Genomic DNA, 57,671 nt, shown 5'->3' with positions numbered 1-57,671 from the left:
CCGCGGCATAGCTGATCACATCAAAGTTAACAGGCAGAATACGCAGGATAAAAATATAAAAGAAGCCATTGGTTTTCATCTGCTTTTGAATGGCTTCCATTTTTCCATGACGGTTTTTCTCATTGAAGGCAAACAGCCACGCCGCAAAAAAAGACGCGGCGGCAGCGCCCATTGAGCCCGCCAGCGTATACACGGTGCCGAAAAACGGGCCGAACGCCAATCCTCCGGCGACGGAAACGATCGATACGGGAAACAGCACAAAAGGCCTGACGATGGAAATTCCGATAAACACAAGCGGCGCAAAAACACCGAACGATAATACCCACAGCCGGATCTCCTTAGGCGACAGATTCAGATATTTGCGGTTTGCCCACAGCAAAAGACCCGCTCCCGCCGCAGCCGCAGCCCAAGTGACAGCCTTCTTATTCCTCATTCCCTCAAATCCTTCCCATTGGACGCCGGCATCATGAACGGCGGCGGTTTTCCCCGTCAAGACGGATGGGCGAAGCCAAATATAAAATCCGCTCCATCAGTCTTGCCGCTTTTACTTCTTCCTTTTCTCCCCGCTGTGAATACGTAAAATGATGCTTCAGCTCGTCAGGTGAAAAATTAGACGAGAAGAAAGTGGGAAGCTGCTGGCTCATTCTGTGCTGAAGCACGGTGCCGATGACCTCATCCCTGACCCAGCTTGTCATTGACTCCGCTCCGATGTCATCAAGCATCAGTACGGGCGTCGTTTTCACCATATTCAGTTTCGCCTCCAACGACTGATCCTGGAGCGAGTTTTTCAGCTCTCTGACAAATTCGGGAACATATACGATCATTGATGAATACTCTTTTTCCGCCAGTTCGTTAGCAATGGCGGCTAAAATAAATGTCTTTCCGATTCCGAATTTTCCGTACAGGTACAGCCCTTTGCCTTTTCCCGTTTCATTATAGCTCTTCAGAAAATCCGTCACATGCTGGAAAATGCCGACTCTGCTCGGATCGGTAATGTCGATCTGCTGAAACGTCGCGCCGAGAAGATCCTGCTGGATATACATGCTCTTCATCAGGGACTTTTGTCTTTTCTGTCGGTCGAGCTTTCTCTTTTCCGGGCATTCGTAATATTCAATATCAATGGAACGCCCGTTGATCACAAGCTTCGGATGATAGCCTTCAAGCAGGCTGTTCGTCCGGCTGTCTTTCGAACAGAAGGCGCACTGTTTGCTTTGCTGAACGAATTCGTACAGTTTATTTAACCCTCTGTCAATCATGCTTTGATTGATTACATCTTTCTGTTCCTTCAAAAAAGCCTGGACGTCTTCGTCGGCCATGACTTGCTGCTGCATTCGTTCCAGGCGTTTTTGAAAGTCAGGTCTTTTCGTCACGCCTTCTAAGGATCGGCTGATCGGTTCCATTCAATATCACCCCGCTTCTCTGTCTCAATAGGCAGAGTATTTTTTCAGTTTTTTCATTTCTTCCATCATTCTTTTCTTCTGTTCCTCAAGATCCTGCGCGGAAAGAGCCGGCTGTTCTTGTTTCTTCCCGGTTTCTTCTTCTTTCATCCAATCAGGGCGCTTTTCTTCCCGGACGGTTTTTTTGCCGCGCGCCGCGCCGTTTGTTTTGCCGTCCGCCCAATCAAGATATTGCCTGTGCTCTTCTATTGCGAGCTTCATTGCTTCCCGTACCGTTTTGACTTTCTTTCTGGCCCAGTGGGCGGCGATTTTTTGGATATAGTTTTTGGACAGCTTCATATCCGTTTTCAGCATGACATAATAAATCAGCACATTGGTGACGCCGGGCTCAAGCTTTTGTTCGAACATAATATCGGCGATAATCTGCAAGTCGGCTTTTGACGGCTCGGTCCCGTCCGCAATGTCCTGAAGAAGCTTTCTCGGTGATATGGTCTCAAGCTGTGCGATGAGTTCGCCGTTCAATGAATCGTCCTTTTCCGTCCGGTTTTCTCTCAAGGTGACAGGCTGTGTTTTATCAATAAGTTCCGGAAGCTTCCCGCTTCTTTCAATTTGGTACCAGTCGCTGGCCGCTTTCCTCAGCGCTTCGGCCGTTATCGTATCCTGTTCATTAATTGCGGTCATGACGACGTGCTGCATGGAGATAGGATCTATTCCGTATAAATATGAAAGCTTTTTAATGCTCTCCCGCACATCCTGCGTGATTGATTTGCGCGGTATCATCGTTTCTGACAGTCCCGCCATGAAAAGCTCAAAATCAAACACTTCCTCCGTCACCGTATAGGAAGGCGCTTGTCCGACAGACGCCGTCTCATAGTCCTCAGGGAGCTTCATCGCTTCTTCCATATCAGGCGTCATTTTCCATTCGCTCGGCTGAAAAGAGGCAAAGGCGTGATTAAACGGACGGGTAATTTCCCTTGCACCCGCGCCGACGGAAGGATGCGTGTAAAATTGTCTCAGCTGCTGGTATTTCGTTTTACCGACTCTGTTATAAAGAAAGACATTCAGCATGCCGTCTTCAAAGAAATCATTCGGTCTGAGCGGGGGCAGCAGCTCATAAATAAACATCCGCTCTTTTTGCTCGGACTCCCGGATATACACTTTCAGCAGCCCGATTCCTTCAAGCTTTCCCTGTTCATGATGAATCTTTTTTAAATTTGACTGCATCATGCCCATCAGCTGCCTGTGCGTGGATTCCGCTCCCCACAAGCGGTTCTGCTCAAGCTCCCCCCATAAGGTCATATAAAGGGAGTATGCAAAAGAACCGATCAGCGGCTGGTACAGATGTGTCAAAACCTGTCTGTCGACATCCTGAAGAAGCGAACGGCTTTTGACCGTATAAGGATCTACAGGCAATACGTCATTCCAATAGTCAGCCATGATTCTCAAACCTTCCGATATGTTTCTACTCTCATTTTACACCGTTTCTGCGATCTATCAAATGCCAATTTTGCTCATGAGAAAAGAGCCAGACACAATCTCTTAGCTCTCTCAGCGTTCTTTCTTTATTAAATCTTTCAATTCATCGATAAACACGTTTATATCCTTAAACTGCCGGTAGACGGAGGCAAAGCGGACATAAGACACCTCATCGATTTTCGCCAGACGGTCCATTACCATTTCTCCGACAAGTTCGCTTTTGACTTCAGATACACCTTGGTTTCTCAGCTCTTTTTCAATGTCAAAGCACATGTCTTCCAATGTTTTTAAAGGAACGGGCCTTTTTTCACAAGCTTTAATTAACCCGCGCAGCATTTTTTCACGGCTGAATTCTTCCCGGACGCCTTCTTTTTTCACGACGATCAGAGGCATCTCTTCAAACTTCTCAAATGTAGTGAAGCGGTAATGGCAGGCTTCGCATTCCCGCCTTCTGCGGATTGATTTCCCTTCGTCCGCAGGTCGTGAATCAAGTACGCGGGAACCGTTATGCTGGCATGAAGGACATTTCAAATTGGATCAGCTCCCATCTGTTTCGTTGCTGTAATGCGGTTCGCAAGCTTCCGGTAAATGCCCGCCAACGTTTCTAGGATGAGCCTATTTGTTGGGAGAGCCGATAGACCGGCCTTATCTTTTCTATTTTACAAAAAAAATGCTTAAAGAAAAAGCAATGCTGTTTTTTTACATTAGAAAAGGAGCATCAGCTTCAAAGCGCGTAATGGCTTTTTCAGCTTAGCTCCCTTGTGTTTGCGTTTTGAAAATTACAGTACTTTCGCTTGTGCCTGTTTAATCTGTACAGGCCCCATTCCTCTCGGTATTTCAATGTTTTCTCTTGTATCTGCATGTAATGCGTCCGCAATGTAATCCGCAGCCACATTAGGATCCAGGTCTCCACAAGTATAAACATCAATGCTTGCATATCCGTGTTCAGGAAAACTGTGAATCGTTAAATGTGACTCAGAGATAATAACGACTCCGCTTACGCCTTGCGGTGCAAATTTGTGAAATGCGACCTCGCGCACTTCAGCTCCTGATTTCAAAGCAGCATTTACAAACGTTTTTTCAATAAAATCCATGTCATTGAGCTTATCAAAATCGCATCCCCACAGCTCGGAGATGACGTGACGCCCCATTGTTTCCATAATCATGGACCCCCCTTAACAAGAATTAAAAAAGTGAATTTCCGAGAACTGACCCGGCCATTTACCACGGGGGAAAGTTAGTCCGGAGAGGTCCTAACCCTTTAAGTAATTCCGAAGCAGTCACGAGCAAGAAGTTCACGAAAGATAGTATACTGTGTTTAAGTTTATTTTGCAAGGTGTGTTTTTTGCGAATATGCCGTTAAGGGTTTTTTTCTAACAAATGTCCATGATCTTTAGTCTACACAGCTGACGGGTGTTTCATTCGCGCGGCGACATGACGGATAAGATCAACGACCCGGCAGGAATATCCCCATTCATTGTCATACCAGGCGAGCACCTTTACTTTTCGGCCTTCCATCACCATCGTTGTCAGTCCGTCGATGATCGCAGAGTGTGAATTCGTATTATAATCCGAAGAAACGAGCGGCTCATCCGAATAATCAAGAATTCCGTACATCGACGTTTTTGCGGCTCTTTGGAAAGCGGCGTTCACTTGCTCGGCCGACACATCTGTTTTCAGATCGCAGACAAGGTCCACTAATGACACATTCGGAACGGGAACACGCAAAGCAAGACCGTGAAGTTTTCCTTTCAAATGAGGCAGCACGAGCGACAGCGCTTTGGCGGCGCCTGTAGAAGTCGGAATGATGGATTCTCCGCACGCTCTCGCCCTCCGCAGATCTTTATGCGGATTGTCGATATTTTTTTGATCATTCGTGTAAGCGTGAACAGTCGTCATCAGGCCGCTTTCAATCCCGAATTCCTGATCAAGCACTTTGACGACCGGCGCAAGACAGTTTGTCGTGCAAGATGCATTTGAAATAATGACATGTTCATCGGGATTGAACTGCTCTTCATTTACTCCCATGACAATGGTAACGTCTTCATTTTTGCCCGGAGCCGTTAAAATAACTTTTTTCGCCCCTGCTTCAATATGGCTCATTGCTTTTTCTTTTGAATTAAATTTCCCCGTTGCCTCTACGACGATGTCTATTCCGCATTCTTTCCACGGAAGCTCTCTCGGGTCCCGGCGATTGAACAGCATAATATGTTTTCCGTTGACGATCAGACTGTCGTCGGAGGTCTCAACTTCTTGATCGTATTTGCCGTGAATTGTGTCATACTTTATCAAATGAGCAAGCGTTTCCGGGGGATAGCTTGCATTAATGGCTGTTATTTGAATTTGATCATCTTCCATTGCTTTTCTGAACACCATTCTTCCGATTCTTCCAAACCCATTGATTGCTACTTTTACCTTCATGCTCAGGTCACCCCTTTTTAATATGCCACTCTAATTTACCTTTATTTATATATAGTATAACACATTAAAAGAAATCCGCCAGTACAACTTGATAAAAATCCACCCTTATACCGATCAATATGTTGTTCAATCGGTTTTTTTGCATATAAAATCATCTTTCTTCCATAAAAAAAGCAGGATCAGCGTCTCAGGCTGCCTGCTTTTTTCTTATATTTGTCCCGGTTCTTTAAATTTGTCATTTAAAATGCTGTCCTCTAAAACGGAGGACACCTCGCCGTACCGTTTAGCAATATGCATCGCGCCCCAGTCGCACAGCGCGTTTAAAATTCTTTCCAGACTGTGCCCGTATTCACTCAGCTCGTATTCCACTTTTGGCGGCACCTGATTGTACACGATCCGGTTGATGACGCCGTCAGCTTCCAGCTCCCGCAATTGCTGTGTCAGCATCTTCTGGGTGATGTCCGGCATAAGCCGCTTCAATTCGCTTGTCCGTTTTTTCCCGCGCATGAGGTGGCAGAGGATCACACACTTCCATTTTCCTCCGATCACTTCAAGCGCCGCTTCTACGGATATATTGTATTTTTTCTTCAGCAACGGTAATTCCTCCTCATCTATAGGAACTAAAAAGTGCCTATGGCACTTAAAAGTACGTTCTTTTCAATGACACTTCTATCGATCATAATGACATTTGCCGGCTGAAAAGGAATGTACTCTTATACTTATATCGTTTACCCGGCATCATTTCAACCATACATTATCGTTCAAGGAGGAAAACAGATGTCTTCACATCGCCAAAGCTATTTACCAGCGCTGCTGGCATTAGCCGTCAGCGCTTTTGCGATCGGCACAACCGAATTTATCAGCGTCGGGCTGCTGCCGCTTATATCTCAAGATCTGCATATACCTGTGACAACGGCGGGGCTTACCGTTTCCATGTATGCTCTGGGCGTGACATTCGGCGCGCCGGTTTTAACATCTCTCACATCCGGCATGTCACGGAAAACGCTGCTGCTCTGGGTGATGTTAATATTTATCGCCGGAAATACACTCGCAGCGAGCGCTTCCTCAATTGGCGTCTTACTGGCGGCACGGGTCATTTCGGCTTTTTCCCACGGCATTTTCATGTCAATCGGGGCAACAATCGCCGCCAATATCGTGCCGGAGCATAAAAGAGCAAGCGCGATTTCCATTATGTTTACGGGACTGACGGTGGCTACGGTGACCGGCGTTCCGTTCGGCACCTATCTCGGCCAGCAATTCGGATGGAGAATCGCATTTGCCGTCATTGTGGCGGTAGGAATCATCGCATTCCTCATAAACGCGCTTCTCGTTCCGTCACATTTGCGCAAAGGAACGAAAACCGCATTTTCCGAGCAGGTCAAACTCGTCACAAACGGCCGGTTATTGCTTTTATTTATTATTACCGCGTTAGGCTACGGCGGAACGTTTGTCGTGTTTACGTATTTATCTCCGCTTCTTCAGGAGGTAACCGGTTTCCAGAAAGAAACCGTCGCGGCCATCCTGCTCATTTACGGAATTGCGATTGCCATCGGAAACATGATTGGCGGCCGTTTATCAAACCGGAATCCGCTGAAAGCCTTGTTTTATATGTTCATTGTCCAGGCTGCTGTGCTGTTTGTTCTGACTTTTACCGCGCCGTTTAAAACAGCCGGGCTGATCACCATTATTTTCATGGGGCTGTTGGCGTTTATGAATGTGCCGGGGCTTCAGGTATATGTCGTGATGCTGAGTGAACGTTTTGCGCCAAGCGCCGTTGATACAGCATCAGCCTTAAATATCGCGGCATTCAATGCCGGAATCGCGATCGGCTCGTTTGCCGGCGGAATCATTACAGACTCAATCGGAATCATTCATACCGCTTGGATCGGGGCGCTGATGGTGCTCAGCGCGGTCGTATTAACCGGATGGAGCAGGAAGCTTGAAAAGCGGGATCGCACTGCTCTTGAAAGGAGGTGAGTTTTTCTTCAGCGCATTTTGATTGTTTCAACAGACAACTAATAGGAGGAATATATACATGACAACACATTTACAAGCAAAAGCAACATTGCATAACGGAGTAGAGATGCCTTGGTTCGGCATCGGAGTTTTCAAAGTAGAGGAAGGCGCGGAACTCGTCAACGCGGTGAAAACGGCATTGGTGCACGGCTATCGCAGCGTCGATACCGCCGCGATTTACGGAAATGAAGAGGGTGTCGGCGAAGGCATCCGCCAAGGACTGCAAGAAGCGGGATTAAAACGTGAAGACATTTTTGTCACGTCAAAAGTGTGGAATGCCGATTTAGGATATGAAGAAACGTTAAAAGCGTTTGACACAAGCTTAGAAAAACTCGGTTTAGATTATTTGGATTTATATTTGATTCATTGGCCTGTCGAAGGAAAGTACATCGATGCGTGGCGGGCGCTCGAAACCCTCTACCAGGATGGACGCATTAAGGCGATCGGGGTCAGCAATTTCCAAATTCACCATCTGAAACATCTCATGAAAGAAACGGAAATCAAGCCGATGATCAACCAGGTGGAGTACCACCCGCGTCTGACACAGAAAGAACTGCTTGCTTTCTGCACTGAACAAGGCATTCAGCTTGAAGCGTGGTCGCCATTGATGCAAGGGCAGCTGCTTGATCATCCCGTCTTACAGGAGATCGCTGAGAAGTACGGCAAATCAGCCGCTCAAGTGATTTTGCGCTGGGATTTGCAGAACGGTGTCATCACCATTCCGAAATCAACTAAAAAACACCGTATTGAAGAAAATGCAAATGTCTTTGATTTCGAACTGTCAGCTGACGATATGAAGCGGATTGATGATCTGAACGAAAACCTCCGTGTCGGTCCGGACCCTGACAATTTTGATTTCTAACCAGAAAAACACCGTTCGGCTTTCCGAACGGTGTTTGTTTATGCCCAGCCGCTCAATACTTCCTCAAGCTGGTGCTTTGTATATTCAAGACTGCCGCTGTTATCAATGACGGCGTCAGCTTTTTTTGTTTTGTCCGCTAAAGGCATTTGCGACGTTATCCGGCTCATCGCTTCTTCTTCTGTAAGGAAATTCCGCTCCATCAGCCGTTTGAGCTGAATGTCTGCCGGTACGGTGACGACGAGCACCTTGCCGACAAGATAATCAAGCCCGCTTTCATACAAAAGCGGTATATCCAAAACGACGAACTGCTCTTTTCGCGCAACGGCTTCATCCCGCTGTTTCAGCATTTCCGCACGTACCGCCGGATGAACGATCTGATTCAGCTTCAGACGCTTCTGTTCGTCAGTGAAAACGATAGAACCGAGTTTTTTTCTGTCAATATCGCCATTTTCCAGCAGGATGTCTTTTCCGAATGCTTCCACAATTTGTCCGTAAGCCGGCATTCCTTTTTCCACCGCCTGTTTTGCGATGACATCCGCATCAATGACTGTGATTTTTTTGTCGATCAGCATACGCGCTACCGTGCTTTTGCCGCTTGCGATGCCTCCCGTTAAACCGATGACCAAGCTCAAAAAGCCCACTCCTTCTTACATTTTCCAAATCCCGATGATAATCAGCAGGACTCCCGGCAAAAATGTCATTTTATCTATCCAATTCCATCTTGAAAGCAAATGCCCCGCGTTTATGCCGAGTGAAACAAACAGCGAGCTCATCAGCCCGACAGTCACGCTCATCATAACCGGAGAAAAGCCGAGAATGGCCGCTCCCAGCCCGGCGCCAAACGCGTCAATGGATAAGGCGATACCGAGCAGAAGCGCCTCGACTCCGTTAATGGTTCCGGATTGATCAATATCGGCGCTGGTCGGTTTTTTCAAAATGTGAATCACGATGCCGAGCGATTTCACTTCAAGATTAAGTAACGTTTTTTCATGCAATAAGTAATCCGGCTCTTTAGCCGGTTTAAAAAATTGCCAGATGACCCATGCCCCGATTCCGATTAAGATCAGCCCGCCCAGTTTTTCCGTGACGGATACGGGAAAAATCTTTGTCAGAAAATGGCCGATCAGCATGGATATAAACATCACAGAGGCTGAACAGCAAGCGATCACGGCAATCGCTTTGAACGGGATTTTCATTTTTCTCAAACCATACGTAAACCCGACTGAAAAACTGTCCAAGCTGACAGCAAAAGCCAAAAGCAGCAAAGAAGCAATCTCCATATCCGTTTCTCCCTTTCTCTTGATCGGCAATTGTGACATATGCCTATTGGGTGAATCACAATATATATATGGAGAAAGGTCATCAACTGTGTTAGAAAAAAGTCATTCTGCTGCCGCCTGCTTGTACAGTTTCAGTTTATGATTTTTTTTGGCAGCGGGCGCAAAAATGCGTCCCCCTTCCGCCGACCACGATTTTAGAAATCATCGTGCCGCACGTTTTGCACGGCTCATCCTTTTTGCCGTATACGTAATGTTTGAGCTGAAACATTCCGATTTCCCCTTGAGAATTGATATAAGACCGGACGGTGCTCCCGCCCGCGTCAATCGCTTCCTGAAGGGTGTCTTTAATTTCTGTATGAAGCGTTTTTATCTGCCCGTCTGACAGACTGTTCGCTTTTGTCTCAGGATGAATACGCGCCCGGAATAAAGCTTCATCGACATAAATATTGCCGAGGCCGACAACCGCTTTTTGGTCGAGCAGGGCTGTTTTCACCGCGCGGTTCGTTTTTGCAAGCCGCTCTTTTAAATAAGCAGCGGTAAATGCTTCATCATCGGGTTCGGGCCCGAGCTGTGAAAGCGGTAATGCATTCAATTCCTCTCCCGGCGCAAACAAATGCATCGTGCCGAATTTCCGGACATCCCGGTAGCGGAGCTGTGTTCCGTCCGTCATGTGAAACACGACGTGCACATGTTTATCGTCAGGCTCATCGGCCTGATGAAGACCGTATTTCCCCTCCATCCGCAGGTGGGACACCATGACATAATGATCCAGATGGAAAAGCAAAAACTTTCCCCTTCTTCCGATGGATCGGATTGTTTCTCCTGCAATCTGCCGCGCGAATTCCTCCGGCTCGGCGGGTTTTTTGATGATATTCGGCCATCTGATATCCGCCGATTCAATCGTTTTCCCCTTCACAAGACCGGTCAGAGTGCGCCGGACCGTTTCAACTTCTGGTAATTCCGGCACAATCATCACTTCCTTTTTCTCTGTTTATTTTGCATCGTACCAAGACGGCCCTGAAGCATAATCCGCCTTCAGCGGCACGTCTAATGCCAAAGCATGCTCCATCACTTCAGGAACCAGCTTCTCTAATATTTCAATTTCTTCCTTAGGCGCTTCAAAAATCAATTCATCGTGCACCTGAAGCAGCAATCGTGCCTTCAGGTTTTTCTCTTTTAGCTCAGCTGCCATGTCAATCATGGCTTTTTTAATAATATCGGCGGCGCTTCCCTGAATCGGCGTATTCATGGCCGTCCGTTCCGCAAAGCTCCGCAGGTTGAAGTTGCGGCTTGTCAGCTCAGGAATATAGCGGCGGCGCTGCATAAGTGTCGTGACATATCCTTTTTGCTTCGCTTCCTGCACCGATTCTTCCATATATGCCTTGACGCCCGGGAAGCTCTCCAAATAGCGGTCTATAAAAGCGCCCGCTTCCTTCCGGGTGATGCCGAGGTTTTGTGACAGCCCGTAATCACTGATGCCGTAAACAATGCCGAAATTGACGGCCTTTGCCTGGCGGCGCATCGCTTGTGTCACTTCACCTTCACTGACATGAAACACGTCCATGGCGGTTTTTGTGTGAATGTCCATGTCGTTCGTAAACGCTTCGATCAGATTTTCATCTTTTGAAATATGCGCAAGCACCCTTAATTCAATTTGTGAATAATCGGCGGCGAAAATAAGCCAGTCCGGTTCGGACGGTACGAAAGCCTGACGGATTTTCCGCCCTTCCTCCAGCCGGATCGGAATATTTTGCAGGTTCGGGTCCGTTGAGCTGAGGCGTCCGGTTTGAGTCAACGCCTGATTGAACCGTGTATGCACCTTATGAGAATCCTTGCGCGTGACTTTCAGCAGCCCTTCAATATAAGTCGATTGGAGTTTGCCGATTTGTCTGTATTGCAGAATGTACGCGACGATATCATGTTTGTCGGCGAGCTTCTCAAGCACATCAGCTGAAGTGGAATAGCCTGTTTTTGTTTTCTTTACTGGCGGCAGGCCGAGCTTGTCGAACAGAATGACGCCGAGCTGTTTTGGTGAATTGATGTTAAATGGCTCACCGGCGATGTCATGGATTTTTTCTTCATATTCTTTCAGCTTTGCCTTGAGCTCTTCGCCCATTCGCTTCAGTCTTTCAACATCCACTTTGACGCCCATTGATTCCATTTCTCCGAGAATAAGCGCAAGCGGGAGTTCGAGATCTTCATATAATTCAAGCTGATTATTTTCTTCCAGCGCGTGCAGCAGTTTGTCACGAAGGCTGTTAACGGCAGACGCTTTCCGCGCGAGATGATCGGCAAGCTCTTTTTCAGCCGGAACGGCGCGCTTTGCGCCTTTTCCGTATACCGCTTCATCTTTTGAAACGATATTCAGCCCGTATTCTTTCGCTACGCTCGCGACATCGTCGTACGAATTGCCCGGGTTTATAATGTAGGCAGCAAGAAGCGCGTCAAATTCCGTTCCCTTCAGCTCAATTCCCTGCCAGCGCAAAGCGACGACGGAACGTTTGCTGTCGAACACCCATTTTTTCATCGATTCATCTTCAGCCCAAGATTTAAAAGCTTCAGACTGAATGGCGATTTCTTTCGGAATATAATAAAGACCTGTTTCATTCACGATGGAAAAGCCAAGGATCGGTTCTTCGTGATAGTTATCACCGATTTGTTCGACGACCAAAGCGGACGGCGAAACGAGCATATCTTCGGTGATTTCTTCTGCCGTTTCGACATTGATGTCTTCAAAATTTTCTTCCGCCGTTTCCCCGCTTTCTTCACCAAGCCGCTCAAGAAGCGTATTAAAACCGAGTTCTTTAAAAATGGCAACAACTTGTTCACGGTCAAACCCTTTGTAATCTAAATCTTCGGGCTTGACTTCAATCGGCGCATTTGTCATAATCGTCGCCAGCTCTTTGCTCATCAGGGCTTGTTCCTTATATTCTTCAAGCTTTTCTTTTAATTTTTTTCCGCTGACTTCATCAATGGAATCAAGCAGTTTCTCAACCGAATGGAACTGCTTTAAGAGCTTAATCGCGGTTTTTTCTCCGACGCCGGGGACGCCCGGTATGTTATCGGATGAATCCCCCATTAATCCCTTCATATCAATGATTTGCAAAGGGGTCAGACCGTACTTTTCTTCCACGTGCTCCGGCGTGTAATCTTCCACGTCAGTAATGCCTTTTCTCGTAATGGCAACGGTCGTTTTCCCGGTTGCAAGCTGGGTTAAGTCCTTGTCCCCCGACACTACCTTTACTTCGAAGCCGTCTTTTTCAGCAGATACGGCAAGCGTTCCGATAATATCGTCCGCTTCATATTCAGGAAGCTCGTAGCGGCTGATTTTGTAGGCATCAAGGAGCTCGCGGATGAACGGCATCTGTTCTGAAAGCTCCGGCGGCGTTTTTTGTCTTCCGCCTTTATATTCTTTAAACGTGCTGTGGCGGAAAGTGGTTTTTCCCGCATCAAAAGCCACCAGCATGTGGGTCGGCTTTTCATCTTCCAGCATTTTCATTAAAATCATCGCAAACCCGTATACGGCATTTGTATGGATGCCTTTTTCATTGCTTAAAAGCGGCAATGCAAAAAACGCCCGGTACGCCAGACTGTTTCCGTCGACAAGCACTAATTTTTTTCGTTCCGTCATTCAATATCCTCCTAAGAGCAAAAGCTCGTCATTCCTCTATTTTTTAATCTCACAGCTTCTCTTATTTTAACAAAGTTCAATTTGAAAGGAAAATGAGCGAACCCCGTGAAAACGCAAAAAGGACGGGAACAAGAAAACACGTTCCCGCCGTCAAAATTGGCTCCTTGGATGAAGGGGTTCTGTTATATCCTAACAAGATAGGTTTAACAGCTCATGAAGAAATTGTTAATCCTTTGTAAAGCTGATCACGCTTCCGGCTGCCGCTTCAGCGTCACGGTAAATACAGTGCCCTGTCCCGGCTCGCTTGTGACCTCGATTTTACCTTCATGGGCTTCTATTAAGTGCTTCACGATGGCGAGGCCGAGCCCGGTTCCTCCCGAGTTGCGGCTTCTGTCTTTATCCACGCGGTAGAATCTTTCAAATATCCGCGGGATCTCTTCCTTCTGAATGCCGATTCCCGTATCGGACACTTTGATATCGACAACGGTTTCTTTCACATGTACCGAAATCCCCACCGTCCCTTTTTCAGGCGTGTAGGTCAGGGCATTGTTCGCCAGATTCAAAAATACCTGCTTCAGCCTGTGCGCGTCACCCGTCACAAAAATCGGCTCTTCCGGGAGATCGAGCTGAAAGCTGATGCCTTTTTCCTCAGCCTTATGCCGCAAAAGCGCTTCAATTTCATGCAGAATTTTTGCGGCGTCAAAGGACTCTACGCGCATTGTAAAGTTTTGCTGCTCCATCTTGGATAAATCCAATAAATCCTGCACGAGAGATTGGAGCCGCTCACTTTCTTTCAGAATGATAGACAGAAAGTCTGAAAGCGCCTTTTCGTCTTTCATCGCTCCGTCTAACAGTGTTTCCGTAAATCCTTTAATCGAGGTGATCGGTGTTTTCAGTTCATGGGAGACATTGGCGACGAAGTCCTTTCTCATCTGCTCCAATTTTTTAATTTCCGTCATATCGTGAAAGACGAGGACGATGCCCTTCCATTCATCGTCGGGGCCCATGATCGGAACGCCGTCAACTTCAAAGTAGCGCCGCTCAATATTGATGGGAAGTCTGAGCAGCTGGCATTTTTTCGTCTCCGTCATAAAAATGTCTTCGACAAGCCGAATGATCTCCTCATGTTCAAACGCATCATGGTAAAGGCGCCGAAGCAGACGTTCAGGCTTTGTATGAAACTGCTTCGTATATGACCGGTTCACGAGATTGATAAAACCTCTCCCGTCTATTAAAATCAAACCGGATCCGATATTTTCAATAACGGTTAGCAGACGATCGCGCTGCATATCCTGCGTTCTCGTCATTTCCATTAAATCGACCGCCAGGCTGTTCATCGCACGCCCGAGACGGTCCGACCGCCTTGCGTAGCCGCTGTAGGAGCGGGCGTCGTAATTCCCTTTGGACAGCTCCGTCGCCACCTTTGTCGCGGCGTCGATTGATTTTTTGTAACGGGACGTCATGTTTGTATAAAAGAAAACGATAATGATAAAAGCGGTACAAAGACTTGCTGCCAGCATGCCCCACATTTCTCCGGTAACGCTTGAACCGCCGTTGATCTCCGAGGAAACGAGTACATACCCCGCAATTCTCCCGGCGCCATTTTTTACGGCAGTGCCGCGGATGACTTTGCTTTTCGACTGTACGGCTTCCTCGCTTTTATTGTGAGAAATGAACTCCTTTACGGCTGAATCATCAGCATGACTGCCGGAATGATATACGGCGTCACCCTTCTCGTTGAGCACGGCGACGTTTATACCGAGGGTGCGGCCGGCGTCACTGATTACCGTTTCATTGCTTTTATTGCCGATTCGGCCGGTGTCAAGAAGGCCCGCTATGTATACCGATTCCTTTTTCAGCTGATCCGCCGTTCTTTCTTCAGCGGATGAAGAAATAAGCTGCTGTAAAAAAAGGCCGAGAACACTGAAAACCAATATGATACATACAACGAGTAAAGCGAACAGACGCACACGGACTTTATTCATTCATTTTTGGCTCCTCCAGTTTATACCCCAAACCTCTGATTGTTTTAATATAGATGGGTTTTTTGGTATTTGATTCGATTTTGTCGCGCAGATGACTGATATGAACGTCAACAATCCGGGTGTCCCCGGCAAAATCATAGTTCCAGACCGCGCTCAGCAGAAGATCTCTCGTCAGCACTCTTCCCTTATGTTTTCCCAAATACAGAAGCAGTTCAAATTCTTTAGGCGTCAATTCCAGCTGTTCTGACTTAAAGTACGCTTCGTAATGCTCCGGAAGAATTTTCAGCTCGCCGATGAGGATCTGCCCGTCCTTTTCCTCTTCTCTGCCTTGTGACAGCGAAGAAATGTCAGCCCTTCTTAAAATGGCTTTCACCCGCGCAGTGACTTCCCGCGGACTGAACGGCTTTGTCATGTAATCATCCGCTCCGAGCTCCAGTCCCAGCACCTTATCAAACTCCTCATCTTTTGCTGTCAGCATCAAGATCGGAACCATCATTTTCTGCTGTCTGAGCTGTTTACAGACGTCGATTCCGTCCACTTTCGGCAGCATGACATCCAGTACGATTAAATCCGGATTTTCGTTCTCTGCCTGCTCCAGAGCCTCTTCGCCGTCTGATGCGGTAATGACATCATAGCCGGATCGTTCCAGATTATACTGTAAAAGAGTAACGATAGATTGTTCATCATCTACAACTAAAATTTTTTTGTTCATGCTGCGCCCTCCGCTGTCTATTTTCCCCGACATCCAATTTTCTCTATTTTATGTGCTGCATATCACTTTATGATTTCATTTTATCCAATACTGCCCGTTCAGACAATTCGCCTTTTTGATCATTTTCAGAGAAAGGATCGCTCAGGAAAAAAGAAAACGCTTTCATTGATTGTAAAAAGAGGAAGGCTTCTGATTCGGAAGCCTTCCCTTTTTTCTTATGACAATACTTTCATCACGTTTTTGACAGATTCAACTGATTTACTCAGCTGCGCTTTTTCATAGTCTGTCAGTTCAAGCTCGATGATTTGCTCTAGGCCGTTTCCTCCGATAATCGTCGGTACGCCTAAGTAAATGCCTTCATGACCGTATTCGCCTTCTAAGTAAGCGATGGTCGGAAGCACGCGGCGCTGATCTTTCAAAATGGCTTCTACCATTTCAGTCAGTGACGCAGCAGGCGCGTAGTAGGCGCTTCCGTTGCCGAGAAGGTTGACGATTTCCCCGCCGCCTTTTCTTGTGCGTTCTACAATCGCATCAAGACGGTCTTTCGGGATAAGCGTTTCAAGCGGAATGCCGCCCGCATAGGAATAACGGACGAGAGGAACCATGTCGTCACCGTGTCCGCCAAGAACAAAACCGGTCACATCTTTTACAGACAGGTTTAATTCTTCAGCGACGAATGTTCTGAATCGCGCAGTGTCAAGCACTCCGGATTGTCCGATGACGCGTTCTTTCGGGAAGCCTGATTCTTTGTACACCGCATATGTCATCGCATCAACAGGGTTTGTCAATACAACGATAATGCAGTCAGGAGAATATTTCACGATCTCACGTGTGACGCTTCTCATAATTTTTTCGTTTGTAGATACGAGATCATCACGGCTCATGCCCGGTTTTCTCGCAATTCCGGCTGTGATGACGACGATATCAGAACCGGCTGTGTCCTCGTAGTTGGACGTGCCTGTGATTTTCGCGTCAAATCCTTGGACCGGACTTGCTTCGAGCATGTCTAGCGCTTTTCCTTTTGTCGGGTTTTCTAATTGCGGAATATCAACGAGCACAACGTCCGCAAGCTCTTTTTGAGCTGTAAGAAAGGCTGTTGTCGCTCCCGTAAATCCTGCTCCGATAACAGAAACTTTACTGCGTGTTTTTCCCATGATTCTCTTCTCCTTTTTTGGCTTCATTAGAAGTCTGCTTTAGGTTCAGTCCATGTTTTTAATTAGCTCTTCACCAAACTCTGAACATTTCACTTCAGTTGCACCGTCCATTAATCTGGCAAAATCGTACGTTACTACTTTTGAAGCAATCGTTTTTTCCATAGATTTAATGATCAAGTCGGCAGCCTCATTCCAGTTCAGGTGTTCAAGAAGAAGCACTCCTGAAAGGATGACGGATGACGGGTTGACTTTGTCAAGGCCGGCATACTTAGGAGCCGTTCCGTGAGTCGCTTCGAAAATCGCATGCCCTGTTTCATAGTTGATGTTCGCTCCCGGCGCGATTCCGATTCCGCCTACCTGAGCGGCAAGCGCATCAGAGATATAGTCTCCGTTTAAGTTCATTGTCGCCACGACGTCGAATTCGCTCGGACGGGTTAAGATCTGCTGAAGGAAAATATCAGCGATGCTGTCTTTGACGATGATTTTTCCTGCCGCTTCCGCGTCGCTCTGCGCTTTATCAGCCGCTTCTTTTCCGTCTTTTTCGACAATGCGGTCATATTCAGCCCAAGAGAATACTTTATCTCCGTATTCTCTTTCGGCAAGCTCGTAGCCCCAGTTTTTAAATGCCCCTTCAGTGAACTTCATGATGTTTCCTTTGTGGACAAGCGTGACAGACTTACGGCCGTTTTCGATCGCATACTCAATGGCAGCTCTGACTAAGCGGCTTGTGCCTTCTTCAGAAACAGGCTTGATGCCGATTCCTGACGTTTCAGGGAAACGGATTTTGTTAACACCCATTTCATTTTGCAGGAAGCTAATCAGCTTTTCAACTTCTTCAGAACCTTTCGCATACTCAATTCCGGCGTAAATATCTTCCGTATTCTCGCGGAAAATGACCATATCCGTATCTTCAGGACGTTTGACCGGGGAAGGCACTCCCGTGAAATATCTGACAGGGCGCAGGCACGTAAACAAATCAAGCTCCTGTCTCAGCGCCACGTTCAGAGAACGGATACCGCCGCCGACCGGTGTCGTCAGAGGGCCTTTGATGGCGATGAAGTACTCTCTGATGTCTTCCAGCGTTTCGGCAGGAAGCCACTCACCTGTTTTATTATAAGCCTTTTCACCAGCATAAACTTCTTTCCACGTGATTTTTTTCTCGCCTTTATATGCTTTTTCAACAGCGGCTTCCAATACTTTAGAAGCGGCGTTCCAAATATCAGGGCCTGTGCCGTCGCCTTCAATAAACGGGATAATCGGATTATTTGGTACGTTTAATACTCCATTAGAGACTGTAATTTTTTCACCTTGTGACACAATATTACCTCCCAGTATGTAATTCATATTTAGAAAACATTTTATTTTTCTTGTATAGAAAATAAAATGACTTTTCTCAAGATTCTATCAAAATTGTAAACCAATCCGGGCTTGATTAACAAGAGGCTAACGACATGAAAATCACCAGCCTCCCGTTTGATCAGGCTCTTTCATCAATCGGAACAAAAGTCTGCTTATCCGGACCCGTGTAATCAGCGCGCGGGCGGATGAGGCGGTTGTTATCGTACTGTTCAAGAATATGGGCGATCCATCCTGACATTCTGCTGACCGCAAAGATCGGCGTGAACAGATCGTGATCAATGCCGAGACTGTGGTATACAGATGCGGAATAGAAATCAACGTTAGGCGGAAGTTTTTTCTCCGACGTCACGATTTCTTCGACACGGATTGACATGTCGTACCATTTGCTTTCACCCGTCAGATTCGTCAGGCGTTTGCTCATTTCTTTTAAGTGTTTGGCGCGCGGGTCTCCATGCTTATACACACGGTGTCCGAAGCCCATTACTTTTTCCTTTTTCTCCATTTTGCTGCGGATATAAGGCTCGGCGTTTTCCACTTCGCCGATTTCTGTCAGCATTTTCATGACGGCTTCATTGGCTCCGCCGTGAAGCGGTCCTTTTAAAGCGCCGATGGCGGCAGTGATGCCTGAGTAAATATCGGATAAGGTGGCGACACATACTCTCGCCGTAAATGTTGATGCGTTCAGCTCATGATCCGCATGAAGAATGAGCGCTTTGTTAAACGCTTCCACTTCGATCGGAGAAGGCTCTTCACCGTTTAAGGTGTAAAGGAAGTTCTCCGCGATTCCGTACTCTTCCTTCGGTTCAACAGGATCAAGTCCTTTGCGGATTCTTGAGAAAGCGGCGACAATGCCCGGCACTTTCGCCTGCAGACGGATGGCTTTTCTGTAGTTCGCTTCCGGATTCATGACATCGGCTTCACTGTCAGTCAGACCGAGTAATGAAATCGCCGTCCGGAGCGCAGCCATTGGATGTACGTTATTGAGGGGATAGGATTTGAAGTGCTCAATGATTTCTTGTGGAACGGCAGCTTCTTTCGCAAGCTGTTTTTTCAGTTCAGCAAGTTCCGTTTTATTCGGCAGGCGCAGATGCCACAGCAAATAAATGATTTCTTCAAAACTTGCATTCTCTGTCAAGTCGTCAATATCGTACCCTACATATGTAAGGGTATCGTCGATAATAGAGCTTACAGATGATGTTGTTGCTACAACCCCTTCAAGACCGCGTGTTGCTGTCATATTCAACCTCTCCTTTTCAATCAAAATTCCCCTTTAAAGAGTATATAAAACATACGGCTTACTTAAAATGAGTCATGCAAACAATCCCTTTCCCCTTTAAGAAAATGCTTACATTTCACTGGTTGCGGTTACATAACCGGTATGCTTATAGAGGAACATAACAAATTCTTATAAGCTTATTTAAGTTTAAGCCTATTCTTATTATAAACAATAATCTGATTAATTTGTAGACTTTTAACTAAAAATGTTTTAAAAGCCCTATATATCAAGGCTTGGCGTTGATATATTTAATCGCTTGCTTTCAGATGCTTTGTAAAACCATGTATTCTCATGTTTTCATTTGGGGGGAGCTTTGGGGAAACTTTAAAAGGACAGGCGCGACAACTTCACCGCAAATTCCCCCTCCTTCTTTACCGGAGAAGAGGGTTATTTTGTTTACTCGACTGAATCAATGTTCGGATCAGCTTCAGAAATCCATGTCTTGGTTTTAGTTGGCTCCACGCACATGGACTGGAATCGTTTGACTGCATTTGCTGTTTTCGGGCCGTAAATATCCTCATCAAACCGATTATCAATTGAAACTGACTCATTTACTGATGTAAGTGAATTTAAATAAATTGCAGAAAAACCCTCCTCATCTCGAGAAGGGCTCTGACTTATACTTCTTTTTTTCTAAATCAGTCCGAAGAAACTAACTGATGCCGCTCAACTTTTCAATCGAAGGACTTCATCGGGCTCTCCGACTATTTTCCCCTATGCTTTTCTTTTGCTTTTTGTTTTCTGATTAAATATTTTTGTTCCTTTATTTTTTCTCTTTGTTTTTTATTCAGTTGTTTTCTCTTTTCTTTTCTTGCTTCAAGCTCCTGTTTTATCGCTTTTTGCGCCTTAGTTGATATCCCGATCTTTTTCATCTCTTTAGAAGCTTGCCGTTGCAATCTTTTTGGGTTTAATTTCTTAGATTTTGCTTTGACACAAACCCCTTCTTGTTCAGTGTGGGAGAGAGTCGGTAAAAGTTGATTATTAACAAAATGCATTATTTCTGAATCCTTTGGCTCTTGTCCAAACAAATGACGAATTGCTCTTAATTTCCCCTCATCCACAACTTCAATGACTCCTACCCAAAACTGACCATCGTAGTAAACCGTTAATTTCATAACGATTCCCTCCTCCTAAATTTACTGAAGAATGATGGACATCCCGAGGAGGGGAAGGTTACTGACATTTTAAATCATGCATCCGGACTACCAACCGAATTGTGTTTTTTCATTCTCATTATAAATTTAACAAACTTTCAAATTGAAGGAAAGGGTCTCCGCTTATTTTGACAACACTTCAAGTTTTGCTTTGGTATCAGCGCATAAATTCCATCAGCTTTTCATCCATTCATCAATTGGAATTACTGCAATCGCTGTTTTCGCTCCATGTGCGCCGTCAATCCCGAAGTTCTTTGTTACATGGTAAGCCGCTTCATTCATCGGAATAATGCAAATGGCATTTGTCTGAACTACAAAATGCGCAAGTGCAAACTCTAATTTTCTCCACAAAAAAAAAGCAGCTTTACGAAGTGAATATTTTAACGATTTGCATGGCCAAGTAGGCGATTCCGGCGCCGATTAACGGGCCGACGGCGACGCCTCCGAAAAGCGCGACGGCAAGTATCGTGCCAATGACCAGCGCCGTTGTAATATGAGGGTCGTTTTCCAATAAGGTGAGACCGTTTTTGGCGATTAAGGCAACCGCGATCCCGGCACCGAGAGCGATCCACGCATAATATGATTTCATTGCTTCTCCGAGCTGTTTAAAACCGATATCACCTGTGGCAATCGGCACTAAAACGGCGATTGTAATGACGGTGACTCCCCAGTTGATGCCTTTTGACTGAATAACCGGAAATAGTTTCTGATCAAGACCGACAGCTTTTATCACAATGAGAAAGCCGACGGCAAAAAGCAATGACTGATTTTTGGCTACCAACGCGATGGCCAGCAATAATAGTAAAAATAAATTCGCCTGTGTAAACATCCTGAAGCACCTTCTTTCATCATATCTGTATTCATATCCTTTTTTTTGACGAATAAACTAATGTAATAGGACGTGCCGACCGAGAGGAGGATCGATGTGAACCCGCACTACGCAACTGTTTTTTTCCGCGCGCTGTTTGTACTCGCTGCGGCCGGCGGCGCTTTAGCGGCCGGTTACGCCTCATTTCCGTTAACTTATCCGTTTCTGATCGCCCTTATTCTGTCATCAGCGATCATTCCCGTAGTTGACTGGCTGGACAAACTGACGGGGATGCCCCGGTCAGTCAATACTGTCATTGTCCTGGTCTTCTTTTTGCTTATTCTTCTTGGCGCGGCGACATTTCTCGTTGCGGAAATCATTTCGGGAACCGCCTATCTGGCCAAAACGCTCCCTCCCCATATCAGCGCCTTTATGACGTATTGCGAAGAGCTGTTCACTTCCCGCATTCAGCCATTGTACCACGAGCTGACCGTCCTATTTAACGGACTGGAAACCAATCAGCAGGCATCCATCGTGACGCATATTCAGACCCTCGGTGATACAGCCGCTAAAAATGCGGGGCTGATGCTTTCACATCTTTTGGAGCTGGTGCCGAAATGGATTGCCTTCCTTCCCAATACAGCTGCCGTCTTCATTTTCGCAATGCTGGCGACTTTTTTTATGACAAAGGATTGGCATAAGCTGAAGGCGCTGCTTTATTCCATTCTTCCGGAACGGGTTTCGGCAAACGCCAAGGCCGTATCGGGAGAGCTGAAAAAAGCGATGGCAGGTTTCATTAAGGCGCAGGCCTTGCTCATACTTTTCACGATGATCATTGTCTTTATCGGACTTTTTCTTTTAGGGATTGAGCATGCGGCAACCATCGCCTTTTTTATCGGCCTGGTGGACCTTCTCCCTTATCTCGGCGCCGGGTCGGTCTTTGTTCCCTGGATTATGTATTTGGCCATTGCCGGTCAGCTTCCTCAAGCGATCGGTCTCGGTGTTTTATATATTGTGGTTCTCATTCAGCGCCAGCTGACGGAGCCAAAAATTTTAAGCAAGTCAATCGGACTTGATCCGCTTGCGACCTTAATCGCCCTGTTTGCCGGCTTTAAACTGTTCGGAATTTTAGGACTGGCTGCGGGGCCCGCGCTGCTCGTTTTCATTCAGGCCTTTATCACAACGGGCGCTTTAAAAGAAATATGGGCCTATATAACTGTTCAATCCAAATAAAAACAGCAGCCCTGTAAGAAGGCTGCCGTTTTTATTTGATAATGATCCGCTTGTTTTTTGACATTCCTCTCAGCCATTTGAACAAAAGCGGCTTCATGCGGTTCCGAGTGAACGGAATCAGAAGACAGGCCCCTGCAATATCGGACAGAAAACCCGGAAGCATCAAAAGCAGGCCTCCGAAAAAGACGCATATTCCATCAAGAAGCGCTTCCCCCGGCATTTTGCCGTGCTGCAGGTCGCGCATCACCCGATGATACACATCGGTTCCCTGTCTTTTTGCCACCAAGGCGCCTAATACGCCTGTCAAAATGATGAGAAGGAAGGTCGGAAAAACACCGAGCCATTTTCCCGCCAGCAGAAACAAGCCGATTTCAATTGCCGGACACACGATAAACAGTAAGAATAACACTCTCATTTTTCTGCCCTCCTGCCCTTCTAAAAGCGCGTCACCGCCCGCATGGGAATAGGAAAATCAGCCTAAAGACAAAAGAGAAGGGAGAACCCCCCCTCTCTTTTTTAAAGCTGTTTAAAGAACGCTTGCGCGGCCTTCATACACAGCGCCGCGGGCAGCGTCAACTGTGATAACCTGTCCTTCTGTTAAAACTGAAGTTGCGTTCTCAAGACCGACGATAACCGGAATGCCCAAGCTTAAACCGACAACGGCTGCATGGCTTGTCAGACCGCCTTCTTCAGTGATGAGCGCCGATGCTTTTTCAAGTGAAGCGATCATGTCGCGGTCAGTGCTTGAAGCAACCAATACTGCGCCGTCTGTCATTTTTTGTTCAGCTTCTTTCGCATTTTTTGCAACAACGACCGGCCCGAATGCAGATTTGCGTCCGATGCCTTGTCCTTTTGCGATAATGCTGCCGACAGTGTGGACTTTCATCAGATTCGTCGTGCCTGATTCACCGACAGAACCTGCTGTAATGACAATCAGATCACCGCGTTTCACGATGCCGCTGTCAAGTGATTTTTGAACCGCGTCTTCAAGCATTTCATCGGTTGAAGTCGCGTTTTGGCCGCTTGCCGGGAATACACCGAATACAAGGCCGAGTTTGCGTGATACAGACTCATTAACCGTAACGGCTACAATCGGAGCCTGCGGACGGTATTTGGCGATCATACGCGCCGTATGGCCGCTTTCTGTAGGGGTAACGATAGCTGCCGCACTCAGATTGATCGCCGTGTGCGCAACTGATTGGCCGATCGCATCGGTAATCGTCATGCCGACCTGATCTCTGCGTTTAGACAGAATTTCTTTGTAGTTCAGAGATTCTTCTGTGCGTGTGGCGATGTTAAACATTGTTTGAACCGCCTCGACAGGATATTGTCCCGCAGCCGTCTCACCGGAAAGCATGATGGCATCTGTGCCGTCGAAAATGGCGTTGGCAACGTCACTTGCTTCAGCGCGTGTCGGACGAGGGTTGCGCTGCATGCTGTCAAGCATTTGTGTCGCAGTAATAACCGGTTTGCCGAGCGCGTTGCATTTTTTGATCATTTCTTTTTGCACGAGCGGCACTTCTTCGGCCGGAATCTCTACGCCGAGGTCTCCGCGCGCTACCATTAAGCCGTCAGATACTTCCAGGATCGCATCCAGGTTGTCAACGCCTTCCTGGTTCTCGATCTTAGGAATGATTTGAATGTCAGACGCGTTATGCTCTTCAAGCAGTTCGCGGATTTCCAGGACATCCGTAGAACGGCGTACAAATGACGCAGCGATGAAATCAACGCCTTGCTCGATACCGAATACGATGTCTTTGGCGTCTTTTTCAGTAATTCCGGGAAGGTTGACGCTGACGCCGGGAACGTTTACGCCTTTTTTATTTTTCAGCGTGCCGCTGTTTAAGATTTTTGTTTTGATTTCGTGTTTTTCCGGATTTGATTCCAGCACTTCCAATCCGATTAAACCGTCATCCAACAGGATGATAGACCCTGCTGACACGTCGTCTGCCAGGCCTTCATAAGAAACTGAGAATTTTTCAAGCGTTCCCAGCACCTGTTTCGTAGAAACGATAATTTCATTTCCCGCCTGAAGCTCAAGCGCGCCGTTTTCCATATCGTGCGTGCGGATTTCCGGACCTTTCGTATCGAGGAGAATCCCCACGTTTTTGCCGAGCTTTTTGCTTGCTTCTCTGATGTTTTTGATTCTTGCGCCGTGCTCTTCGAAATCACCGTGTGAAAAATTCAGACGAGCAACGTTCATACCCGCTTCCATCAATTTTGTCAGCATTTCTACACTTTCACTGGCCGGACCGATTGTACAAACGATTTTTGTTTTTTTCAACTCGTTCACTTCCTTCTGAAATCTTCAGCTTCTTCCGCCTTAAATAGACAGTTCTTTTGAAAGCTGATACATGTTTGGTTCAACAGTATGTTTTGATTCTAAAATTTCTATAATATCATGGTCTACAAGCTTGTTGTTTTGTATACCTACGCAGCGTCCGCCTTTTCCTTTAAGCAGAAGCTCAACCGCGTAAGCGCCGAGGCGGCTTGCAAGAACCCGGTCAGAAGCGCTTGGAGATCCGCCGCGCTGGATGTGCCCTAAAACGGATACCCGTGTTTCAAGGTTCGTTTCTTCTTCGATGCGTTTTCCGAATTCAACTCCGCTGCCTACCCCTTCTGCAACGATGATGATACTGTGTTTTTTGCCGCGGTCGTGCCCTCTCTTCAAACGGCCGATAATTTCCTGCATATCGTAGTCCGCTTCAGGAATTAAAATTGATTCCGCTCCGCCTGCAAGACCTGCCCATAAAGCAATGTCGCCCGCATGGCGCCCCATCACTTCAATAACGTATGTACGCTCATGAGACGTAGCGGTGTCACGGATTTTATCAATCGCATCAATTACGGTATTTAGCGCCGTATCAAATCCGATCGTAAAATCAGTTCCCGGGATGTCATTATCTATCGTACCCGGTACACCCACACACGGAAACCCGTGTTCCGTTAATTTTTTCGCACCCATGTATGAACCGTCTCCGCCGATGACGACAAGACCTTCAATGCCGAGTTTCTTTAAATTTTCGATTCCTTTTTCACGGCCTTCAACTGTTTTGAATTCAGGACATCTGGCCGTATACAGCTTTGTTCCGCCGCGGTGGATGATGTCACCGACCGAACCAAGCTCCAGTTTCTCTATTTTTCCGCTGATTAATCCTGAATAACCGTTATAAATTCCGTACACTTCGACGTCGTGGTAGATAGCTTTCCGCACAACCGCGCGCACCGCAGCGTTCATACCCGGGGAATCCCCGCCGCTCGTTAAAACTCCTATACGCTTCATTTCCTATTCACCTCAGCAACATATATATGTTAAACATATCATGATCATTGCCCTAAAACAATGAAAAGGGACGCCTGAGCTCCCATGAAACCTTACCTATTATACAATTAAATAAATTGTTTTTAAATAAAATTTAAGGAATATCACAAAAATCACAAAAAATAAACGTGAGCCATAGGCTTCACGTCTATTCAGTTTACCCCGATATATTGATCCTCAACCGAAACTTTCCCGATTGCTTTATATTTTTCATAGCGCTGTGAGATCAATTCTTCGGCGTTCAATTGAAGAAGAGATTTTAACGTTTCTTTAAGAATACCGTCAATATAGCCCGCCTGCTGCTTAATATCATGGTGAGCTCCGCCCTTCACTTCTTTAATCATATCATCAATAATTCCTAATTCTAATAAATCGGGCGCAGTAATCTTCATGGATTCGGCCGCTTTTTTCGCAAGGCTGGAGTCTTTCCACAAAATGGACGCGGCTCCTTCAGGAGAAATAACGGAATACGTCGAGTTCTCAAGCATCAGCATGCGGTTGCCCACACCTAATGCAAGCGCGCCTCCGCTGCCGCCTTCCCCGATGACGATACAAACGACAGGCACTGTCAGGCCGGCCATCTCGAACAGGTTCTTGGCGATGGCTTCACTTTGTCCCCGTTCCTCAGCCGCTTTACCCGGGTACGCTCCCTTCGTATCGATGAAGCAGATAATCGGGCGGTTGAACTTATCCGCCTGCTTCATGAGACGAAGCGCTTTGCGGTAGCCCTCAGGGTGAGGCATCCCGAAATTGCGGACAAGGTTTTCTTTCGTGTCTTTTCCGCGCTGATGTCCGATAACGGTGACCGGCATGCCGTGATATTTGGCGACTCCGCCGACAATCGCAGCATCATCTCCGTATGTTCTGTCTCCGTGGCACTCAAAAAAGTCGGTAAACAGGTATTGAATGTAATCAAGCGTCGTCGGCCGGTCGGGAAGGCGTGCGATCTGCACTCTGTCCCACGGCTTCAGGTTTTTATAAATCTCATCCTGGAGCTTGCTGAGCCGGTCTTCAAGTCTTGCGATTTCAGCGCTTAAATCCATCTCCGAATCTTGGGTGAATTTTTTCAGTTCGGCGATTTTCGTCTGCAGTTCAATCACTGGTTTTTCAAATTCTAATCTTGCAGCCACTCATGCTCACCTCCTGTTTGGTGCATGTCCAGCAGAAATGCGAGTTTGTCTTTCATGTCGTTTCGGTGAATCACCGCATCAAGCTGGCCGTGCTTTAATAAAAATTCCGCCGTCTGGAAATCTTCCGGCAGTTTTTCCCCGATCGTCTGTTCAATAATACGTCTTCCGGCAAATCCGATCAAGGCGCCCGGTTCAGCGAAATTATAATCACCGAGAGACGCGAAACTGGCCGATACGCCGCCTGTCGTCGGATGGGTCATGACAGAAATAATCAGTCCCTGCTCCTCACTGAACAGTTTTAATGCAGAGCTTGTCTTGGCCATTTGCATAAGGCTTAAGACCCCCTCCTGCATACGTGCGCCGCCGGAAGCGGTAAAGATGATAAACGGGACTTTTTCCTCTTTTGCTTTTTCAATTGCAAGCGTGATTTTTTCGCCGACAACCGAACCCATGCTGCCCATTCGGAATGTTGAATCCATGATCGCGATCACGGCAGGGAATCCGCTGATGGTTCCTTTTCCGGTAACCACCGCTTCATTCAGCGATGTTTTCTCACGGTCTTTTTCGATTTTTTCTAAGTATTCCGGGAAACCGAGCGGGTTTTCAGATATCATTCCCTGGTTGAATTCTTCGAATGAATCTTCATCCAGGAGGCTTTCAATGCGCTGCTTTGCATTCATCGGGAAATGGTGCCCGCAGTTCATGCAGACGCGCAGGTTTTTATCTAACTCTTTTGTGAGCATGATTTTTTTACATTTGGAGCACTTTGTCATAATGCCTTCCGGAACATCATGTTTTGCCTGCTCAGACGGCACGGAAGCATATTTTTTCTTTTTTGTGAATATATCCTTTAACAAATGATTACCTCCCTTTTGTGAAGGGTTCTCTTCACTGCATGTCTTCCGATTAGATAGACTTAATAATAACTTTACCGAAACTATTGTACTTTTTTTGTCAAACGGTGTCATCCTCCATTCGACATTTTTTGCTGCAAAACAGACGGAAACGGACGGATTTCATACCGTAAAAAGCGTTGTTCAGCCTTATCTGTCAGCGTTTTCAAAAGAAATAAGGATTCTGCTGAAATTTTTTTAAGACCTGCCCTTAAAAAAATGCCAGCAGTCCGTATATTGAACAGCAGCGCGTTGTTTTTTTCCAACGCGCTGCCATTTCATTTTTGTGTTATTATTCGCCGATAACCGTGAGCTGTCTTGTTTTTTCAGCCACTTCCTCAGGATCGACCGTAATTCTGGCGACGCCCGTTTCCATCGCTGCTTTCGCAACAGCTTTCGCAACGGCAGGAGCCACACGTTTGTCAAATGGAGCCGGGATGACATAATCAGCGCTTAATTCTTCCTCTGAAACGAGGGAAGCAATCGCTTCAACCGCAGCAATTTTCATTTCTTCGTTGATGTGAGTCGCGCGAACGTCAAGCGCCCCGCGGAAAATTCCAGGGAATGCCAGAACATTGTTAACCTGGTTCGGGAAATCAGAACGGCCTGTTCCGATTACGCTTGCGCCGGCTGCACGCGCGTCTTCAGGCATAATTTCCGGATTCGGGTTGGCCATTGCGAAGATAATCGGATCTTTCGCCATGCTCTCCACCATTTCTTTCGTCAGCGCGCCTTCGACTGATACGCCGATAAAGACGTCTGCATCTTTAATGACATCCTGCAGCGAACCGTCGTTGCGGTCTTGGTTTGTAAACTTCGCCACTTCGTTTTTCACTGCGTTCATGCCGGCCGGACGCCCTTCGTAAATCGCCCCTTTAGAGTCGCACATTACGATGTCGCGTACGCCGAAATGGTAAAGAAGCTTGATGATCGCGATGCCTGCCGCTCCCGCTCCGTTTGCCACAACTTTAATGGATGACATGGATTTTCCTGATAATTTCAGCGCATTTACAAGTCCGGCAACGGTTACGATGGCAGTGCCGTGCTGATCATCGTGGAAAACCGGAATGTTTGTTTCTTTTTTCAGGCGCTCTTCGATAATGAAGCAGTTCGGCGCCGCAATATCTTCAAGGTTGACACCGCCGAATGTCGGTGCAAGCAGCTTCACAGTGTCAATGATTTTGTTCACATCGTTTGTGTCAAGCGCGATCGGGAATGCATCCACGCCCGCGAAACTTTTGAACAGCACCGCTTTCCCTTCCATGACCGGAAGTGAAGCTTCAGGCCCGATATTACCGAGACCGAGAACGGCTGATCCGTCTGTTACGACTGCTACCATGTTCCCCTTCATTGTATAATCATATACTTTGTTTTTATCGTCATAAATCTCTTTACAAGGCTCAGCTACTCCGGGAGAATAGGCAAGGCTTAAGTCGTCCGCGTTTCTGACTTCTACCTTTGCTTTTGATTCCAGCTTTCCTTGGTTTACTTTGTGTAAATGTAACGCTTCTTCTCTTAATGACATTCTAAACACTCCTTTTAAGTACTTTGTTACATATTCTGCCGCATAGACTGGTACAATCGCTGGAGGTGAAAAATTTCAGAATCTTTAAATAAGATAGCACAATTGTTTCAATTGTATAACAAAATGATTATTGTTACCACTATTTTAACACGACGTTTTCGCGGCCCAGCAGCTCTTTTAAACGGTATAGCGCCTGATGGTCCGCCTGAATATGAAAAGTATCCGGCAGCCTGATCGTCTGCTTGTCTTTTTCATAATAAAGATAAACGCCGGTTTCCCCTTTATGCTCCAGTAAAATACGCTTCATCTTTTCCAAAAACTCCTGATTGTGCCGGCTGCCTTCGATTTTGATGTAAACAGACGGCGCTCTGTCTGCCTCCGTCTGCTCAAGAAGAGAGGCGGATGACATGATGAATTGTGTCTTCTCCTGACGCTCTTCCATTTTTCCGGCGGCGAATAAAAGCGCGCCTTCTTTTAACAGCGGAGACAGCCTTCTATATTGGTCAGGAAACACGACGGCTTCCATTTCTCCCGTTTCATCGCTTAATGTGAGAAACGCCATATGCTGACCTGTCTTTGTCCGAATCGTTTTGATGCCCGCGAGCAAAGCGCCGATTGACAGCTGCCCCTTCGGCATCTGCCGCGCTGCTGTGATCGCTTGCGCCCCCCGTTTTTTCAGGAGATCCCTGAAAGCAGACAAAGGATGGCTTGAGAAATAAACACCGAGGGCTTCTTTTTCGAACCGAAGCTTGTCCACGAGCGGAAATTCCTCAGCCTCTACATATTTTGGCTTAATGGAGAACGATTCTTCCAAAAACAATCCCATTTGGTCATCGTCTGCACGAAAAAGTTCAGCGTGCTCTAAAGCCACATCAACGGAGGCCAGCAAGGCGGCGCGATTTTGATTGAATTCGTCCATGGCGCCAGAAAATATAAGGGTTTCGATGGTTTTCCGATTCACGCTTTTTGCGGGTACGCGAAAGCAGAAATCGAAAAGATCCTCGAACGGTTTATGTGTTCTTGCTTTATAAATATCTTTCACTGCCGAGACGCCTACGTTTTTAACGGCCCGCAAACTGTATCTGACGGCTCCGTTTTCCGGCGCAAACGGAAAACCGCTTTTGTTTATTGACGGCGGAAGGACTTGAATCCCGCTCCCCTTCGCTTCATGCAGATATTGCGATATTTTGTCCTCATTGCCGATGACGCTCGTCAACAGCCCGCACATAAAATATAACGGATAATGCGCTTTTAAATAGGCGAGCTGATAGCCGATCATGCTGTATGCGACAGCATGGCTTCTGTTGAATCCGTAGTTAGCGAATTTTACAATCAGATCGTAGACCTCGTTTGCAGTGACTACAGAATACTCCTTTTTTATGCACCCTTCAACAAAATGGCTTCGCTCTCTGTCCAGAATGTCCTTTTGCTTTTTGCTGACAGCCCGTCTGAGCAGATCCGCTTCACCTAATGAAAACCCTGCCATGCGCGAGGCGATCATCATTATCTGTTCTTGATAGACGATGACGCCGTAAGTGTCACTGAGAATATTTCTTACATCCTCGTGCGGCACTTCCACACGCGCCCGCCCGTGTTTCCGGTCGATAAATAACGGAATATTTTCCATCGGTCCCGGCCTGTAAAGCGCGTTAACCGCGACAATGTCTTCCAGTCTTGACGGCTTCAGGCGCTTCAGCACGTTTCTCATTCCTGATGATTCCAGCTGGAAAATACCCGTCGTATCACCGTTTGACAATAGTGAGAACGTTTTTTCATCCTGATAAGAAATCTCGGAAAAATCAATTTTCGTATTCGTTTCTTTTTCAATCATCGTTTTTATGGATTCAATAAGCGTCAGGTTGCGCAAACCTAAAAAGTCCATTTTTAAAAGACCGAGATCTTCCAGATGATCCATTGCATACTGCGTTAAATACACGCCGTCATGTCCTTCTTGAAGAGGCACAACTTCCGAAAGCGGCTCTTTACTGAGAACGACCCCGGCCGCGTGTGTTGACGTGTGTCTCGGAAGACCTTCAATTTTCCTTGCGATCTGAAACACTTTATGAAGAACGGCGGATTCGGACAGCCGCCTGTTCAGCTGAGCGGACTGCCGCCTCGCTTCCTCAAGCGTCATTCCCGGTTTTGACGGAATCAGGCGGGCAAGCTGATCGGCTTCTTTCGGGCTGATTCCGAACACTCTCCCGGTATCCCTTAACGCCGCCTTTGCGGCCAATGTCCCGAAGGTGATAATCTGGGCGACGTGCATGGCCCCGTACTTATTTTGTACATACTGAATGACCTCATCCCTTCTCGTATCAGGGAAATCGATATCAATATCCGGCATGCTGATCCGCTCCGGATTAAGAAATCTCTCAAACAGCAGAGAATGTTTAAGCGGATCCACGTCGGTAATGAAAAGGGAGTAAGCGACAAGCGAGCCTGCCGCGGACCCCCTTCCCGGGCCTGTCACAATGCCCTTTTCATGCGCGTACTTCATAAAGTCCCATACGATGAGAAAATAATCACTGAATTTCATGCGCCTGATGACGTCCAGCTCATATTCAAGCCGGCGGACAGCGCGCTCATCAGGAGTGCCGAAACGGAGACGCATCCCCTCATGACAGAGCTCCGCCAAATAGTCATCGGCTGATTTGCCGTCCGGCGCCGGAAAAGACGGAAGCTGTGTCTGTCCGAGGCTGACATCGACCCGGCATTGCCGGGCGATACGCGCGGCTGCTTCAATCGCTTCCGGATGCCGCGTGTAAAGCTCTGCCATTTCTTCAGGCGTCCTCAAGTATAAGTCCGGCAGATCCCCGCTCTGATCCTCCCACTTCTCTCCGGCTTTAATAGCGCACAGACAGCGGTACGCATCTTGATCTTCTTTCTTGATATAACGGACATCCCCCGCAGCGCAGACAGCGATTTCCGTTTCGGCTGACAGGCGGAGAATCTCTTCTGATAACGTCTCATGTCCTTTAAACGGCTGGTACCCTAAATAAAAACGGCCGTCTCCGAACAGCTCCCGGAATCCTTCGGCAGCCCGGACCGCTTCTTCAAACTTCCCGGTTTGAAGCAGGCTTTCAATGTAGCCGTTTTCACCGGGCGTAATGGCGATCAGCCCCTCACGATAGCTCTTCATCCATTTTCGCTTCATGCCGCCCTTTGCCATGGATTGCAGCGCACTTGAGATTTTCACCAGGTTCTGATAGCCGGTGTTTGTCTCTGCTAAAAGAATGAGCGGGTGTGCTTCAAGCTCCGCATCGTCCGTGTATATAGAAGCCGTCAGACCGATAATCGGTTTAATTCCGTTTGATTTGCATGCTTTATAAAACTCAATGGCGCCGTACATCACATTTTCGTCCGTCAGCGCCAATGATGAATATCCGAGTTCCTTCGCTTGTGTAACAAGCTCTTTTACAGAAGCGGCGCTGTTTAACAGGCTGTAGCCGCTATGTACTTGCAGGTGAACAAAAGACAATGCCGCCACTCCTTTCCCATACGTTCATTTTGCCTTTCTACATTATAAGACGGGTTTTCTTAAGAAACAAATGTTCTTTTTTTGACTCATCATCATACTTGTCCGTTTCGCTCAATATGATAGAAAAGTGAGGTGGTGTATATATGGATCAGGAAGCCGGATTTATGGCGAATTTCATCAGCAGTTATTTTATCGCCCTCGGTGTGTTGCTCGGCGGCGCGCTGATCGGCGGCCTCGGAGCTTATTTATCAGGCGAGCCTCCGCTGACGGCGATCACAAAATTGGCGAACAGGCTGAAGATCTGGGCGCTTGTCGCGGCCATCGGGGGAACATTTGACGCGGTATACAGTTTCGAGCGGGGGCTGTTTGAAGGCAACACGCGCGACATCTTCAAACAGCTTCTTTTAATTATTTCAGCAATGGGCGGCGCGCAGACCGGCTGGCTGATTATTTCATGGCTGACCCAGGAGAATATGTCATCATGAGAATTCCCGAGTATTATAAAAAACCGGGATGGCAGCGTTTTTTTGCGGGAATGATGTGCGGAGCCATCGTCAGCTGGCTGTTCTTTCTGTTTACATACGGAACGTTTCAGGAAGAACAGGTGACGTTAATTGAAAAGCAGCGTGAGCACGCGCGGGATTTAAAAAACCAAATCTCCATCTATCAGAAGGATCTTCATAAATTAAATGAGGATAATAAGCAAAGACTTCTCATCCAAAGTGTTGATGTGAAGCTGATCAATGGGGAAAAATACAGAATCGCCCAGCCTGACAAGATGAAATTTGAGGAACAAGTGAAAGATAATATATCTGAAGTCATCACAAAGGATATTGAAAGCGTGTATAAAACAAAGGAACTTTTAAAACGGACGATTGAAAACAAAATATACACCATAAATGAGAAGGAATTTAAGGCTGAAGTAAAGGAACTGACGATTTATACGAGATTGTCTGTCGAAATTCATATCTCTTTTGCGACGTAATTATGTCATTTTTAAAAAATTTCCATAGATCTGTCGCTTTTTTCTCCGCTTTTTTATAAACTGTAGATGAGACATTTTCAATGATTCTGAAGGGAGGAAGGGAAAATGGAGGTTTTTAGTGAACGCCGCTTGGCAAAAGATCATGCAGCCCGAATCAGACAAGGCTATTCCGCATATGCAGAAACAGACACACTCGCTTCCCTCATAAAAAAAGAACTCCAAATCTGTAATCTCCGCGTCTACGAAGACCTGACTGATTTCGGCTGCTGGTTCATCCCCGTGACAGATGAACACTAAGAAAGAGGGTCTCCCCTCTACTTGTGTTCGTTACATACCTCTTCCAGATCAGCAAGAATCTGATCGGTTTCATCCCAGCTGAAGATGGATGCGCCGGCCGCAAGCGGATGTCCGCCGCCATTGTATTTCCGGGCAATTCCGTTGATGACCGGACCTTTTGAACGGAACCGGACTCTGATTTGATCGTCTTCTTCTACGAAAAACACCCAAGCGCGGATACCCGAAATATTTCCGAGTGTTCCGACAAGCTGCGACGCTTCAGAAGCGGTGGTTCCATATGTCTCCAAAATGTCTTTTTTAATGAAAACGGAAGCGACGCCGTTTTCAGACAGTGACACATTTTGATAAATAAAGCCGTTAAGCTTCACCACATTTAATTTTGTTTCATACAATTGATTGAACAGCTCTGACGATGAAAATGGGAACTCAATGAGCTCTCCCGCGTATTTTAATGTCTTTTTTGTGGTGTTCGGGAATAAGAAACGCCCCGTATCACCGACGATACCCGCGTAGATCAGCTCAGCTGCTTTCGTATTCAGTTTCCAGCCGTGCTGCTTTCCTTCCAGGTACAGCTCATAGATCATTTCGCTTACGGAGCTTGCATTCGTATCGACCCATAAGAGATCGCCATACGGATCTTCATTTGGATGGTGGTCTATTTTCATGAGCTTTGCGCCGGAATGGTAGCGCTGATCGTCGACCCTGCCTTGGTTTGCGGTGTCGCACACGATGACAAGAGCATCTTTATAGGTTTCGTCATCCACCTCATCGAGGGAATATAAAAAAGACAAGGACGGCTCAGGCTGTCCGACGGCAAAAATATTTTTTTCGGGATACGTTTCCCGCAGGATTTCCGTAAGGCCGCACTGTGAACCGTAGGCGTCCGGGTCAGGCCTCACATGTCTATGTAAGATAATGGTGTCATATAATGATATGGTTCTGATCAGTTCGGATTTCATCGTTTTCTCCTTTTCGTTTTTATTCATTTAATCATACTCTTTATCCATGGAAAAGGAAAATCTTTCAGCAACGGTATAAACGGTTTTGCAAACTCATATAATGGAGGATTTCATTTATGCTGGTTTTTGTTTTTCTCATCGGGCTTTCTGCCTGCTTTTACGTGTATTACAAAGTAAAAGGAATCCAGACGAAACGGGCGCTGGAGAAGGAATGTTTTTCGGCTAAATCAAGTATGGCATTAGGCGCGCTGGTGCTTTTGTACGGAGTAAACCAAATGATTCTGTTTCACTCCGTCCTGACCCTGGTCATCGGCGGCGTCTTCATTTTAATCGGAGCAGGCAGCGCATGGGCCGGGTATAAAGCCTATAAGCATTATGAGCCCATCCATGCAAAGGAAGCGGAGAGGGACCACGCATAATGAATGCCAAGGGACCCGGGTGCGTCCCTTAACTTCTCTCCATCAGCTGCACCATGAGCATCGCTTTTGAAACGATGCCGCTTTGGCTTGACACTTCCACTTCCATTTTCCCGAATTTCCGGCCCGCCTCTAAAATGCGCGGTTTCACTTCAATGACCGACTCCATCTGTACGGGCTTCAGGAAGAAAATCGTAATGCTTTCAATGACCAGCTCGCCGCGTTTGCGGGAGCGTAGAAATCGGCTGGCGGCCTGGGTTAAAATCGTCGTAAACACCCCGTAAGAAATCGTGCCGAGCTGATTGGTCATTTGCGGCGTGACTTCATATTGATAAACGGCCGGCGTTTTGTCATCTTCCTCTTCTTTAAATCCCCTTGAAACAATATCATCCAGCTTTTCCCCGACCTGAGGCTGCTTTTGAACCATTTGAAGCGCTTTTAAGACATCCTGGCGGCTGATCATTCCGATCAGTTTGTGATGCCCGTCTGTCACCGGAAGCACTTCAATTCCTTCCCAAACCATCATTTGAGCCGCTGAGGCGACAGATGTTTTCCCGATCACCGTGACAGGGTTTTTGGTCATTACTTTTTCAATCGGAACTGACCGGTCATGCCCCGCGATATCTTTCGATGTGAGGATTCCGTGGATTTTCATCTGCTGATCGATAACCGGGAAGCGGCCGTGTCCGGTTTCATAGTTTTTTTCGTACCATTTCTCCAGCTTATCCTTAGGGGACAGCGTCACTGTCCGATCTGCGGGCGTCAAAATGTCTTCCACGAGCACAATCTCTTTTTTTATGAGCTGATCATAGATCGCCCGGTTGATCATCGCGGCTACCGTAAAGGTATCGTAGCTCGTGGAGAGAATCGGAAGCTCAAGCATATCGGCCAGCTCGATAATGCTGTCGTCGGTATTAAACCCTCCTGTTACCAAAACAGCCGCGCCCGCTTCAAGCGCCTGGCGGTGGGCGTTGATTCGGTTCCCGACGATTAACAGGTTCCCCGCCGCCGTATAACGCATCATCGCGTCAAGCTCCATCGCGCCGATCACAAACTTATTCAACGTTTTATGCAGACCGGCTTTTCCGCCGAGAACCTGGCCGTCTATCACATTGACGACCTCGGCGTATGTCAGCTTTTCAATATTTTCTTTTTTCTTCTGTTCAATCCGGATGGTCCCCACACGTTCAATAGTGGAAACGAATCCTTTGTTTTCGGCTTCCTTAATGGCTCTGTAAGCCGTTCCTTCACTGACTTTCATTTCTTTCGCAATTCTTCTGACCGAAATTTTTTCACCGACAGGAAGCGAATCTATGTATGATAGGATTTGTTCATGCTTTGTTGCCAAGCGTTTCACCTCTAAGGACAGTCTTCTGCTTTTATTATAAGGGTACGGGGGATTCATTCGCAATGAGACGCCCGAAAAAAGGCGGCATCACAAAAAGACCTTCTGAATGCTTGATTCAGAAGGTCTTTGACACATATGTCAGGCAAGCTCAATGGTCTCGCCGACCGCCATGACTTTGCCGACGCCTCCGGGCAGACTTTCTGCGAAAGCGTCAGGGTCCTGTTCAATGACGGGGAATGTATTGTAATGAACGGGGACGACCTGTTTCGCTCTCAGCCATTCAGCCGCGAGTTTCGCATCTTCAGGCCCCATGGTGAAGTTATCACCGATCGGCAGAAACGCCAGGTCAATGTGATTCAGTTCCCCGATCAGTTTCATATCTGAGAACAGCGCCGTATCGCCGGCGTGGAAAATCGTTTTGCCGTCAATCGTTAATAAAATCCCGGCCGGCATCCCGGTGTATGTGATGGTTTTGTTTTCTTCATCAGTGACCGCCGATCCGTGGAACGCCTGTGTCAGTTTTACTTTGCCGAAATCAAATTGGTGCGCCCCGCCGATATGCATCGGGTGGACCTTTAAACCTTTAAAGCCGAGATAAACGGCCAGCTCGTTCGGCGCAATGACGAGCGCATCGTTTTGTTTGGCGATCTGCTCTGTATCTCCGACATGGTCATTGTGTCCGTGAGTAAGCAGGATGACATCCGCTTTCACTTCTTCCGGTTTCAAATTTGTCAGACTGTTTCCGGTCAGAAACGGATCAAAAATAATGTTATGGGTTTTCGTTTCCACTTGAATGACAGAATGTCCGTGATAAGTCACTTTCATCGTTTTCACCTCATAAAAAATTAATATTTATCAAGTTCCCTTTTTGACAAACGAAAAAACTTACAGGGATTGATGCCTGTTAATCACATTCAGCCCGCCTGTTGCTTCAATGACCGTTCCGGTTACAAGATCGGAATCTTCTTCACATAAAAACGCGATGATTCTCGCAATATCCTCTCCGGTTCCGGACCTGCCGATCGGCGTCTTTTCTTTGCCGATTTTCCGTCTTGCTTCCTCTATAGACGCTTCTTTCATATCTCCTACAATATCACCCGGGCAGACCATATTGGCTGTAATGCCTGATTCGGCTTCTTCAATCGCAATGGTTTTCGTTAACGAAGCCAATCCGACTTTAGCCGCTCCGAAAGCGGAACGGTGAAGCCAGCCGGGGGCATGGTCCGCTCCTTGAAAACCGTATGTAATAATCCGGCCGAAGCGCTGCTGTCTCATGACCGGGATAACCGCTTTAAACAGATGGAAAACGGCGCTTAAATTCCCTTCAAGCATGCCATACCATTCGTCATCGGAGTAATCGGCAAGCTTTTTGCGCTCAAATATGTACGGCCCGGCATTGTTAATCAGTATGTCAATCCTTCCAAACCGCTGAAGGGCTGCATCGGCGATCCGCATGAGATCTTCTTTCCGGGTTACATCGCCCTTAACGAATTGCAATCTGTCATGGCACCCGGGATAATCCGCCTTCAGACAAGCGACCGCTTCTTCGTCCTGTCTGTAATTCACTGTGACAGAAAAGCCTTTTTCCAGAAGCATTTCAGTCACTTTTCGGCCCAATCCCTTTGTACCGGCAGTGATTAGAGCATGTCGCACATTGAATACCCTCCCCAGGCAACGTAGCCGCTTCAATAAAATCAAGACGTTTCTCCCTCTACTTTACTATAAACAAACGGCAATATCACTTTTTTGCACTTCGTCCGCACGAAAAAAAAGCCGTCTTTACAGACAGCTTAATTTTCTGAAGGAGCAGAGGCTTCCTCCATGCCGACATAACCGCTTTGGTATGCCTCTGAGATAAGCCTGGCCGTTTCTTCACTTTCTTTTTCATCATAGATGTAACGTTCTTGTTCTTTGCGCATTCCTTTTACCTCCCATCTTTTATAGATGTAGGGTGTCTGATATGACGGGAAAATATAAAGGAAATTTCAGCAAATTAAATACCGGCGCAGGCTTTTGCTTTTACGAGCGCCTGTTCTACCTGCTGAAAACCAGTTCCGCCGGCGCTCATTCTTTTTTCAACCGCATGATGCGGATCGAGCACGGTATAGATATCTTCTTCAAAGAGACTGCTGGCTTGAAGGAATTCTTCAAATGCCATGTCACTTAAATAGATTCCTTTTTCAATACAGCTGTACACAAGCTTGCCGACCACTTCATGCGCTTCTCTGAACGGCATGCCTTTTTTTGCTAAATAATCGGCAAGTTCCGTCGCGTTTGAAAAATCTTGTTTTGTCGCTTGTTTCATGATGTCTTTGTTTACTTTCATCGTTTCAATCATGCCCGTGAAAATCTGAAGGCTTCCTTCAACGGTTTTTACTGTGTCAAACATGCCTTCTTTATCTTCCTGCAGGTCTTTGTTGTAAGCGAGCGGGAGCCCTTTCATAATCGTGAAAAGACCCATCATATCACCGTATACGCGTCCGGTTTTACCGCGGATCAGCTCCGCCATGTCGGGGTTTTTCTTCTGCGGCATCATGCTGCTTCCCGTCGCGTACGTATCATCCAGTTCAATGAATCTGAATTCCTGCGAGCACCATAGAATGATTTCTTCTGACAAACGTGAAAGGTGCATCATCAGCATGCTGCTGCCGCTTAAAAACTCGAGAATAAAATCTCTGTCACTGACTCCGTCAAGACTGTTCTCGTAAATGGAGTCAAAACCGAGCAGCTCCGCCGAATAGTTACGGTCTATCGGAAACGTAGTTCCGGCAAGCGCCCCGCATCCGAGCGGCGATATGTTAATCCGCTTCATAGCATCCCGAAAACGCTCTTTATCCCGTTCAAGCATCCAAAAATAAGCAAGCAGATGGTGGGCGAAAGAAATCGGCTGGGCCCGCTGCAAATGAGTGTACCCCGGCAGAATGGTCTCGACATTGGCCTCCGCTTTTTCGATCAGCGCTTTTTGGAACTGTTCAATCAGCACGATGATATGCGAGACATGATCTTTCAAATATAGATGCATGTCGGTCGCCACCTGGTCGTTCCGGCTTCTGCCTGTATGGAGCTTTCCGCCTAGCGATCCGATTTCTTCAATCAGCATTTTTTCAATGTTCAAATGGATATCTTCATAATCAACAGAGAATTCAAGCGTTCCTTCCTCTGCTTTTTGCAGGAGAGTCTGCAGCCCTTGACGGATGGCACCTTCTTCTTCTTCCGTCAGAATGCCGCATTTTTTCAGCATTGCCGCATGAGCGAGAGACCCTGTAATATCCTCTTTGACTAAGTTTTGGTCGAATGTGATGGATGCGCCGAACTCATCGACCCACTTTTCCGGTGTTTTTTGAAAACGGCCTCCCCAAAGCTTCTTCATGCTTCAATCTGCTCCTTCTTTTTCACAATGCTGTTTACTTTTGTCGGCAGCCCCCAAAGCTCAATGAAACCGATTGCCGCGTGATGGTCAAACGCATCGTCTTTTGTATATGTCGCAAGTTTTTCATCGTAGAGTGAATATTCCGACTTACGTCCTTCTACAATGGCATGGCCTTTAAACAGCTTGACGCGCACGACGCCGGTGACATGCTTTTGGGTTTCTTTCAGGAATGCAAGCAGCGCGTCTTTTAACGGCGAGAACCATAAACCGTTATAGATGATTTCAGACAGTTTTTGTTCAATTGCCGGTTTGAAATGGGCCACTTCTTTCACTAAAGTCAGATCCTCAAGCTCTTTGTGAGCCGTAATCAAAGTCATGGCGCCCGGGCACTCATAAACTTCACGGGACTTAATGCCGACCAGGCGGTTTTCCACATGGTCAATCCGGCCGATGCCGTGTTTTCCGGCAGTCTCGTTCAGCTTGAGAATTAAATCAGCGAGCGGGTAGGTTACGCCGTCGATTGAAACCGGAACACCGGCTTCAAATGCGATTTCGATGATTTCCGGAACGTCCGGCGTGTTTTCAAGAGATGCTGTCAGGTCATATGCCCCTTCAGGCGGCGCCGCCCACGGATCTTCTAGTATACCGCATTCATTAGCGCGTCCCCATAGGTTCTGGTCGATGGAATACGGGCTGTCAAGATTGATCGGAATCGGTATGCCGCGGCTTGCGGCGTATTCAATTTCTTCTTCACGCGACCATTGCCACTCACGGACCGGAGCAATGACCTCCAGATCAGGATTTAATGATTTAATGGATACTTCGAAACGAACCTGATCGTTTCCTTTTCCCGTGCAGCCGTGCGCTACGGCCACCGCGTTTTCCTTTTCCGCCACTTCAACGAGTTTTTTCGCGATTAACGGACGGGATAGTGCAGATACGAGCGGATACTTGCCTTCATACATTGTATGGGCCTGCATAGAAATGAGCGCGTACTCCCGGGCGAATTCTTCTTTCGCATCAATCACATAGGAATTTACGGCGCCAACTTCCAGCGCTTTTTGCTGAACGAATGCCAAATCCTTTCCTTCCCCAACATCTAAGCAGCAGGCAACAACATCGTATCCCTGTTCTTGCAGCCATTTTATCGCTACAGAAGTATCAAGACCTCCTGAGTATGCCAATACAACCTTTTTTTGTTCTGCCATGTTAAAAGCTCCCTTTGTATAAAAATTAGTTTTAATTAATAAAAATGCATTTTGTATGTATACACTGTAACAAGTAAATTCTGTTTTTTCAAGCCTTTTATAAAAAAAACCCCACCCAATTTTTTGAGCGGAGCGGAGCCTTTTTATACATTTATAAATCTTTTCGGATTTCCCGGAGCACATGAGGCAGTTCAGGAATAATCAGTTTACTCATTGCAAGCTTTACGGCGCCTGAGGAGCCGGGCGTGCAGAAGACTGCGGTATTTCGGATCACACCCGCTGCCGCTCTGGACAAAATGGCGGCGGAGCCGATGTCCTCCGTATAGCTCAGCATGCGGAACAGCTCGCCGAACCCCGGGAGTTCTTTTGAAAACAGCGGCGTGACCGCTTCAATTGTGACATCCCTTTCGGCAATGCCCGTCCCTCCGTTTAACAGCACCGCATCTGTATATTCATCCATACAGCCGGATAAAACGGCTTTCTGCAATTCATCTTTTTCATCTTTTACAATGTCATAAGCGACCGTTTCAAATCCAGCTTCTCTGATGAAATCCATCATGACGCGCCCGCTTTTGTCGGTTTCTTTCGTTCTCGTGTCGCTGACTGTTATCACCTTGCAGCGCACGGCTGACGGGGCTTCTTGTTTATGTTCATGCACACTCATTGCTTCACCTCATCGTTTATGTATTAAACATATCGTAACGTTTGATTCTGGGGCATTCAATAAAAAAGCACACCCTAAAGGATGTGCTTTTTTCGAACATTACTGTGCAAGACGGACAACGTCACGTGCGATCATGACCTCTTCGTCAGTCGGAATGATGATGACCTTGACAGGAGAGTGAGGGTAGCTGATAAACGCTTCCTCGCCGCGCACGTTGTTCAGCGCAGGATCCCAATATACACCCATGAATTCTAAGCCGCGAAGCACGCGTTCTCTGACTTCAACGCTGTTTTCACCGATACCCGCAGTGAAAATAATCGCGTCAACGCCGCTCATTCTCGCAGCGTAAGAACCGATGTATTTATGGATTCTGCTTGCAAACACTTCAAGAGCCGTTTCCGCTCTTTCGTTTCCTTCTTTTGAAGCTTCTACGATATCGCGGAGGTCGCTTGAGAAACCGGATATGCCAAGCAGTCCGCTCTTTTTATTTAATGTATTTAATACTTCATCTGCCGTCTGATCCGTTTTTTCCATAATGTACGGGATCAATGCAGGGTCGATGTTTCCTGAACGTGTTCCCATCGCAACACCCGCAAGCGGTGTGAAGCCCATTGACGTATCAATGGATTTTCCGCCTTCTACGGCCGCGATACTTGCGCCGTTACCGAGGTGGCAGGAAATCAGACGCAAATCTTCAAGCGGGCGGCCGAGAAGCTCAGCTGCGCGCTGTGTCACGTATTTATGAGAAGTGCCGTGGAAACCGTATTTACGGATGCCGTATTTCTCGTAGTATTCGTACGGAAGGCTGTACAGGTAAGATTGCTCAGGCATCGTTTGGTGGAACGCCGTATCAAACACTGCAACCGCAGGCACATCCGGAAGCACTTCTTTAAAGGCTTTAATGCCGACGATGTTAGCCGGGTTGTGAAGCGGCGCAAGTTCTGAAATCTCTTCAATCTCACGGATTGTTTCATCCGTAAGCAAAACAGAATCGCTGAATTTTTCTCCGCCGTGAACCACACGGTGGCCGATTCCGTCAATTTCATTTAAATCCTTTATAATACCGAATTCAGTCAGCTTGTGAAGCAGCATCTTCACCGCAACCGCATGATCCGGAATATCTGTCACTTCTGTATTTTTTTCGCCGTTAACAGAGATTGTGAAAACGCTGTCGGCGATACCGATCCGTTCTACTAAACCTTTTGTTAGCACCTTTTCTGAAGGCATTTCGAATAACTGAAATTTTAAAGATGAGCTTCCTGCGTTAATTGCAATAATTTTAGACATAAATGACGCTCCTATCAAAATTCTTCTTCGTTTGTTCGTTCTTTTTTCCCAGACCATAACTGCAGTCCAAAAAATATCTGACTTTTCCATTTAAACATTGTCAACTCAGCATTTCAAGTCAACATCCATATTGGTACCGCTTACAATACGAAGTCGATATTTTCTGATAAATTTCATTTGTGCCAAATGGACGGCACGGCCTTACGGAATGTTATTTTCTTTCCTTAATTTGTGTTATCGTCCTGATTTCCATTCATTTTAAAAAGCAAAAGCAGCGCGGGATTTTGCATCTCGCACTGCTTTTTCACCATCATTTTTCTGTTTGAATCCATTGATCCAATTTTGCCATCATCTCCCGCATCGCCTGCTGGTTCGCAAAAGAAGGAAGATTCGCCAAAAGCGCTTGTTTCGGCGGCTTTGCGTCTTCGCCTTTTTTCTGCAAGATTAAAATGCTCTTTGCCTGCGCTTCGTCTTTAAACATAGTAGCCGGCAGCTGAAGAAGGGCGTTGATATACACTTTTTCCGCAAAAAACCGCTTCAGTTTATCGCTTTGCGCGCTGTCAAACAGATGGTTCGGAATCATAAAAAATAAGTATCCGCCCGGTTTTGTATGTTTGACGCTCTGCTCAATAAATAAGTGGTGAGCAAAAGAGTGGCCTTCATCCGCTTTCAGCTCAAACGCTTCAGCGCCTTCGTCATTCGGATAGTAGCCGACCGGCAAATCGCAGATGACCGCATCGGCCGGTTCGATAAATAACGGCTGAAGACTGTCCTGGCAGAACAGCTCCATTTCTTTTTCCTGCAGATTCGCCTGAGCATAAGCGATCTTCAGAAGGACATCGTCGATTTCAATGCCGAAGCTTTTTCCCGCTTTGTCAGAAAGCTGGTTTGCCGCGGTCAGCAGAAGATTTCCGGTGCCGCAGGCGGGGTCCATCAATGTCAGGCCTTTTCGGCCGCCCGTAAATTTATTCACGAGGTAACTGATGAAAAGGCCGATCGTATCAGGCGTCATCTGTCTGTTCGGATGGGACTTATCTTTGAGCCCTTTTAAAATGGCGAGCTGGAACGCCTTGCGGATCCATTCATGCTCCCATTTTCTGAAGTCTGCTTTCGCAAGCAGGCTGTTAAGCTCGCCGGTTTGCTTTTCCTGAAGCGGAAGCTGGTCGGCCTTTTCAAGAAAATACATCTCTCCCGCTTCCGCAAGCCCCTCAATATAAGAAATCTGAAGACCTTCTGCTATCACTTGGGCGGCTTCATCTAAAAGTTCATAAATCTGACCGACATGGTCGTGTTGCATGCTGTTTCCTCCTTGCCATGAAAAGAGCTCCGCGGCAGCACCCGGAGCTCTTTTTCTCTCTTTACTTGATTAACGCTTTTGCAGCTTCGATAGGCTTTTCATAATTCGGGTGGTTTGTCGCTTCGCTTACGTATTCCGCGTAAACGACTTTTCCGTCCTGATCAAGGACGAATACGGAACGCGCCAAAAGACGAAGTTCTTTGATGTAAACACCGAATGCTTCACCAAATGACATCTCTTTATGATCCGATAATGTTTCCACTTTATCAATTCCGTTCGCTCCGCACCAGCGCGCTTGTGCAAACGGAAGGTCGGCGCTGATTGTATAAACGTTCACATCACCGAGTTTTGCGGCTTCTTCGTTGAAGCGGCGTGTCTGCGCGTCACATACGCCTGTGTCGATGGAAGGAATAACGGATATGATCGTTACTTTCCCTTTCATATCTGCTAATGTCTTCTCTTCTAATCCGTTTGTCAAAACCGTGAAGTCAGGAGCTTGGTCACCCGGTTTCACTTCTTGTCCGATCAGCGTCACGGCTCCGCCTTTAAATGTAATTTCAGCCATTCTGATTCCTCCCTTTATCTATGTATAGCTCTATCATAGTCGAGTTTTATGCAAACTGCAAAGGTTATGCCGCATCGTAAAAAAAGCTAACTGCGGGCGGCAGTTAACTTTTCTGTTATAAATCGATATCCGTTCTTTTTTGGTTCCGGCCTTTTTCATTCTTTTTAAACATATGCTGGATGCGTTCAATCGTTTGAGGCGCGGAGTCTAACAGTTTATCAATCAGATGGGTGTTTTCGTCTAAATGAAGCATACGCACCCCGTTTGTTCCGACAATCAGAAACGCAATCGGCGTAATGGATACTCCGCCGCCGCTTCCGCCGCCGAACGGGAGCTTCTGCTCTTTTCTTTCATCATCATCGGTTCTTTTTTCAGCCGGCTTTCCTCCAAACTCGCTTCCGCCCGCCGCAAATCCGAATCCGACCTTTGAAACCGTTAAGATTACGCTGCCGTCAGGCGTTTCAACAGGATCGCCGATGATTGTATTCACGTCAATCATTTCTTTTAAATTTTCCATAGCGGTTTTCATTAAACCTTGAATGGGATGGTCTGCCATATGCGCTCCTCCTTAAACTGATGAATCATTCTTTGAAGCAACCGGAACCGGCTGTTTCTTTCGTATGATAGAAAGTCCGTTCCGCCCGTATTTGAGCAATTTGAAAGCTGCACCTATAAGATGTCCAAAACGAAAAAAGAATATACACTGCAAATGCGTCTTGGATGCAGGCACTTGAAAAGACGGAATGACTTCGCACACCGGTTTATGTATGAAACGCAGATGATCATACAGCATCGCCGTAAGGCCTCCCTTTACGGCCCACAATCCGCCGGCGGCGATTCCCGTAACGGCGGCGTCCTTTATTCCGATAACCGTCACCCATTCGAACTTCGTAACACGGACTCCCGCAAGAAATGAGGCGCCGATTTGGCGCATCTGAAAGACTTGGTGCAGAATCATTTCTATTCTGTGAATGCTCTGTTTGACATCTTCATATGTGATTTTTTTCTTCTCTTTTTTCTGACCTTTCATTTCTGATTTCGTGTCCTGTTTGACATCAATTGACGCGTCTTCGCTGTTTACTTTAATGACGGGCAGCGTTTTTTTAAAACGGACCAGGCCGTATAAGGCCGAGAGTTTAAACGTCAGTTTGTCGTTATCTTTATCATGAAGATATTCGAGCGTCAGATGGATTTTCATCCTCATGAGCAGCCAGACCAAAATGAGAATGAGAATAACAGCTGCTGCGGCATATCCCATAAGCTTCACTTCCTTAGCAGCATTATCGCCAAAACCAAAAAAAATAAACCCGGACGTTTATTCCGGGTTTACTGCTTTTATTTGCGGTACAGCGCTTCGTGAATCACCGTTGTGTCGGCGATCAGATCGTGAATGCCCTGCTTTTTGGGCGTAAACGCAATGACGATATAGAGAATCCAGATTTTATCGATATAACGCCCCACCGCTTCTCTGAAAATGACGGTGCTCCAAGTCAGCGGCTTTCCGGGCGTCAAAGAAGTGACCTTTAACCCGAAGACCATCTTGCCGAGTGTCTGATGAAACCATTTCGTCATGAACACAAAATAGGCGAGGTAGACGATCAGGGTTGTGACGGAATAAGCTGAGATTGTAAACATTCCGCTTGTTGCCGGGAGCTTCATCAGCGTGAAAACCGGTGAAACGATGAGATGGTTAAGTCCCCAGACCACCAGCCAATCAAGAAGAAACGCCCAAAACCTGATCCAAAAGCCCGCATATGCCTGCTCGGGCGCCCTCTGTTGTTCGGCTCCCTCTTCTTTGCCGTGAAAGCCTTCGTAAGTCGCGTCCATTCTTTCTTCCCCCCTACTTTGCATAGAGATACATCATCCGCGGCGAACCGGATTGCGAAATGAGTTCTTTCATATTCAGAAAATCAATTTCGCTTTTAAACATTTTCGCTGCGCTCATGGAAAAGAGCGAGCCTAATCCGAATCCTTCCTCGTATGTGATGACTGAAGCGTTTTTCATATTTTTATGGTCCTTTTTCATCGCGCTGATCGTGTCATCGTAAAAACCGAGCTCATCAACGAGGCCGATTTTTTTCGCTTGTCTGCCGTCGTAGACACGGCCGTCGGCAATTTTTTTCACATCCGCTTTTGACATGTGCCGGCCTTTTGAAATGACATTGACAAATCCTTCATAAGAATCGTTGACCATTGTCTGCATGATCTTTCTTTCTTCCTTCGTCATGTCGCGGGTCGGGGACATGATGTCTTTATGCGCGCCGCTTTTAATGGTTTCAAACTTGATGCCGAGTTCATCAGCGAGCTTGGAATAATTGACGCTTTCCATGATGACGCCCAGTGAACCCGTGAGCGTTTCCGGTGAAGCATAGATTTTATCGGCGGCCGTTGAAATATAGTAGCCTCCCGATGCCGCCATGGAGCCCATGGATACATAAATCGGTTTCTTCATTTCTTTCTTTAGTTCTTCCAGTTTTTTATGTATTTCCGCGCTTTCGTACACGCCTCCGCCAGGGGAATTGATTTTCAGCACAATTCCTTTGACGCTTTTATCTTCTTTCGCACGCTCAACCTGTTTTAAAAATGATCTGTGATCATACCCGCCTGAGCTGAGCAGGCCAGCGGACCCGCCGTTATCCTCAATCGTGCCGTCCACTTCAAGCACGGCGATTTTACTGCCGGGGCTGCCCTTATCCAGTGTCACTTCTTCTGTGTCATCTGTCAGTGATGCAAAGTCAGACCCTGTATCTCCGATATTCTTCAGCACCCCGACGGTCACACTTGCAATGACTGATACGCCGAAAATGCCGAGCGCGATGACGAGCGCAATCCATCTTTTTGCATTCATTTGTTCTCCTCCTTTTCTGTCAATATTCGTACGTTCCCCCGTAAAAAAAGATTCATTTTTTTCATGAAGCGCTTTCCCTTAACGGATAAACAGGAAACATGTTACACTATTGCCACAGGTATTTTAACACAATACCTGCTGGGAGAAAAACGTAAATATGACAGCAAAGGGGAATGGGGATATGACCGATCTTCGCCGCAATGTTTATTTTTTCCACAAACAAAACAACGAAACAAAAGAACAAGTCAGCTCTTTGAAGCAGCTTGCTGAATCGCACGGTTTTACAGTTGCGGCTCAACCGGAGGATGCCGGAATTATCGCCAGCATCGGCAGCGACGGCTCATTTCTGCAAGCCGTCAGAAAAACCGGATTCCGTGATGACTGCCTGTATGTCGGCATCGCTAAAAAAGGGAAAGCCCATTTGTACTGTGATTTTCACAGCGATGAGCCTGAAAAAATGGCGGCCAGCATGACCGCGGAACAGCTTGAGGTCAGAAAATACCCGCTCATTCACGTCACGGTGGACGGCAGCAATCATTTTCACTGTTTAAACGAGGTTTCCATCCGTTCAAGCATTATTAAAACGTTTGTGATGGATGTGTTAATTGATGATCTTCATTTTGAGACATTCAGAGGAGACGGGATGATCATTTCCACCCCGACGGGCAGCACCGCCTACAATAAATCTGTTTCAGGCGCCGTTGTTGATCCTTTGATTTCCTGCATGCAGGTATCCGAACTGGCGTCGTTGAACAACAACACATACCGTACACTCGGATCTTCGTTTATTTTAAGCTCAGACCGGAAGCTGACACTGCAGGTGGTGCAAGACGGCAATGAGCATCCGATTATCGGGCTTGATAATGAAGCGCTCAGCACGCGGAATGTCAAAAAGGTTGAGATTAGACTATCCGATAAAAAAATCAAAACGGTGAAACTGAAAGACAACTCTTTCTGGGAAAAAGTAAAACGATCATTTTTATCATAAAAAAAGAGGACGGGCATCACTGCCTGTCCTCTTTTTCATATACGATACGGCCGCCGACGACGGTTTTGACAGCTCCCAATTCATGAAGCTTTTTCGGGTCCGTCCTGAACGGATCACCGCTGAGTACGGTAAAGTCTGCATCACAGCCGGGGGCGATCCGTCCGCGGCTATGTTCTTTATGGATGATGGCCGCGCTTCCCTCCGTGTAAAGCTGAATGGCTTCGTACACGGTCAGGCACTCTTTTTCATAATAGGCCGGACCTTCCGGGTGCTGCTTGCTCGTACGGAGCACAGCCGATTGAATGCCCAGAAGCGGATCGGCCGGTTCTATCGGGGCATCTGAACCTCCGGCGCACAGCAGCCCTTTTGACAGCAGTGTTTTCCAGGCGAAAGCCGTTTTCATCCGCTCTTCTCCGAGCCTGTCAATCACCCACGGAAAATCACTGGCCACAAAATGCGGCTGAAGATCAAGTCCGATCGGCAGCCGGGCGGCTCTTTCAATCAATCCGTCATCTAATACTTGCGCATGAATGAGCCTGTCTAGCTGTCCGGGCTTTGCCGGGTATCTTTCGATAACATCCAGCACCTTTTCAAATGCAAGGTCGCCAATCGCGTGCACGGCGATCTCCATCCCTTTCTCTCTCGCTTTATAAACAAGAGCGGCAAGGGTTTCGTCATCATGCACCTGAACGCCGGAAACTGACGGAGCATCGTGATAAGGCTTTTTCAATAGAGCGGTTCTGCCGCCGAGCGCGCCGTCAGCAAAAATTTTCATCGCTCCGTATTCCAGATAAGGTCCGGTCGATTTATCCAGAGCGCTCCAGCTGTCGACGGCTTCGTGATGTACGAGCAGATGAGCGCGAAAAGGATAAAGGCCGCTGCCGGTTAATGACTCGTACGCGGCAACGGGAACGGACGCGTCTCCGTAGTATGCCAGATCTTCTGAATGCCCGCCGGTCAGGCCTTTTGACCAGCAGTCCGTAATCGCCGTTTGAAGCGCGCGTTTGACATAGTGAAGTGAGACGGGCGGCAGGGCCTGTGTCACAAGCTCTTGGGCTTTATCCAGCAGGAGGCCTGTCGGACCGGTTCCGTCCCGGACGATAATCCCGCCGTTTGGATCAGGTGTTTCGGTTGTAATCCCCGCCGCGCGCAATGCGGCCGAATTAACCGCGGCGGCGTGCCTGCATACCCGCTTCAGCAGGACGGGGCGGTCGGGAAAGAGCGGGTCAAGGTCATGCTTCGTGACGTAAACCGGCCGTTCAAACAGATTTTCATCCCAGCCTTCGCCGATCAGCCATTCGCCATCTTCCAATTCACGCTCTGCTTCTTTTGCGGCCCGCAGTATCGCTTCTTTTGACGTCAGCTGCGACAAATCGAGGCGAAGCTGTTTTTCCCCATGTCCGATTAAATGCATATGACTGTCCGTAAACCCCGGGAACATGACAGCTCCATGTAAATCGATTTCCTCCGTATCAGGCGAACCGTATGTTCCTTGGAGCTCCCGGAAGCTGCCCGTCTGCCTGACGACGCCTTCTTCGGTATAAACGGCTTCAGTGACATGATTCTTGTCCAGCATTGTATAGATGGTGCCGCCGTGCCAAATCGCTTTCATCCCCGCTCACCCTTTATCCTGTATTATGCTTTTTTATCAGCCTTCAGCCGTTCTTCACGCTGTCTCAGCTCCACACGTCTGATTTTTGCGGACGCCGTTTTCGGCAGGCTTTCGACAAACTCAATTTCTCTCGGATATTTGTAAGGCGCCGTAATCGTTTTTACGTGGTTTTGCAGTTCCTTGACAAGTTCGTCACTGCGCTTTTCATCGTCTTGTAAAACGACATAAGCTTTTACGATTGAACCTCTGATTTCATCCGGGCTCGCCACGACGGCACATTCTTTCACTTCCGGATGCTTCACGAGCGCGTCCTCTACTTCAAAAGGCCCGATTGTATATCCGGAGCTGACGATGATGTCATCATTGCGGCTCTCAAACCAAAAGTAGCCGTCCTCGTCTTTTTTCGCGCGGTCTCCTGTAAGAAAGTAATCTCCGCGAATCTGCTTTTTCGTTCTTTCAGGATCTTTGTAATATTCCTTGAATAAAGCCGGTGTGCTCAAATGCACGGCGATATCGCCTGTTTCGCCAGTTTCGCATATTTCGCCTTTATCGTTTATAATCTCTACTTGATTTCCAGGGGTCGGTTTGCCCATGCTTCCCGGCTTAATATCCATGTCCTTCAGGACGCCGACTAACAGGGTGCTCTCCGTTTGGCCGTATCCGTCCCTCACTTTAATGCCGAAATGCTTCCGGAATACGTCAATGACTTCCCGGTTTAATGGCTCACCCGCAGAAACTGCGCTGTGAAGGGCAGAAAGATCATATTTGTCCAACTCCTCCACTTTTGCCATCAGGCGGTATTCCGTCGGGGTACAGCAGAAGACATTTACTTGATGGCGCTCCAGCAGCTCTAAATACGTCTTGGCGTTGAATCTGCCGTGATAAATGACTCCTGTCGCGCCGCTTCCCAGAATTGCGAGCAGCGGGCTCCACACCCATTTCTGCCAGCCGGGCGCCGCGGTGGCCCACACTGTATCGTCTTCAGAAATATCCAGCCATGCACCGGCTGATGTTTTTAAATGGGCAAAGGCCCAGCCGTGTGTATGTACAACGCCTTTAGGCTGGCCGGTCGTGCCTGAAGTATAGGACAAAAACGCCATGTCTTCTCTTGTTGTATCAGCTGTTTGAAAACTGTCTCCGTCCGCTTCAATCGTTAGGAGGTTTTTCCAGCCGACATTATTTTCACCGATTGACAATGTCACCAGCTGCTCGGTATTCACCTCGTCAAACGCGTTTATAAATGAAGGATAAACGATAGCGCCTTTCACTTCGGCGTGTTTGATCCGGTATTCAAGGTCTTTGGCGCGCAGCATTTCCGAGCAAGGAATGACGACCATCCCCGCTTTTAAGATCGCTAAATAAACGGCATACGCTTCAAGCACTCTCGGAACCATGACAATCAGCTTATCGCCTTTTTCAAATCCGAGACCTTTCAGACGGGCTCCGATTTTATTCGTTTCTTCCATCAATTTTTCATACGTCCAGACTTTCTTGCCGCCTGTTTGATCTTCCCAAATAAGCGCGTTCTTCTCTTTGGAACGGCTGAACTTTTCGATTTCATTTACAAGGTTATAGTTCTTTGGGGCGATTAAATCTTCTCGTTTTAACACGAACAACTCCTCACTTTCTTTCCCCATTATACATAAACATAGGCCATTACAATAAAAATATGCATAAATTGCTTCCCGCCTTCTATCTATACTCATGAAAAAAGAGCGGGGAATTCCCCGCTCTCTTAGCCATTATGTGAAGTTGTGATTAAAACTGCTGCTGGCTGCTTCCGCCCATGCTTTGCTGAGCAAAAGAGACAAGACGTTTTGTGATTTCTCCACCGACAGAACCGTTAGCGCGAGAAGTTGTTTCCGGTCCAAGGTTTACACCGAATTCAGAAGCGATTTCATACTTCATTTGGTCGATAGCTTGAGCAGCGCCTGGCACTAAAAGCTGGTTGCTGTTTCCGCTGTTTGATTGTTGTGACATGTGTATCACCTCCTTGTGAGTATAGAATGTGATAAAACGCATGTCTTCATTCAAAAAAACTTTGGTAATTGTATACAGTTTTAAAACAGGCCGGCAAACTTATCGTGAGCTTCCTGCTCTGAGTAAACAGTGATGGTTTCGATGCCGGCAGCGGCCTCTGCAATCAGCGGTTCAAAATCAACGAAGCTTTCGAAGTGCTCGATTTTTTCTTTTTTCGGGCGTGTTTTCGGACTTGGCGGCGTAAAGATGGTGCAGCAGTCCTCAAACGGCTGAATGCTTGTTTCATACGTACCGATTTCTTTTGATTTCTCGATGATTTCTGTTTTGTCCATTCCGATTAAAGGGCGCAAAACCGGCGTTGCCGTCACGGCATTGATCGCATACATGCTTTCAAGCGTCTGGCTCGCTACCTGCCCGAGGCTTTCTCCCGTAATGATCGCGAGCGCTTTCCGTTCTTCTCTGATTCTGTCCGCGATTTGCAGCATAAGACGCCGCGTCGCCGTCATCGTATAGTTCTCCGGGATTTGTTTTTGGATGAGTTCCTGCGTCTTTGTAAACGGCACGATATGAAGCGTCATACTGCCGCCGAACTTTGCGAGGCATCCCGCGAGATCCATGACTTTCTGCTTTGCCCGTTCACTCGTATACGGCGGACTGAAGAAATGTACGGCTTCAACTGATAATCCCCGTTTCATCGCGTAAAAACCGGCGACCGGACTGTCAAAACCGCCGGAAAGCATCAGCATCGCTTTACCCGCAGAACCGACAGGAAGGCCTCCGGCGCCTTTTTCGTTACGAATAGTCAGGAATGTCGCTTCCTCCCTGATTTCAATCCGAAGCGGAATATCGGGATGTTTCACATCGACGGTTAATCCATCCGTGTTTTTCAAAATATGGCCGCCGATTTCAGCGTTCATCGCATTCGTATCTAATTCAAACTGTTTGTAAGCCCGTTTGGTCTCGACCTTAAACGTATTCCCCGGTTTATATTCGCCTTCTATCGCGGCTAAAGCCGTTTTTTTAATGTCTTCCAGCTTGCTTTCGCATTTAATTGCGAGACTAAAGCTTTGAATGCCGAATATATTCTTTAATAAGGAACAAATTTCCTCCGGGTTTTCTCCATTAAGTGTAATTGACATCCGGTCCCGGTTTGAAAAGTATTTTACTTTTTTATAATCCTTTAATACCAGGCGGATATTCTGTTTTAATCTTTCAATAAAACTGCGTCTGTTTTTTCCTTTTGTGGATATTTCACCAAAACGGATTAAAATATGATCGTAATTCATATGCTACCTCATCATTTTTTTTAGTTTTTGAACAGCCGGCGCCAGCGCGGCCATAAACGGCTCTGTGATGTCAGCCGTATGGCTGAAGTTCAGGCTGACTCTGATGCTGCTTGATGCAATCTGTTCGCCTTTATTCATTTGCAGAAGAACACGGCTCGGTTTGTGCTCTCTTGCCGAACATGCCGCGGTTGTGGAGACATATATTCCTTTTTCCTCAAGCATGTGCAGCAGCACTTCCGCCTTCACGCCCGGAACGGAAAAATTAATGATATGCGGCGCGCTGTTTTCAGCGGGGGTGTTGATGACGACCCCGTCCGTCCCGCTCAGCCTTTCCATGAGCGCATTCTTGGCAGCCTCCACGGAAGAAAGCCGCTCATTCATGTCACGTGCGGAAAGGTTGATCGCTTTGGCAAGGGCAACGGCGCCTGCCGTGTGTTCCGTTCCGGCGCGGACGCCTTTTTGCTGCGAGCCGCCCGTTATAAGCGGAATGAGCCGCGTTCCTTTTTTGACGATAAGCGCTCCGGTTCCTTTTAAGCCGTGAAACTTATGCCCTGAAACGGTGCAAAGGTCAATGCCCGCTTCTTCTATAGACAGAGGAACTTTATGAATGCCCTGCACATGATCAACATGAAACAGAATATTCCGGTGCTGCTTCAAAAACCCGCCGATTTCCTTTACGGGCTGAATGGAGCCGACTTCGTTATTGACATGCATGACGCTGACGATTATCGTATCCGGCCTGATAGCCGATTTGACGTCTTTCAAAGAAACGAAACCGTTTTGATCGGCCGGAAGATATGTGACTTCAAAGCCAAACAACTCTGTCAGCTGATCAAGCGTCTCCGTCACAGAAGGATGCTCAATCGCCGAAGCAATGATATGTCTTCCTTTACTCATGTTTGCCCAGGCTGCTCCCTTTAACGCCGCGTTATTCGCTTCAGTCGCGCCTGATGTAAATACAATATCATAATTTTTTAAACGCAAGGTTTTTTTTATTTGCTGAGCGGCCGCTTCAAGGAGCTGTTCCGTCTCAGTTCCTAACTGGTGCAGGGACGAAGGATTGCCGAAATAACGGCTGCTCGTCTGTTTATACACTTCCAAAACCTCTTCATACGGCTCGGTCGTTGAGCTGTTGTCTAAATATATCATTTTTTTACTCCTTTAATGAAAACGGTACATCGTATGATATTTATGCTACCATAACAAAAGTAAATATAAATTCGCAATAAATCGAGTATTGACTTCTCTGTACATTGCCATATAATAAGTAATGTTCGTTTTGTTATATTATCTGACAATTAATTGACAGAATATTTCAACATAGTATTTAGGAGGATTTTTATGAAACACTCACTACCTGTCAAAGATACCGTTATTATCGGTTTCATGCTTTTCGCACTTTTTTTCGGGGCAGGAAATATGATATATCCGCCGGAGCTCGGGCAAGCTGCGGGGCATAATGTCTGGAAAGCGATGGGCGGTTTCTTACTGACCGGCGTAGGTCTGCCGCTTTTGGGTATTATCGCCATCGCATTAACGGGCAAAGACGCAAAAGGGCTTGCCGATAAAGCTCATCCGGTATTCGGGACTATTTTCACCGTTGTGCTTTATTTATCAATCGGGCCGCTTTTCGCGATTCCGAGAACCGGAACCGTTTCATATGAAATCGGTGCAGTTCCGTTTTTAAGCGGCATTCCGGAAAGATTATCTTTATTTGTTTTCACGTTGATCTTTTTTGCTATTACGTATTATTTAGCTCTTAATCCTTCCAAAATCGTTGACAGAGTCGGAAAGATTTTGACTCCTATTAAATTCGGTATTATTTTAATCATCGTCGTAAAAGCCATTGTCACTCCGATGGGCGGACTGGGCGCCGTACATCAGGCATATTCCGGAACGCCGGTGTTCAAAGGATTTTTGGAAGGCTATAAAACAATGGACGCGCTCGCCTCAATCGTCTTCGGCGTCGTTGTCGTCAACGCTGTTAAAAGCAGGGGCGTCACCCAGCGTAAAGCGCTCGCGGCCGCTTGTATTAAAGCGGGTCTTATAGCTGCGGCAGGTTTGACATTCATTTATTTATCTTTGGCCTATTTGGGAGCGACAAGCACGGACGCTGTGGGGCCGCTCGGCGAAGGCGCAAAGATTTTATCAGCTTCATCCGATTACCTGTTCGGTTCACTGGGAAACATCGTTCTCGGCTCTGCCATCACCGTTGCGTGTTTAACGACAAGCATCGGGCTTGTCACATCTTGCGGCGAATATTTTTCAAAATTGATTCCCGCTTTATCATACAAAATGGTGGTTACGATTGTCACGCTGTTCAGTCTGGCGATTTCAAATTTCGGACTTGCTGAGATTATTGCATTTTCAGTTCCTATTTTATCAGCGATTTACCCGCTGGCGATTGTCATTATCGTCCTTTCCTTTATTGATAAAATCTTTAAGGAAAGACGGGAAGTCTATATCGCCTGCCTGATCGGAACGGGGCTGTTCAGTATCTTGGACGGTTTGAAGGCAGCAGGCATTCCGCTCGGATCATTAGATTCATTCTTAAACGCAAATCTTCCGCTTTACAGCATGGGAATCGGCTGGGTGCTTCCGGGCATTGCCGGAGCGATCATCGGCTGCATCATCACGTTTTTTACCAGCCCGCCCATCGAATTAAATAAAGCAAAATCGTAACATTCAGCGCTTGCGGCTTGACGTATATCAGCCGCAGGCGCTTTTTATATTCCGTGAGAAACTAAAAAACTGCACCTCTGATTTCCATCAGGGTGCAGTTTTTGCTTGTGCGTCTATGAAGCAGATTGATCAGCTTTAATTTTTTTCACGGCGCCGGGAGCTGCTTTTTCAACAGCATCTGCCGCCATCTCATAAGCTTCATTATAGCTGTAAGCGTAAAACAGCCGTTCCGCTTCTTTCAGCTGTTCGGATAAAATATGATTCTGGCTTCGGAAGCGGTTGCCGTACTGGATGATCCGCTCAATCAGCTTCACCTGAATCACAAGATCTTCCGCCTCTTCGCTGACTTCCTCAACTGCCTTTTCGGCTTCAGCCAGATGTTTGGAGGCTTCCTCCATGTTCAGCGGCAGCTCTTCCAATTGGCTGACGGTTTCTTCTATATGATGATTTGCCGTCTCGAGCTTGTCCTTGACTTGTTCAGGAATTCCCGGCACGTTGCTTTTTTGCAGCATTCGAGCCGTGTCAGAAATGGTTTTCCGAAGATGCATCAGCGTTTCCCGCGCCTGCAGTTCTTCTTTTCTGAGCGCCTGCAGATTTTCACGGTATTCGGCATGTTCTTTCTGAGCCTCTTCCATCTGCTTTTCGATGGCCTCGACTTCTTCAATCAACAGAGAGTAAGCGACATGCTCACCATCAAGCTTTTCTCTCGCCTGCTCAAGGAGCCGGCCGATCGTTTCCAGCTGTTTTTCGAAGGCATGCTGTCTGCC

56 protein-coding genes (2 of these 56 only partly in view) are annotated in these 57,671 nt (G+C 47.0%); 9 read left to right on the top strand and 47 right to left on the bottom strand.

The annotated features are described in order from the left end of the window. From HWY38_RS14545 to HWY38_RS14515, 7 genes are all read right to left on the bottom strand, one after another. Nucleotides 1–433, bottom strand: partial view of a TVP38/TMEM64 family protein gene (locus HWY38_RS14545; RefSeq protein WP_224182101.1) — the 5' portion only. The gene continues 209 nt to the left of window position 1, outside the view; only the first 433 of its 642 coding nucleotides appear in the window; its start codon is at nucleotides 431–433; its stop codon lies beyond the left edge, outside the window. A 31-nt stretch (nucleotides 434–464) separates the two neighbouring features. Then, nucleotides 465–1,400 carry a primosomal protein DnaI gene (gene dnaI / locus HWY38_RS14540; protein ID WP_032873717.1) on the bottom strand — a complete coding sequence of 312 codons (936 nt, stop codon included), beginning with the start codon at nucleotides 1,398–1,400 and terminating at the stop codon, nucleotides 465–467. A 24-nt stretch (nucleotides 1,401–1,424) separates the two neighbouring features. Then, entirely contained in the window at nucleotides 1,425–2,834 is a 1,410-nt protein-coding gene (locus HWY38_RS14535; RefSeq protein ID WP_224182100.1) for a replication initiation and membrane attachment family protein, read from the bottom strand. A gap of 111 nt (nucleotides 2,835–2,945) precedes the next feature. After that, a complete protein-coding gene (gene nrdR, locus HWY38_RS14530; RefSeq protein WP_003152473.1) occupies nucleotides 2,946–3,404 on the bottom strand; it encodes a transcriptional regulator NrdR in 459 nt (152 codons plus the stop codon). Between the two features lie 248 nt (nucleotides 3,405–3,652). After that, complete coding sequence (gene speD / locus HWY38_RS14525) at nucleotides 3,653–4,033, bottom strand: adenosylmethionine decarboxylase (RefSeq protein WP_003152471.1); 381 nt, start codon at nucleotides 4,031–4,033, stop codon at nucleotides 3,653–3,655. 238 nt (nucleotides 4,034–4,271) lie between these two features. Beyond that, complete coding sequence (locus HWY38_RS14520; RefSeq protein ID WP_045208430.1) at nucleotides 4,272–5,294, bottom strand: glyceraldehyde-3-phosphate dehydrogenase; 1,023 nt, start codon at nucleotides 5,292–5,294, stop codon at nucleotides 4,272–4,274. 207 nt (nucleotides 5,295–5,501) lie between these two features. Next, entirely contained in the window at nucleotides 5,502–5,888 is a 387-nt protein-coding gene (locus HWY38_RS14515) for a winged helix-turn-helix transcriptional regulator (RefSeq protein WP_003152469.1), read from the bottom strand. A 183-nt stretch (nucleotides 5,889–6,071) separates the two neighbouring features. Here HWY38_RS14515 and HWY38_RS14510 point away from each other — a divergent pair, with 183 nt between their 5' ends. Next, nucleotides 6,072–7,271 (top strand): MFS transporter, encoded by a 1,200-nt coding sequence (locus HWY38_RS14510; protein WP_224182099.1) that lies wholly within the window; start codon nucleotides 6,072–6,074, stop codon nucleotides 7,269–7,271. A 58-nt stretch (nucleotides 7,272–7,329) separates the two neighbouring features. Further along, entirely contained in the window at nucleotides 7,330–8,172 is an 843-nt protein-coding gene (locus HWY38_RS14505) for an aldo/keto reductase (protein WP_044801578.1), read from the top strand. Between the two features lie 38 nt (nucleotides 8,173–8,210). Here the strand turns inward: HWY38_RS14505 and coaE are convergent, their stop codons facing one another. The 12 genes from coaE to HWY38_RS14445 form a co-directional block, all read right to left on the bottom strand. Beyond that, the gene (coaE, locus tag HWY38_RS14500) at nucleotides 8,211–8,804 is read right to left on the bottom strand and encodes a dephospho-CoA kinase (RefSeq protein ID WP_224182098.1); all 594 of its coding nucleotides are present in this window, start codon (nucleotides 8,802–8,804) and stop codon (nucleotides 8,211–8,213) included. A gap of 15 nt (nucleotides 8,805–8,819) precedes the next feature. After that, the gene (gene ytaF, locus HWY38_RS14495) at nucleotides 8,820–9,452 is read right to left on the bottom strand and encodes a sporulation membrane protein YtaF (protein WP_088461277.1); all 633 of its coding nucleotides are present in this window, start codon (nucleotides 9,450–9,452) and stop codon (nucleotides 8,820–8,822) included. Between the two features lie 136 nt (nucleotides 9,453–9,588). Beyond that, entirely contained in the window at nucleotides 9,589–10,419 is an 831-nt protein-coding gene (gene mutM, locus HWY38_RS14490; protein ID WP_015417984.1) for a DNA-formamidopyrimidine glycosylase, read from the bottom strand. Between the two features lie 24 nt (nucleotides 10,420–10,443). Beyond that, entirely contained in the window at nucleotides 10,444–13,083 is a 2,640-nt protein-coding gene (polA, locus tag HWY38_RS14485; RefSeq protein WP_224182097.1) for a DNA polymerase I, read from the bottom strand. Nucleotides 13,084–13,328: 245 nt separating this feature from the next. Next, nucleotides 13,329–15,068 (bottom strand): two-component system histidine kinase PnpS, encoded by a 1,740-nt coding sequence (gene pnpS, locus HWY38_RS14480; RefSeq protein WP_224182096.1) that lies wholly within the window; start codon nucleotides 15,066–15,068, stop codon nucleotides 13,329–13,331. Then, on the bottom strand, nucleotides 15,061–15,780 hold the full coding sequence (locus HWY38_RS14475; protein ID WP_014418615.1) for a response regulator transcription factor: 720 nt from the start codon (nucleotides 15,778–15,780) through the stop codon (nucleotides 15,061–15,063). The genes pnpS and HWY38_RS14475 overlap by 8 nt, the downstream gene beginning before the upstream one ends. 215 nt (nucleotides 15,781–15,995) lie before the next feature. Beyond that, nucleotides 15,996–16,934 (bottom strand): malate dehydrogenase, encoded by a 939-nt coding sequence (gene mdh / locus HWY38_RS14470; protein WP_003152455.1) that lies wholly within the window; start codon nucleotides 16,932–16,934, stop codon nucleotides 15,996–15,998. 45 nt (nucleotides 16,935–16,979) lie between these two features. After that, nucleotides 16,980–18,251, bottom strand: coding sequence for an NADP-dependent isocitrate dehydrogenase (gene icd / locus HWY38_RS14465; RefSeq protein WP_224182095.1), 1,272 nt, complete (start codon nucleotides 18,249–18,251; stop codon nucleotides 16,980–16,982). 160 nt (nucleotides 18,252–18,411) lie between these two features. Beyond that, nucleotides 18,412–19,530, bottom strand: coding sequence for a citrate synthase (gene citZ / locus HWY38_RS14460; protein WP_007613059.1), 1,119 nt, complete (start codon nucleotides 19,528–19,530; stop codon nucleotides 18,412–18,414). Between the two features lie 743 nt (nucleotides 19,531–20,273). Further along, on the bottom strand, nucleotides 20,274–20,684 hold the full coding sequence (locus tag HWY38_RS14455; RefSeq protein ID WP_224182094.1) for a YjdF family protein: 411 nt from the start codon (nucleotides 20,682–20,684) through the stop codon (nucleotides 20,274–20,276). A gap of 213 nt (nucleotides 20,685–20,897) precedes the next feature. Next, on the bottom strand, nucleotides 20,898–21,074 hold the full coding sequence (locus tag HWY38_RS14450; protein ID WP_224182093.1) for a hypothetical protein: 177 nt from the start codon (nucleotides 21,072–21,074) through the stop codon (nucleotides 20,898–20,900). Between the two features lie 13 nt (nucleotides 21,075–21,087). Continuing rightward, the gene (locus HWY38_RS14445) at nucleotides 21,088–21,552 is read right to left on the bottom strand and encodes a DUF441 domain-containing protein (RefSeq protein WP_003152447.1); all 465 of its coding nucleotides are present in this window, start codon (nucleotides 21,550–21,552) and stop codon (nucleotides 21,088–21,090) included. 96 nt (nucleotides 21,553–21,648) lie between these two features. Between HWY38_RS14445 and ytvI the strand changes: the two genes are divergently transcribed. Then, a complete protein-coding gene (gene ytvI, locus HWY38_RS14440; RefSeq protein WP_224182092.1) occupies nucleotides 21,649–22,764 on the top strand; it encodes a sporulation integral membrane protein YtvI in 1,116 nt (371 codons plus the stop codon). 31 nt (nucleotides 22,765–22,795) lie between these two features. Here the strand turns inward: ytvI and HWY38_RS14435 are convergent, their stop codons facing one another. The 7 genes from HWY38_RS14435 to dnaE all read right to left on the bottom strand — a co-directional run bounded on the left by HWY38_RS14435 (nucleotide 22,796) and on the right by dnaE (nucleotide 33,112). Further along, nucleotides 22,796–23,179, bottom strand: a complete 384-nt coding sequence (locus HWY38_RS14435) for an FxsA family protein (protein WP_045208446.1) — start codon at nucleotides 23,177–23,179, stop codon at nucleotides 22,796–22,798. A 111-nt stretch (nucleotides 23,180–23,290) separates the two neighbouring features. Further along, nucleotides 23,291–25,048 (bottom strand): pyruvate kinase, encoded by a 1,758-nt coding sequence (gene pyk, locus HWY38_RS14430; RefSeq protein WP_007613076.1) that lies wholly within the window; start codon nucleotides 25,046–25,048, stop codon nucleotides 23,291–23,293. A gap of 39 nt (nucleotides 25,049–25,087) precedes the next feature. Next, nucleotides 25,088–26,047: a 6-phosphofructokinase gene (pfkA, locus tag HWY38_RS14425; protein ID WP_007408068.1), complete on the bottom strand. Its 960-nt coding sequence runs from the start codon at nucleotides 26,045–26,047 to the stop codon at nucleotides 25,088–25,090. A 191-nt stretch (nucleotides 26,048–26,238) separates the two neighbouring features. Continuing rightward, on the bottom strand, nucleotides 26,239–27,216 hold the full coding sequence (gene accA, locus HWY38_RS14420; protein ID WP_025285100.1) for an acetyl-CoA carboxylase carboxyl transferase subunit alpha: 978 nt from the start codon (nucleotides 27,214–27,216) through the stop codon (nucleotides 26,239–26,241). Further along, nucleotides 27,201–28,073: an acetyl-CoA carboxylase, carboxyltransferase subunit beta gene (accD, locus tag HWY38_RS14415; protein ID WP_007613077.1), complete on the bottom strand. Its 873-nt coding sequence runs from the start codon at nucleotides 28,071–28,073 to the stop codon at nucleotides 27,201–27,203. Before accD ends, accA begins: the two co-directional genes overlap by 16 nt. Before the next feature lie 328 nt (nucleotides 28,074–28,401). Further along, complete coding sequence (locus HWY38_RS14410; protein WP_224182091.1) at nucleotides 28,402–29,634, bottom strand: NADP-dependent malic enzyme; 1,233 nt, start codon at nucleotides 29,632–29,634, stop codon at nucleotides 28,402–28,404. A gap of 139 nt (nucleotides 29,635–29,773) precedes the next feature. After that, nucleotides 29,774–33,112: a DNA polymerase III subunit alpha gene (gene dnaE, locus HWY38_RS14405; RefSeq protein ID WP_224182090.1), complete on the bottom strand. Its 3,339-nt coding sequence runs from the start codon at nucleotides 33,110–33,112 to the stop codon at nucleotides 29,774–29,776. A gap of 143 nt (nucleotides 33,113–33,255) precedes the next feature. Between dnaE and HWY38_RS14400 the strand changes: the two genes are divergently transcribed. The 3 genes from HWY38_RS14400 to HWY38_RS14390 all read left to right on the top strand — a co-directional run bounded on the left by HWY38_RS14400 (nucleotide 33,256) and on the right by HWY38_RS14390 (nucleotide 34,394). Beyond that, nucleotides 33,256–33,597: a YtrH family sporulation protein gene (locus HWY38_RS14400; protein ID WP_003152438.1), complete on the top strand. Its 342-nt coding sequence runs from the start codon at nucleotides 33,256–33,258 to the stop codon at nucleotides 33,595–33,597. Next, nucleotides 33,594–34,097: a sporulation membrane protein YtrI gene (gene ytrI, locus HWY38_RS14395; RefSeq protein WP_007408062.1), complete on the top strand. Its 504-nt coding sequence runs from the start codon at nucleotides 33,594–33,596 to the stop codon at nucleotides 34,095–34,097. Before HWY38_RS14400 ends, ytrI begins: the two co-directional genes overlap by 4 nt. 105 nt (nucleotides 34,098–34,202) lie before the next feature. Further along, nucleotides 34,203–34,394 (top strand): hypothetical protein, encoded by a 192-nt coding sequence (locus HWY38_RS14390; RefSeq protein ID WP_007408061.1) that lies wholly within the window; start codon nucleotides 34,203–34,205, stop codon nucleotides 34,392–34,394. Nucleotides 34,395–34,411: 17 nt separating this feature from the next. On the opposite strand, the gene HWY38_RS14385 is transcribed toward HWY38_RS14390, so the two are convergent. After that, a complete protein-coding gene (locus HWY38_RS14385) occupies nucleotides 34,412–35,353 on the bottom strand; it encodes a DHH family phosphoesterase (RefSeq protein ID WP_003152435.1) in 942 nt (313 codons plus the stop codon). Between the two features lie 116 nt (nucleotides 35,354–35,469). Between HWY38_RS14385 and HWY38_RS14380 the strand changes: the two genes are divergently transcribed. Then, on the top strand, nucleotides 35,470–35,772 hold the full coding sequence (locus tag HWY38_RS14380) for a YtpI family protein (RefSeq protein ID WP_003152434.1): 303 nt from the start codon (nucleotides 35,470–35,472) through the stop codon (nucleotides 35,770–35,772). A gap of 28 nt (nucleotides 35,773–35,800) precedes the next feature. Here the strand turns inward: HWY38_RS14380 and HWY38_RS14375 are convergent, their stop codons facing one another. The 14 genes from HWY38_RS14375 to sppA all read right to left on the bottom strand — a co-directional run bounded on the left by HWY38_RS14375 (nucleotide 35,801) and on the right by sppA (nucleotide 48,356). Beyond that, nucleotides 35,801–37,117 carry a CBS domain-containing protein gene (locus HWY38_RS14375; RefSeq protein ID WP_007408058.1) on the bottom strand — a complete coding sequence of 439 codons (1,317 nt, stop codon included), beginning with the start codon at nucleotides 37,115–37,117 and terminating at the stop codon, nucleotides 35,801–35,803. Nucleotides 37,118–37,255: 138 nt separating this feature from the next. Continuing rightward, entirely contained in the window at nucleotides 37,256–37,942 is a 687-nt protein-coding gene (locus tag HWY38_RS14370; RefSeq protein ID WP_003152432.1) for a metal-dependent hydrolase, read from the bottom strand. Nucleotides 37,943–38,002: 60 nt separating this feature from the next. Beyond that, the gene (locus tag HWY38_RS14365) at nucleotides 38,003–38,770 is read right to left on the bottom strand and encodes an SDR family oxidoreductase (RefSeq protein WP_003152431.1); all 768 of its coding nucleotides are present in this window, start codon (nucleotides 38,768–38,770) and stop codon (nucleotides 38,003–38,005) included. 137 nt (nucleotides 38,771–38,907) lie between these two features. Next, nucleotides 38,908–39,036, bottom strand: coding sequence for a hypothetical protein (locus HWY38_RS19165; protein WP_088037449.1), 129 nt, complete (start codon nucleotides 39,034–39,036; stop codon nucleotides 38,908–38,910). 74 nt (nucleotides 39,037–39,110) lie between these two features. Then, a complete protein-coding gene (gene argH, locus HWY38_RS14360) occupies nucleotides 39,111–40,487 on the bottom strand; it encodes an argininosuccinate lyase (protein ID WP_088037450.1) in 1,377 nt (458 codons plus the stop codon). After that, nucleotides 40,484–41,695, bottom strand: a complete 1,212-nt coding sequence (locus HWY38_RS14355; RefSeq protein ID WP_003152428.1) for an argininosuccinate synthase — start codon at nucleotides 41,693–41,695, stop codon at nucleotides 40,484–40,486. Before HWY38_RS14355 ends, argH begins: the two co-directional genes overlap by 4 nt. A 151-nt stretch (nucleotides 41,696–41,846) precedes the next feature. Continuing rightward, nucleotides 41,847–42,359 carry a molybdenum cofactor biosynthesis protein B gene (locus HWY38_RS14350; protein ID WP_003152427.1) on the bottom strand — a complete coding sequence of 171 codons (513 nt, stop codon included), beginning with the start codon at nucleotides 42,357–42,359 and terminating at the stop codon, nucleotides 41,847–41,849. 99 nt (nucleotides 42,360–42,458) lie between these two features. Next, entirely contained in the window at nucleotides 42,459–43,646 is a 1,188-nt protein-coding gene (locus HWY38_RS14345; RefSeq protein WP_003152426.1) for an acetate kinase, read from the bottom strand. A gap of 310 nt (nucleotides 43,647–43,956) precedes the next feature. Then, nucleotides 43,957–44,943 carry a class I SAM-dependent methyltransferase gene (locus HWY38_RS14340; RefSeq protein WP_088461269.1) on the bottom strand — a complete coding sequence of 329 codons (987 nt, stop codon included), beginning with the start codon at nucleotides 44,941–44,943 and terminating at the stop codon, nucleotides 43,957–43,959. 61 nt (nucleotides 44,944–45,004) lie between these two features. Beyond that, a complete protein-coding gene (gene tpx / locus HWY38_RS14335; protein WP_007408050.1) occupies nucleotides 45,005–45,508 on the bottom strand; it encodes a thiol peroxidase in 504 nt (167 codons plus the stop codon). Between the two features lie 115 nt (nucleotides 45,509–45,623). Then, on the bottom strand, nucleotides 45,624–46,064 hold the full coding sequence (gene ytfJ / locus HWY38_RS14330; protein ID WP_003152423.1) for a GerW family sporulation protein: 441 nt from the start codon (nucleotides 46,062–46,064) through the stop codon (nucleotides 45,624–45,626). A gap of 12 nt (nucleotides 46,065–46,076) precedes the next feature. After that, a complete protein-coding gene (locus HWY38_RS14325) occupies nucleotides 46,077–46,766 on the bottom strand; it encodes a DUF2953 domain-containing protein (protein WP_224182089.1) in 690 nt (229 codons plus the stop codon). A 77-nt stretch (nucleotides 46,767–46,843) separates the two neighbouring features. Continuing rightward, on the bottom strand, nucleotides 46,844–47,335 hold the full coding sequence (locus HWY38_RS14320) for an RDD family protein (RefSeq protein WP_007613095.1): 492 nt from the start codon (nucleotides 47,333–47,335) through the stop codon (nucleotides 46,844–46,846). A gap of 13 nt (nucleotides 47,336–47,348) precedes the next feature. Beyond that, nucleotides 47,349–48,356: a signal peptide peptidase SppA gene (sppA, locus tag HWY38_RS14315; protein WP_224182088.1), complete on the bottom strand. Its 1,008-nt coding sequence runs from the start codon at nucleotides 48,354–48,356 to the stop codon at nucleotides 47,349–47,351. A gap of 181 nt (nucleotides 48,357–48,537) precedes the next feature. On the opposite strand from sppA, the gene HWY38_RS14310 reads away from it, so the two are divergent. Then, nucleotides 48,538–49,344: an NAD kinase gene (locus HWY38_RS14310; protein WP_025285105.1), complete on the top strand. Its 807-nt coding sequence runs from the start codon at nucleotides 48,538–48,540 to the stop codon at nucleotides 49,342–49,344. Between the two features lie 16 nt (nucleotides 49,345–49,360). On the opposite strand, the gene HWY38_RS14305 is transcribed toward HWY38_RS14310, so the two are convergent. The 5 genes from HWY38_RS14305 to HWY38_RS14285 all read right to left on the bottom strand — a co-directional run bounded on the left by HWY38_RS14305 (nucleotide 49,361) and on the right by HWY38_RS14285 (nucleotide 55,371). After that, a complete protein-coding gene (locus HWY38_RS14305) occupies nucleotides 49,361–50,956 on the bottom strand; it encodes an amidohydrolase (protein ID WP_224182087.1) in 1,596 nt (531 codons plus the stop codon). 23 nt (nucleotides 50,957–50,979) lie between these two features. Then, complete coding sequence (mbcS, locus tag HWY38_RS14300; RefSeq protein WP_012118182.1) at nucleotides 50,980–52,566, bottom strand: acyl-CoA synthetase MbcS; 1,587 nt, start codon at nucleotides 52,564–52,566, stop codon at nucleotides 50,980–50,982. A gap of 148 nt (nucleotides 52,567–52,714) precedes the next feature. Then, nucleotides 52,715–52,936, bottom strand: a complete 222-nt coding sequence (locus HWY38_RS14295) for an alpha/beta-type small acid-soluble spore protein (RefSeq protein ID WP_007408043.1) — start codon at nucleotides 52,934–52,936, stop codon at nucleotides 52,715–52,717. Between the two features lie 80 nt (nucleotides 52,937–53,016). Next, on the bottom strand, nucleotides 53,017–54,222 hold the full coding sequence (gene thiI, locus HWY38_RS14290) for a tRNA uracil 4-sulfurtransferase ThiI (RefSeq protein ID WP_015418002.1): 1,206 nt from the start codon (nucleotides 54,220–54,222) through the stop codon (nucleotides 53,017–53,019). Nucleotides 54,223–54,225: 3 nt separating this feature from the next. Continuing rightward, nucleotides 54,226–55,371: a cysteine desulfurase family protein gene (locus tag HWY38_RS14285; protein ID WP_224182086.1), complete on the bottom strand. Its 1,146-nt coding sequence runs from the start codon at nucleotides 55,369–55,371 to the stop codon at nucleotides 54,226–54,228. 192 nt (nucleotides 55,372–55,563) lie between these two features. Here HWY38_RS14285 and brnQ point away from each other — a divergent pair, with 192 nt between their 5' ends. After that, nucleotides 55,564–56,904, top strand: a complete 1,341-nt coding sequence (brnQ, locus tag HWY38_RS14280; protein WP_045208494.1) for a branched-chain amino acid transport system II carrier protein — start codon at nucleotides 55,564–55,566, stop codon at nucleotides 56,902–56,904. 113 nt (nucleotides 56,905–57,017) lie between these two features. Here the strand turns inward: brnQ and ezrA are convergent, their stop codons facing one another. Further along, nucleotides 57,018–57,671: the final stretch of a septation ring formation regulator EzrA gene (gene ezrA / locus HWY38_RS14275; protein ID WP_224182085.1), read on the bottom strand. Its footprint extends 1,038 nt past the window's final position; the window shows 654 of its 1,692 coding nt (coding positions 1,039–1,692); its start codon lies beyond the right edge, outside the window; its stop codon occupies nucleotides 57,018–57,020.

This window comes from Bacillus sp. KS1 (assembly GCF_020075515.1).
GTDB lineage: Bacteria > Bacillota > Bacilli > Bacillales > Bacillaceae > Bacillus > Bacillus velezensis.
The sequence above is the reverse complement of the archived record's forward strand: the minus strand, read 5'-3'. Positions and strand labels throughout refer to the sequence as shown.

Coding starts and splice junctions, on each gene's coding strand:
- dnaI (WP_032873717.1), bottom strand. CDS start 1,400: ATGGAACCGATCAGCCGATCCTTAGAAGGCGTGACGAAAAGACCTGAC.
- HWY38_RS14535 (WP_224182100.1), bottom strand. CDS start 2,834: ATGGCTGACTATTGGAATGACGTATTGCCTGTAGATCCTTATACGGTC.
- speD (WP_003152471.1), bottom strand. CDS start 4,033: ATGGAAACAATGGGGCGTCACGTCATCTCCGAGCTGTGGGGATGCGAT.
- HWY38_RS14520 (WP_045208430.1), bottom strand. CDS start 5,294: ATGAAGGTAAAAGTAGCAATCAATGGGTTTGGAAGAATCGGAAGAATG.
- HWY38_RS14510 (WP_224182099.1), top strand. CDS start 6,072: ATGTCTTCACATCGCCAAAGCTATTTACCAGCGCTGCTGGCATTAGCC.
- HWY38_RS14505 (WP_044801578.1), top strand. CDS start 7,330: ATGACAACACATTTACAAGCAAAAGCAACATTGCATAACGGAGTAGAG.
- ytaF (WP_088461277.1), bottom strand. CDS start 9,452: ATGGAGATTGCTTCTTTGCTGCTTTTGGCTTTTGCTGTCAGCTTGGAC.
- polA (WP_224182097.1), bottom strand. CDS start 13,083: ATGACGGAACGAAAAAAATTAGTGCTTGTCGACGGAAACAGTCTGGCG.
- pnpS (WP_224182096.1), bottom strand. CDS start 15,068: ATGAATAAAGTCCGTGTGCGTCTGTTCGCTTTACTCGTTGTATGTATC.
- HWY38_RS14475 (WP_014418615.1), bottom strand. CDS start 15,780: ATGAACAAAAAAATTTTAGTTGTAGATGATGAACAATCTATCGTTACT.
- mdh (WP_003152455.1), bottom strand. CDS start 16,934: ATGGGAAAAACACGCAGTAAAGTTTCTGTTATCGGAGCAGGATTTACG.
- citZ (WP_007613059.1), bottom strand. CDS start 19,530: ATGACAGCAACACGCGGTCTTGAAGGGGTTGTAGCAACAACATCATCT.
- HWY38_RS14455 (WP_224182094.1), bottom strand. CDS start 20,684: ATGAAATTAACGGTTTACTACGATGGTCAGTTTTGGGTAGGAGTCATT.
- HWY38_RS14445 (WP_003152447.1), bottom strand. CDS start 21,552: ATGTTTACACAGGCGAATTTATTTTTACTATTATTGCTGGCCATCGCG.
- HWY38_RS14435 (WP_045208446.1), bottom strand. CDS start 23,179: ATGAGAGTGTTATTCTTACTGTTTATCGTGTGTCCGGCAATTGAAATC.
- pfkA (WP_007408068.1), bottom strand. CDS start 26,047: ATGAAGCGTATAGGAGTTTTAACGAGCGGCGGGGATTCCCCGGGTATG.
- HWY38_RS14410 (WP_224182091.1), bottom strand. CDS start 29,634: ATGTCATTAAGAGAAGAAGCGTTACATTTACACAAAGTAAACCAAGGA.
- HWY38_RS14400 (WP_003152438.1), top strand. CDS start 33,256: ATGGATCAGGAAGCCGGATTTATGGCGAATTTCATCAGCAGTTATTTT.
- ytrI (WP_007408062.1), top strand. CDS start 33,594: ATGAGAATTCCCGAGTATTATAAAAAACCGGGATGGCAGCGTTTTTTT.
- HWY38_RS14390 (WP_007408061.1), top strand. CDS start 34,203: ATGGAGGTTTTTAGTGAACGCCGCTTGGCAAAAGATCATGCAGCCCGA.
- HWY38_RS14385 (WP_003152435.1), bottom strand. CDS start 35,353: ATGAAATCCGAACTGATCAGAACCATATCATTATATGACACCATTATC.
- HWY38_RS14380 (WP_003152434.1), top strand. CDS start 35,470: ATGCTGGTTTTTGTTTTTCTCATCGGGCTTTCTGCCTGCTTTTACGTG.
- HWY38_RS14370 (WP_003152432.1), bottom strand. CDS start 37,942: ATGAAAGTGACTTATCACGGACATTCTGTCATTCAAGTGGAAACGAAA.
- HWY38_RS19165 (WP_088037449.1), bottom strand. CDS start 39,036: ATGCGCAAAGAACAAGAACGTTACATCTATGATGAAAAAGAAAGTGAA.
- argH (WP_088037450.1), bottom strand. CDS start 40,487: ATGAAGAAGCTTTGGGGAGGCCGTTTTCAAAAAACACCGGAAAAGTGG.
- HWY38_RS14355 (WP_003152428.1), bottom strand. CDS start 41,695: ATGGCAGAACAAAAAAAGGTTGTATTGGCATACTCAGGAGGTCTTGAT.
- HWY38_RS14350 (WP_003152427.1), bottom strand. CDS start 42,359: ATGAGTGTGCATGAACATAAACAAGAAGCCCCGTCAGCCGTGCGCTGC.
- HWY38_RS14345 (WP_003152426.1), bottom strand. CDS start 43,646: ATGTCTAAAATTATTGCAATTAACGCAGGAAGCTCATCTTTAAAATTT.
- HWY38_RS14340 (WP_088461269.1), bottom strand. CDS start 44,943: ATGCAACACGACCATGTCGGTCAGATTTATGAACTTTTAGATGAAGCC.
- tpx (WP_007408050.1), bottom strand. CDS start 45,508: ATGGCTGAAATTACATTTAAAGGCGGAGCCGTGACGCTGATCGGACAA.
- ytfJ (WP_003152423.1), bottom strand. CDS start 46,064: ATGGCAGACCATCCCATTCAAGGTTTAATGAAAACCGCTATGGAAAAT.
- HWY38_RS14325 (WP_224182089.1), bottom strand. CDS start 46,766: ATGGGATATGCCGCAGCAGCTGTTATTCTCATTCTCATTTTGGTCTGG.
- HWY38_RS14320 (WP_007613095.1), bottom strand. CDS start 47,335: ATGGACGCGACTTACGAAGGCTTTCACGGCAAAGAAGAGGGAGCCGAA.
- sppA (WP_224182088.1), bottom strand. CDS start 48,356: ATGAATGCAAAAAGATGGATTGCGCTCGTCATCGCGCTCGGCATTTTC.
- HWY38_RS14310 (WP_025285105.1), top strand. CDS start 48,538: ATGACCGATCTTCGCCGCAATGTTTATTTTTTCCACAAACAAAACAAC.
- HWY38_RS14305 (WP_224182087.1), bottom strand. CDS start 50,956: ATGAAAGCGATTTGGCACGGCGGCACCATCTATACAATGCTGGACAAG.
- HWY38_RS14295 (WP_007408043.1), bottom strand. CDS start 52,936: ATGTCACAACAATCAAACAGCGGAAACAGCAACCAGCTTTTAGTGCCA.
- thiI (WP_015418002.1), bottom strand. CDS start 54,222: ATGAATTACGATCATATTTTAATCCGTTTTGGTGAAATATCCACAAAA.
- HWY38_RS14285 (WP_224182086.1), bottom strand. CDS start 55,371: ATGATATATTTAGACAACAGCTCAACGACCGAGCCGTATGAAGAGGTT.
- brnQ (WP_045208494.1), top strand. CDS start 55,564: ATGAAACACTCACTACCTGTCAAAGATACCGTTATTATCGGTTTCATG.